Genomic DNA, 57671 nt, shown 5'->3' on the forward strand with positions numbered 1-57671 from the left:
AAAGGAGGCATGAAATTCAGAGTTTATTAATGATTTATTAGCTTGAATATGAAGCTTTTTTGCTACATTTATAGGTAGACAACACTAATACATATCCGGATATGAATATTCAACTTTTTTCAAAAAATGCATTGGTAGGAGCAGCTACGCAGGGAATAGGCTTAGGGATCGCTTTGGAACTTGCAAAATGTGGGGCCAACGTTACCGTAATGGCGCGCAACAAATCAAAACTTGAAAATATAGTTGCCTCGCTTCCCGTCATCCGCCCCGATCAGAAGCATCAGTACCTGGTGGCAGATTTTTCAAATTTTGAAGATTACAGGGGCATCATTTCAGAGTATTTCAGCCGGAACTCTATTGATATTCTTGTGAATAATACCAACGGTCCGGAACCTGGTTTGGCTTTGGATAAAGGAGTGGATGACTATCAGAAAGCATTTGACCTTCTGTTTAAAACAGTCTGTGAAACGACTCTTCTGGCCTTACCGCACATGATACAAAATAAAAGTGGGCGTATCATCAATGTTTCCTCCTTATCAGTCAAAGAACCGATCAATAATTTATCCCTTTCAAACGCTATACGTTCTGCGGTGATTGCCTGGGCGAAAACACTTTCCAATGAAGTTGCACAGCATCAGATTACGGTTAATAATATTTTAACCGGATATTTCGATACAGAACGTATTCAGAACCTGATCAGTCACGAGTCACAGCAGACAGGCAAATCCAGAGAAGAAATAAAAAAAGGACGGGAAAATAAAATACCGATGAAAAGACTTGGTAAAACGGAAGAATATGGTCATCTCGCAGCATTTTTGGCTTCAGAGTATGCCTCTTACCTTACCGGCACCAGTATTCCTCTGGATGGAGGACTGAACAATACCTATTAGTTCTGAGCAATTGATTTCATCTGTACTTTCCTGAATATAAATCATACGGATGATAATTGTTGATGTTTGAAAAATAAAATGAGCAGGTATACATAGATTTAATGCAAAAGCTCCGCTATCAGGGCACAATTGCTTTTTAATTCCGATGTTTTTTTGTAGTTTCACTTTCTTTTTACAAAAAACATCATCACAGCCCTTATGAAAAGAAACTTTATCAATCAGGAAGAACTGTCCGACAAATTTTGGAATATTGAGTATACAGGAAAAGTACAGAAAATCTCTTTTGGAAAAACCGGAACAAAAGGACGGGAAACAGAGAAAGAATTTGCCGATGAAAAAGACTGTATCAAAGAATCCGAAAAGCTGATCGCTCAAAAAATAAAAAAAGGATATACCGAAATTCAGGAGAACGATGAAATCCCCCAAAAGGCCGAGCTTTCGGATAATGAAAAAGCAGATATTTATTTTTGGGAAGCTATTGAAAAATCCAATAAGTTCAAAAAAGCCCACTGGAGTGAATATGATATCGATGAACATATCGAGAATCTTACCGATCATTTATCCAAATTTGGCAAAGAAAGGATGATCCTTTTTGAAAAAACGCTTCAGGAAAAATTAAGTGAATTGTATACTGCTGAAATAGCAGAGCTTTCGATTATTCTGGAATGTGATTTTAAGAAAGAAGACGGAGTATATGTCTTTGATGATTATCTTTCTGATGATGGATTCATCTATTTCAGATGCTGGCTTATATTAAAGGGAAAAGAATTTTTTGAAGATATAAAAGCTGATATCCAGTCTTTCGTGGGTGGGAAATACAGCTTTAATATCGGAGACTGCTGGGCAGAAGGATTGCTTTACGTCGCTGATGATGCCTATGCACAAAATCATGATGATGAAGAAGCCATTATAAAAGATACAGTGTACGAATTGTATCCGGAGAATGATTACGATGGAATGGAACGCAGCATGGAGCGTGAACCGAAGGGCGGAGCCGATTTACACAAAATGTACCCGAAGCTGGTAGAGGAAATCGCAGCATTAAGAACTAACTGAGATTAGAACCTAAGGTTAATTCATAAGTCCAAAGGAATGAAGAATACGGTCAAAATTTTAAGAGAGAAAAAAAACATGACCCAGGCTGAGCTTGCCGAAAAGTCAGGCCTTTCATTGCGGACTGTTCAGAGGATTGAAGCAGGACAGATTCCTAAAGGATTTACCTTGAAAGCAATTGCCGTTGCATTGCAAACCGGAACGGAAGAGCTTATTAGCTTAAACAATGAAAACTCTAATGTCGAAAGGGCAAAACTAATCAATCTCGTTGCTTTGGCCGGGCTTATTATTCCATATGGTGGAGTTGTATTTCCTTTAATTTTAACGTTAAAAACAAAAGATCCACTCAACAAAGAACTCGGGAAAAATATTGTAGGCATTCAGATTATTCTGGCAGGCATTGTATCGGCAGGTCTGATCATAAGCCCGTTTATTCAAAAGGTATTGTGGATAAAGACACCTTTGTTTCTCATATTTTTAATTGCTTTTCTTTGCGCTAAACTGATAGTGATCATCAAAAACGGAATATGCCTGAACAAAAAAGGAAATTTATGTATCAGGTTGAAAAACAATTTCTTATAACTGATGTCGTGAAAGTGTCGTAAAGATGTCGTCCTGTTTTTGTGCTGATTTCAAATTATAATACTGAATCTTGCTGAAAAAATTCAGGTATGAGAATCTTTAAGAAATTGGCGTTGTCGGTGATCATTGTGATTAGTCTGTCTTTAGTAACCGGTTACATTTATTTTGACAGAAAATTTACCCCGCCAGAAAATAAACTCAAAGTTTCAGGAAGAGCAGAAAATATTCCCATGACATGGGATGCTGCAGATGAAAATTCCCATGCGGCGCTTCTGTTGCCTGTTCGGCTCAAAGGAGTGGACCTGACTTTTTATATGCAGTTTGATTCCGGTTCGCCAACGACTTTGTTTTACAAAAACTCACTCAAATCTATAGGAACTCAATTTCGCACTCAGATTCAATCCGGTAACGGGCAAAACCATATTCCTATGCAGTTCAGTATTGGAGAGATGGGTGTTATTTCTGATTTTGAGTTATTGAATTACGGCAGTGCAATTGATTCTGATGCTAATAATAAAAACATTATAGGAACCATCGGAACTGATTTGCTGGAAAAACGAATTGTTATTCTTGATTTTAAGAAGTCAGGATGTTCATTTGTTGAAAATTTTAATGAAAAGGGTTTTGAAACATTTGAATTCAGAAAACGTAAAATCGTGATTCCGGGAGTAGTCGGGGGTGAAAATTTGAAACTGCTTTACGATTCGGGTTCAAGTGGTTATGAGCTCCTTACAAATAGAGAAGAATGGGAGAGGTACAGAATACCCAACGGCAGCATTAAAATAGAAAAAGGAAATTCATGGGGAAATGTCCTGACTGTGGTTTCAGCGCCGGCAGATCAGCCTGTAAAAATAGGAAAAAGTGAGCTTCAACTTTCTGAAGTAACTCACGTAGAAGGAACGTCGCAGATGCAGAATCTTCTCATGAAAACTTCCGGAATGCAGGGCATGATAGGAAATAAAATTTTCCTGAATCACCGACTGATTCTGGATTGCAAAAATAAAAAATTTAAAGTAGAATGATTTTTTTTAATCTCTATGTAATATTTCACGCTGTTGAGTTGTCATACTATGTATTGAAATTACATAGTATATGAAGAACTGGTCTTTTAGAAAATGGAACACCGTTTTAGGATGGGTGATTTTTGTAATCGCACTCATTACCTATCTCTCCACGATGGAGCATTATCTCAGCTTCTGGGATTGCGGGGAATATATTTCCTCTGCTGTAAAACTTGAAGTAACGCACGCTCCCGGAGCCGCTTTATTTCAGATTGCTGGTGCTGTAGCCAGTATATTTGCGCTGGGAAACGAGCAAAATTATGCCATTGTAATCAATGCAATGTCTTCAATCTTCAGTGCATTTACCATTCTGTTTCTTTTCTGGACGATTACTCATTTTGTCAGAAGACTTTTAAACAAAGATTTTGATGAAATAACCAAACATCAGGAAATCTCCATTCTTTTTGCAGGAGCTGTAGGCGCATTGTGTTTTACATTTTCAGATACCTTCTGGTTCTCTGCGGTAGAAGGAGAGGTATATTCGATGGCTTCAATGTTTATCGCATTGCTGGTATGGCTCGTTACCAAATGGGAAAACGAATACCAGGCAGCGGATAATGAAAGATGGGTTATTCTGATCTTTTTTATACTGGGTCTTTCTGTTGGGGTTCATATGATGTGTATGCTTGCGGTACCGGCCGTTTGTCTGGTATACTATGCAAGAAATTACAAATTTACCTGGAAAAACTTTATCTGGGCCAATGCAATCACACTGGGAATTTTGATCATTGTTTTCAAAATCATTTTCCCGCTGATCATGACGATGTTCGGAAGACTTGAAATATTCTTTGTGAACGGATTGGGGCTTCCTTTCCACTCGGGAACCATAGCTGCATTTATTCTGATGGGAGGGATTTCCTATCTTATGATTAAATATGCCAGAAAAGCTAAAAGAAGTGTTTATCAGATAATTGCCTTGTCGTTGGTGTACATGATTATCGGCTTTTCATGCTGGATGGTGATTCCTGTAAGAGCGAATGCGAATCCTCCAATGAACCTCAACGATCCTGATACAGCAATCGGAATGCTGGATTACTATAACAGAGAGCAGTATGGTGACTGGCCTACCATTTACGGACAGAACTATACCGCCTTCCTTGATGCCAACGGAATTGAGAAAAATGAAGACGGAAGTTTCAAGACTCAAAAAACCGGTGAGATCTACGAAAAAGATGAGAAAACCGGAACGTACAGAAAGACAGGAGACCGTTTCAACTATGTCTTCAGTAAATCTCAGATCAGCTTAATGCCAAGAATGTTCAATCAGGACAAAGATGTGATGGCCAATTACATTGCCATGTACGGAGCTCCCGATTTTACCTTTAATGACAGCAATGAAGATGTGGCAGACAATCCTCAGGCGAAGCAGATTTTTGATGAGCTTAGAGGAAAATATGAAGATAAATCTATTACAGCGGCAGATTACCTGAAAGTTAAACCTTACAATCTGATCAATGTTCAGAAGCCTTCACTGGCTCAGAATATGGACTACTTTATCACATTCCAGAATGGATATTATTTTGTAAGATACCTGATGTGGAACTTTGTTGGAAGACAGAATGACCTTGAAGGAAACATGGAAAATACGAAAGGAAACTGGATCTCAGGAATTTCTTTTATCGATAATGCTTTATTGGGGAATCAGGATAAAATGCCTGCCAAATTCCAGAATGAAAGTACCGTTAAGTTTTTCTTTTTACCATTGATCTTAGGATTGATCGGTTTCTTCTTCCAGTTGAACAGGGACTTCGGAAGATTCTACGCTCTTCTTTCATTATTTGTTTTAACAAGTTTTGGGATTGTTTTTTACACAGGAGTAAAACCTTTTGAAGTAAGAGAAAGAGATTATGCAATGGTAGGTTCCTTTTATGCATTTGCGATCTGGATAGGAATGGGAGCCGGGGCTATTATGTGGTTTCTTCAGTCTAAAGTAAAATCCAATGGAGTCAATATTGCTTTAGGCCTGGTTTTGCTGGGAGTGCCTTTTATGATGGGATTCCAGAATTACACTCCGCATGACCGCAGCAAAAAATCGGCGGCCCGTGATTATGCCTACTCATTTCTTAAATCAGTTCCTAAAGACGGGATTATTTTTATTTATGGGGATAATGACACTTTTCCGGTGTGGGCTATTCAGGAAACGGAACGGTTCAGAGATGATGTGAAAACGGTGAATTTTACCCTGTTAGGCACTCCATGGTATATTGATCAGGTAAAAAGAAAAACCTACAACGCCACAGGAATTCCTACCCGGCTTACCCACGAGGATTATAGAGATGGTGTCAATGATCAGATCTATATGATGAAGAAAGAAGACTGGGAAGGCATTTTCTCTATGTTAAAAGAACAGGGAGTTCCTGATACCCAATTCGGAGCCTTCAGAAAATACCTTACACAGGATTCTATAACCGTGAAGGAGGCTGTGGACTTTTTAAAGTTTAAATCTACTGAAAAAGATGAGCTTTTAAAAATGTATTTCGGTGAAGATAAATTTGCAGAATATAATATTCTTCCGGTGAATAAATTCATTCTTCCTGTTAATAAGGAAAATGCGCTGAAAGCAGGAATCATCACTCAGGCAGATCTTCCGAACGTAGTGAATCAGATCATGATCACTTACAAAGGGAATACATTGTATAAAAACAATCTGATGCTGCTGGATATGCTGGCTCATTTCGATTGGAAACGTTCGATCAACTTTTCATCGGGAGGAATCTATGACAGCGAAAATATATTCTACCTTGATGAATATCTGCAGTTTGAGGGATTCAGCTACAAATTGGTGCCTATTCATACGCCTCCAAATGCATCCGGAGATATGGGAAGAGTAGATACCAATTCCTTATATAATGTTGTAAAAAACTTCAGATGGGGTAATTTTAAAGACCTTAGTATCCATTATGATGAGGCAGCGACATCCAATATTATGGGTTACAGAATGACTGCGGGCAGAGCTGCTTCGGCGCTGGCATTAAGTGGCCAAAAAGGAAAAGCTTTGGAAATATTGGACCTTGTTTCAAAAGAAATCCCTGCTGAAAAATACAATGATCCGCGCTCTCTGAGCTCTATGGTCACAGGGTATATTATTGCAGGGCAGGAGAAAAAAGGACTTCAGCTGGCAGAAATCCTTAAAAAAGAAATCTTTGAAGAATATGATTATTATCTCAGTTTGTCTCCGGTATTTCAAAAGCAGTCCGCAAGACAGATGAGGGTGAAACCTATGGAATACTCTCTTATCGTTTCTGCAGTGACAGACGCTTATAAGAAATTGGGTCAGGAGGATAAAGCTTATGCTTACCTTGTAAAATCTATAGAACCTATTGATAAAAAGTTCAATGTTTTTATAACGCAGCTTCGGCAAATGGGTAAAGAAAAAGCCATAAAAGAATCCGAAAATATCCAGAAAATAACCCCTTTCTATCAGTATCTGTTTGATGTAATGCAGCCTTTTGATTCTATGTATTCAAAAGAAAAAGAAGATCAGATTACCCGGGCAATGATTAAAGTAACCCAATAGCAACTTCACATTCTGTTTTTAAAACAGGAAATAAGTAAATAAAAAACGAAATAAAGCCTCCAAGATCTATTTGGAGGCTTTTTATTTTGAATGTAGAGCAAGGTGAGATTTATTAAATGGCTGAAACGGTATCTTTTTTGTCATTGCAGACAAATCGCTTTATCTGTACATTTGTACCTACAGAATCAACTATGAATAAATCAGGAAGCGATACGGAAACGAAAAATATAGTCCTTTTGGTACTGCCGCAGGTACAGCTGCTGGATATTGCAGGTCCCTGTGATGTATTTACTTCAGCCAATCGCTTTATGGTGAATGACCATCTGTATTCCGGGTATAAAATCCATCTGGTATCGGGGACCTCAGAAAAAATACTGTATTCAAGTTCCGGGATGCCCATTATGTGCAGTCATACCATTTATGATATTAATTTTCCTGTAGATACTTTGCTGGTAGGAGGTACTGATCTTACCGTTTTGGATAATATCAATACTGATATTTACCGTTTTCTCCAAAATATAAGTGGGAATGTACGGCGGATGGGATCCGTATGTACAGGTGCATTTGTGCTGGCAGAAGCCGGTCTTTTAAAGGGAAAACAGGTAACAACGCATTGGAAATTTGCAGATATTTTGCAGAAGTCATATCCGGATCTTACTGTGAATGTCAATCCGTTTTATATCCGGGATCAGCAGATATACAGTTCAGGAGGGGTTACCTCAGGAATGGATCTGGCGCTGGCGATGCTGGAAGAGGATTTCGGCAAACCTACAGCTTCAGAAGTGGCCCGCCATCTGGTTCTGTACTTACGCAGACCGGGTATTCAGCCACAGTTTGGAAATTCCTTACCGGACTATGATATGATGAGTCCTTTCGTAAAAGAAGTACGGGACCTACTTAAAAATAAGCTTGGAGAAGCCGTAACCATAGAAGATATGGCTGAAAAGATGAACATGAGTGTACGCAATTTCTCCAGAGTATTTCTGAAAGAATCAGGACTTACTCCCGGAAGATTTCTGGAAAAGATGCGGATGGATCAGGCTAAAAATATGCTGGAATATACAGACATGAGTATCGATATGATTGCTGATCAGTGTGGTTTTGGAAGTTCTGTATCCCTCCGAAGACTGTTTCTGAAACATATTACCCTTTCTCCCTCACAGTACAGAAAGAGTTTCAAGGGAGAATAATCTTTTTATTTTTTGATTGCTTAGTAAGCTGATTGTCACAGATGATCCGCAAGGAGAAACTTGTCTTTATTTTAAACTTAAATATTATTATAAATATCACATTATGAAAGATGTACAGAACAGAAAAACAATGAATGTTGCCTTTTTAGTATATGATCAGGTTGAGGTACTGGATCTGAATGGTCCCCTGGATGTTTTTGTAAAAGCCAATGCAGTATATCCGGGAAGTTATCATTGCTACACGGTCGGAAAGACTAAAGAGCCGGTATATGCGGAAGCTAACACCATGGCTATTATTCCAACCTACGATCTACAGACCTGTCCCAAACCGGATATGATTGTCGTTCCGGGAGCTAATCCGGAACACATTATGAAATATCTTCAGGATCAGGATTTTCAGGAAACTGTATTGAAGTGGGTGAAAAATCAGCACGACAGCGGAACGGTTGTCTTTACGGTCTGCACCGGATGTATGTTATTGTCAAAAACAGGAATACTTAACGGTCATAATATTACAACACACAGTATGCTGCTGGACGCACTGGAACAGCACAATCCGGAAAGTACAGTCAGGAGGGGAGTACGTTATGTAGATGAAGGACAACTCATTACTACAGCAGGAATTACGGCAGGAATTGATGCTGCACTTTATCTTATTGGAAAGCAGAACGGGCAGCAAACTGTCGATACAATAGTAGAGCTTTTTGAATACCAGCAAGCAGTTAAGTAATGAATTTTCTTCTGTCAAAAAAAGATTCCCTTCAAACCTTGAAGGGAATCTTTTTTTAATGAAGTATTTTTAACCGTTTAAGCTGAATTGATTGTATCCAGTTATTATTTCACTCTCTGGAAATCCAGGTCCTGGAAATCATAGCTGAAATCAATAGCAGGGGATATTCCTTTCATTTTTATACTTTGGCCTTTTCCGTTTTCATCCAGTGTAAACATGGTAAATGCATCGGTATCCATTCCTTTCATTTCCGGCCATGGAATAACAAATGTATTGGCTTGGTAATATTTCATAGGTCCGTTAAGCTTTGGAGAACGCAAAGATCTGAACCATAATTGTCCGTCCTTCACAGAAATTTCGGCTTTCCCAAACCATTTATCTTCGTAGATGCCGGTATAGTCTTCATTTTTAATCTTTATATTCTTATTGGAATCTACTGTTTTCCATATTTTTGCTGTTTCCATATCGTTTTTTCCCTGAGAGTTTTGATATGCTTTAGAAAGATTGGTAATCCATTTTTGAGGAGGTACATTCAACTGGGCATCGCTTAAAATATTAGCAATAGAATAAGCCAGATAAATTCCGCCTTGCTGGGTATTCGTAAGCACTACGATCCCGAATTTTTTTTCAGGGATCATTCTTACAATAGACAGCATCCCATCCAGTCCACCTGTATGTTCTACTGTAAAATATCCGTTTTTATCTTCCAGTCCCCAGCCCAGTCCATAGCCATTAAATCTTGTTTTGTAGGTCGGGCTGTAATCTGCTTCCATCACAGTATGAATAGACCACATTTCTCTCTGACGGTCAGAAGTAAACAGGGTATTCTCAAGTTTAGGTCCGTATTTTCCACCGTTCAGCTGCAGCTGCATCCATTTGGACATATCGCTTACATTGGAAACAATACCGCCGGCAGCGCCATTCATATGAGGTCCAAAATCATATAATGACAGCGTTTTTTTCTCTTTCGCGGTGGTAAGGTGGGGTAATGCAAGATTGGTACGGTCTTTAATATAAGAGGTTGATGAGTAAGAATTGGTCATCTGAAGCGGAACAAAGATTTTTGTTCGTACAAATTCTTCCCATGTTATTCCACTCACTCTTTTGATAAGCTCTCCCGCTACAAAATACAGTTGGTTATCATAATCCCACTTGGTTCTGAAGGGAGAGGCAGGTTTGAAATGCTGAAAATTTGTCAAGACATCATTGATGGTAAAATTGCCACCATCAGGAAACTGCATAAGGTCTCCGGCTCCAAGACTGAGTCCGCTTCTGTGACACAGCAAATCCTCAACAATGAAATTCTGAGTGACATAGTCATCGTACATTTTAAATTCAGGAATGTATTTGATTACCTTATCATTCCATGAAATTTTTCCTTCATCCACAAGGATAGAAAGCGAGGCTGCAGTAAAAGCTTTGCTGTTAGAGGCGATTTGAAAATTAGTTAACTGATTGACAGGCTGTTTGGAGTCGAGGGATTTTATACCATACCCTTTCTCATGAATAATCTTCCCATTCTCAATGACTGCTACGGATGCGCCAACCACATTGAACTCCTTCATTGACTTCTCTACCAGAGAATCGATCTGACGTGAAGAAAACTGGGCTGAAACAGTTTGATGAAATAGTAAGGCAATCACAGTGAATGACAGAACTTTTGTTTTCATTAGTAGTATATTTAGTTTTTTATAGTTTTTTGCTGGAGTGATCTGTAATATACTCCATAACTATATTGGTATCATTTTTCTGGGTATTGTTACCTGTGCTGAGAATTTCTTTAAAACCTGCCTTTTTATATAAATTAAAAGCCTTATCATTTTTATCTGTGACCTCCAACGTAATTTCAATATTTCCAAATCTGGAATGAACCTCCTTTATTAAAGCGAGGATCAGCCCATAGCCTACGTTTTTACCCTGGAAACCCTCTTTAACGTACATCTGATACACTTTTCCTGCATGATCTTCTTCTTTTACAAAAGCGCAGATACCAATAAGTTCATCATCTGAAAATGCTCCGGTCATAAATCTGTCCCGGTTCTGATTTTCTATATCACTCTCCATTCTGAACTTCTCAATTTTTAAAGCTTCCTGATAGTTGGCCCCGAATGATTCAGGGAATTTTTCCAGGCTTTCCAGTCTGATGCTTCTGTAATTTTTGCTTTCGTGAGGCAGGAGAGCGCGGTACCTAATATTCATATGAGATAAATTTCGAATTACTAATTTTCGTTGTTTATGTTAAAATTGCGAAAATATTTTTCAAATAAAACCATTCTTTTTAATAAAAAATGATTTACTGCCTGTTTTGATTAAGATAGTTAAGAAGAATGCTTCTAATTAACATTTTGTTTTTATGTTTTTTATTCAATTTAAAGTCTAGAATTGTGTATATTTATCACGAAATAATGTTAATTGATTAATATATTCAATATTGATCTTTTTGTTCATCAAAGTGACAGACCCTAAAGAAAGGCCGTATGTATTGGAAAATAACTGATAAATCGTATAGGAAGACCATCGTACTATGAAAAATTTGATAGTCCGTACCATACGGATGATTATATTATTTATTACTATTTCATGCAGCCAGACTTCTCCCTATCATCATACAGAAGACTTTGATATGCCCCTGATCACGAAGAATAACGAAATGAATTCTTCAGGTAATTTTGAAGCTCTTATTAAGCTTAATGCAGAGTATTTCAAAAAAGCAGGTGCGATGGGATATGATGAAGGTAAAGGTCTTTGCTTTCTGAATGTGGCCAATGTCAATTCCACAGAAGGAGATTATGAGAGGGCACATATTCTTTTAGATAAGGCTGGAGAAAGTCTTAAACATTCAGAAAATAACTTCCATAAAGCTAAGTTTTACGATAGTTATGCCCACTACTATTCACACCTTAAGCAGTATGATAAAGCAATTGTCTACAGCGATTCAGCACTCTTTTCTCTGAAAAAAGCACCGGATTCAGAGCTTAAAAAAAAGCTTATGCCCCGGATTTATACCAACAGAGGGACTTATTTTGCATGGAAAGGACAGCTGGGAAATTCATTGAAAAATTTTCACAAAGGAAATGTTCTGGAGAAATCAGCATACTCTAACTGTATGGTTGCCCAGTATCATCTCTATACCAACAGACTGGATTCGGCGGGAATATATGCTTTACGGGCAGAAAATATGATGAACCGACACAAAACACCCGATGTTGAAAGACTTTGGATCTATTATACAGCGGGATACTATTATAATGAAATCAATCAGTATGATGAGGCTGAAAAAATGCTTAAAAATGCATTGGAACTCAGTATAAAAACCAGACTTACCTATTCTTTTCATATCAAAGATGTTTATAAAGCTCTGTCTGACCTTTACAGGAAGAAAAAGGATAAAGAGAAAGCTTACTTTTATTTAAGCCGGTATCTTGAAGAGGATAGCAGACTGAATGAATCAAGATTTGCAGCGATTAATAAAACAACGGACAGTTTTATTACTGAAGCTAAAAAAGAATCCGATCAGCGTGAAAATGATTTATGGGCTGTGGGAATTTTGGTTTTTATCATTCTGTCTGTATCAGGAATGTATATCAGGAAAAATATCCGCCTTTTAAAATTGAAGAAAAAAAATCTGAAAACAGAAACCGATAGGCTGAAGAACCGTGTGTATGAAAAGAAACTTCAGGAGGTCACGGAACTGGCCAAAAGAAATGACTCCTCATTCCTGATGAAATTCAAAGAGCTGCATCCTGAGTTTATCAGCAGATTACTGATCATCAATCCCGATTTTGAAAACTCTGAACTTGCTTTCTGCGCGCTTCTGAAGCTGCATTTTACCTCTAAGGAAATAGCAGATTATACATTTGTTCAGCATAAATCGATTCAGCAGAAGAAATACAGAATCAGAAAAAAACTGAATATTGAAGGGGATCAGGACATCTACGAATTTCTTGATCAATTAGAAAAGACCGCCAATCCATAAGTTTGAGAATTAATCTTATATTTGAATCAAGATTTTAAGAATTTCATATTTGTTGAAAACCATATATCTAAATATAAAACGTACATGATACGCTGTTTTATTTTCATTTTGCTCTGTATTCTGACCTCATGCAGTAAAGATGTTCACAATCAGTATGAAGATGATTTTGATTACCCTTTGCTCAGACAAAATGAAAAATTCCGTCTCTCCGGCGATTATGATTCTCTTGTCCTCCTTAACAAAAAATATTACAGGAAAGCAGAAAAAATGGGGTATGCTGAAGGTGAGGCCCTATGTTTCCTCAATTTAGGCAATGTCAATTTACCGCTTGAAAATTATCAGAGAGCAGAATTCTTTTTTAATAAGGCAGAGCAGATTCTCAGACATTCAAAAAATAATATTCATAAGGCCAAATTCAATAATGATTACAGCAATTTCCAATTGCAGCTTAAAAGGATGGATAAATCTTTCGAGTATAATACATTGGCAATGAATTATATAAAAGATACTAAGGAGTCTCCTTTCCGTAATGATATTCTTTTTAAAATTTATTATAAACGCGGTGATTATTTTTACCGTAGAAAGCAGTATGCTCCCGCACTGAAATATTTCCGGATGGCTGGAAAACTGGACCACACCGGGAGATCAGAATGTGCCATAGGAGATCTTTATTTATATGGATTCAAAAATATGGATTCAGCGCGCTTCTATCTCTCAAAAATAGCAGAAGCATGTAACAGGCAGGGCAGAACGGATGGCATTGCCCTGAATGCCAATACGGTTTTAGGAGAATATTATATGATCACCAGGCAGTATGATAAAGCAGAAGAATCGCTTAAAAAGGCACTGGAGATTAATAAAAAAACAAAATACGTCTTTGCGCAGTACACCAAATATATTTATACAGACCTTAAATCGCTCTATGAAAGTAAAGGGGATAAAGAAAAGGCGCTCATGTACCTGGAAGCTTATACAAAGGAGAGAGATCGATCGGATGCCGCTCTGCTGAAAGCCATAAACAATGATATGGAGGGCTTTATTACAGAAACAGACGCAGATACGAAAAAGCACAGGTATAATATTCTGGCCATTGTCATTGTTTCTGTATTGATTTTCGCACTGCTCGTGATGTATGCATTAAAAATAGTAAAGCAGCTGAGAGATAGGAAAAAGCAGCTTAGAAATGAAGCAGAGGAACTGAAAATACAGATGCACGATTCTACACAGGACCAAGTCATTGAATTGGCCAGAAAAAATGATCCGTCGTTCTTAGCTGTTTTTAAGGAAGCGTATCCCGGGTTTATTGAAAGAGTGCTGGCAGTGAATCCTGATCTTGAAAATTCTGATCTGATATTCTGCGCAATGCTAAAACTTCACTTTACTTCTAAAGAGATCGCAGGTTATACATCCGTGCAGCCCAGATCTATCCAGCAGAAAAAATACAGGTTACGGAAAAAACTCAATATTCCAACCGAGACGGATACCTATCAGTTTTTTGACAGCCTGGCGTAATCCGGGATTCATATTCTCTGAGGATAGCTTTTTTACTTATTTTAGACAAAAGGAAGCTTAATGATGCGGCAAAAAAAAAACTGCCTGATAATGTCAGACAGCCCTCGAAATATTTTTTTTCATCATAACTGAAAACCAATTTCACCACTTGTTGTTTGTTATGTCAAATTTGCACTTTTTCTTAAGAAATAAGAAAAAACATTATACTACATGGGTACTACATCGTTATTTTTTTACATTAATTATTAATTTTTGATTGATATTTAATAATATGATAAAGTGGAATTATTGACTTTATCTTGTTGGTTTTTAGAAAGGTATCGTATGCTTTGTATGATGTTATAGTTTATAAAGATTCGATTTAGGGAATAATGGGTCTATATGATCCAAACATTTTTATTTTTGACAACTATTGTCCTCAAGTTTTGAGGTAGTATACATGTAGAGTCCTGATTTTTGGTTTTGAATTTTTAATACATGAATTTTGGGCAGGATGATTTACAATCGTTCTCATCAGTAAAAAAAATTAGGATTGCTGTCTGGATTTGTCAGACAGCTTTTTTTATGGAATTAAATGAATGCGGTCCGTTTTTTTTAAGCCAACTAGATTGACCATGTATTGAAATTTGAGTGTAATGCTATTCTTATATATTCATCATCACATCCACTTCTTTCAATAAGATCTGTATTATGTTAAATCACGTTAAAATTTAAATGATTTGATATACAGTATGTTATAATAGGGAAGTATCTGAGTAGTAGCTGATTTTATGTACATATTAACTTGTTATCAATAGTTTTAGTTTTTTAAATGAATTTCATTCTTTAATGCGTTTATTTCACAGAATACAATAAAGTATTGGTGTTTTGATGAGCTTATAGCGTGAATTGATAATAATCGATAATTGATAAAATTTCATTTAAGTTAAATCAAGTACTTATATTAATTAGTTTTATGAAAAAGAGAATTCTATTAGTGAGTGTATTGGCTGCCGGATTTACTGCTGTTTATGGGCAGAGGTGGGAGCCGATAGGACAAAAAGGATCCGAAATCAGAAAAAATGTTGATGTGAAACAGGCCTACAGAGTAGACCTGGCGTCTCTTAGACATCTTCTGAAAGATGCCGTAGAAACCGGAAAAGGTGCAAAACCGGTGATTGTTTCTCTGCCTACAGCAGAAGGTAAAATTGAAAAGTTTGCAGTATACAGTAATCCTGTTATGGAAAAATCTCTGGCCGAAAGACATCAGCTGGGTTCGTATGTAGGAGCAGGTATAGATGATCCTTCCAAATACATCAGGTTCAGTACTGCGCCTACAGAGATGGAATCAATGATTATCAGGAATGGAGTATTCCAGTTTATTGAACCCATTAGTGCCGATAAACAAACGTATGGCGTGTTCTATAAGACGCACGAAGAAGGGGGCATACATGGCTTTGAATGCGATAGCAAGGAGCATAATCTTAAAGATATCAGGAAGTTGGTTGAAAATGGAAAAAACCAGCTTTCTAATGTAGGAATTGCCGGCAGACCCACCAACACCAGATACAGAACATTCAGAATGGCAATGGCGGTAACGGGAGAATATACCCAGTTTCACGGAGGTACAGCACAGGGAGCACTTACTGCTGTCAATAATACGATGACCAGAATCAATGGAGTTTTTGAAAAAGATTTTGGGGCTCATTTCATTGTTCAGGATCTTCCGGGAATTATCTATACAGATCCGGCAGCAGATTTTTATATTCCCCAGGCTGCTCAGGGTGATCCATCACTCAATTTACAGCTTCAGCGGTTACTGACAAATGAAGTGGGGGATGCTAATTATGACCTTGGACACGTCTTTCACCGTAATGTCGGTGGCAGCAGAAACGGTAATGCAGGAGGTATAGGCATTGTGTGTTCAAATCCTGCGAATAATAATGCTCTGGGTAAAGGCTCTGCGTTTTCCATGAGTCCGGATCCGACAGGGGAAGTTTTCGACCTGATGGCAGCACATGAAATGGGGCACCAGTTAGGGGCCAATCATACCTTTTCAATGAGAACTGAAGGTTCAGGCGCCAATGTAGAGCCTTGGGGTGGTACAACGATTATGGGATATCCGGGCATTACACAGGATAATATTCAGGCCAATATGGATGGATACTTCCATTATAAATCTATTTCTCAGGTATTAAATGTACTGGAAGCTAAACCTGCATGTGGTACTGCAACCCTGATTGCAGAAAATACAGCTCCGGCAATTACTCCGCTTATCAGTTATTCCATTCCTAAAGGAACAGCCTATTACCTGGATGCTAACGCTGTAGATGCCGAAAATGATACTTTCAGCTATACATGGGAACAATACAATAGTGTAGGGGATAGAAATACAATATCCGGAGATAGCGGATGGGGATATAATGCAGAAGGCGCATTGGCAAGATCACTGCCCGGAACTCCCAACGGAAGAAGGTATTTCCCTAAACTTGAAAGTGTGATGAATGGAATACTTACAGACAAAGCTGCATGGGAAACCGTTTCTTATATTCCGAGAGAACTCAGTTATGCAGTAACGGTAAGAGACCAGAATGGTCAGAGACCGATGACCTCAACTTCCGAAACTACCGTGATCATAGGAAATGACGGACCTTTTAAATTTAATGGATTTACTACTGCTTCAGTGCTTTATAATAATGCAGCCAATACAATTTATTGGGAAGTAGCCAATACAAATAATGCTCCCTATAATGTAGCCAATGTAAAAATAGACTATACTGCAGATAACGGAGTGACCTGGACAGATCTGGTTGCTTCTACTCCTAATACCGGAAGTTATACCGCACAGATGCCGGCTAATTTAAATGGAGCTGTTAAGTTAAGGATATCAACACTGAATAATATTTTCTATGCAGTGTCTCCGGCAATTAATGTAGGAGCTGCACCTACTTCTACTACAAATGCTCCGACCGGGGTTTCAGCAATAGGCACAGAGATTTTAAAAACAACAGCAAGGATTTCATGGAATAAAGTATCCGGAGCGACCTATTCTGTCAATTACAGAAAAACGGGTACTGCAAACTGGTCCAATACTACAAGCCAGACGAATTCTGTCCTATTGAATAATTTAGAAGATGAAACCAATTATGAAGTACAGGTTGCTGCCGTAGTGAATACCGTACCAGGAACATTCTCCGGTAATTATGCCTTTAAAACGAAGGGATTAAAAACAGGTACAGATTACTGTTTAATGACTACAGGTGGAAATGGAGGCAGCTTCAACAGTGGTCTTGTCAGATTAACTTTGTCTAATTTGGCTTACGTTTTTACAGGCTTAGATGTTTATAAAACATACCTGGATTTTAGTGAAGATGCAGCAAAATTAGTTAACCTGACAAAAGGGGTAGAATACACTGCTAACTTCAGAAACCTTGCCGGAGGAAATTACAATGACTGGCTTGAAATCTGGATAGACTATAACAGAAATGGTGTTTTTGAAGATTCCGAAAAGGTTGCTTCCAGCAGCGGTCTTCCTGTAAATCCAGCTCCCGGCACCTATCTGCGTGACGGAAATGTAACATTTACAGTACCTGCTGCTGCTTATGCCGGAGATAAACTATTAAGAATGAGAGTAGCCAGCACATTCTTCAATGCAGCTGGTGGACCCTGTGGAAGCCCTACTGTACCAGTGAATGGAGGTGGAATTGTTTCCGTTGGTTCATTCAGAGATTTCTCTGTGAGAATATCGGAAAACGCTGCTCTTGCCGTCAAAGAAATCAAAAATACTCCGTCTGAAATAGCGATTTATCCAAATCCTGCTGATACCTATATCGAAGTGAAAAACCTTAAAGGAAAAGCAAACTATAAGATCTACAGTGCCGATGGAAGGTTGGCCCAGGAAGGTAAACTGGATGGACAGAGAATTAACGTGGCATCACTGATAAAAGGAGTGTATGTTATCTCAATTACCAGTGAAACTGATACGTACAGTACGAAGCTGATTAAGAAATAAAAAATGAGATGCTTCAGTTTTAAAGACAGATGATTCGTCTGTTATGAAAATGGAGACAAGATTTCATGGTACCTTTTGTGAAGAAAGAGTCTGGTATTGTACCGGACTCTTTCTGTTTTTATAAATCACTAACCAATAGGTTCCCACAGTTGAATCTTGTTTCCCTCAAGATCCAGAATATGAAGAAACTTTCCATAATCATACGTTTCGATATCATCCAGGATGGTTACATTTTCCTTTTTTAATTCCTGTACCAGTGCTTCAAGGTTTTCCACTCTGTAGTTGATCATGAAATCCTTGTCGGAAGGTTCAAAATATTTCGTATCCTCAGCAAAAGGAGCCCATTGGGTCAGCCCTTTTTTCGTGGTGTCCTCACTTTCTCTCCATTCGAAGCTGGTCCCGTACGGACTGGTTTCGAGGCCAAGATGGGTTTTATACCATTCATTCATCGCGTTTGGATCTTTAGATTTGAAAAGGATACCTCCGATTCCTGTTACTTTTTTCATGTCTATTTTTTTTCTTTAGATTGTTGGATCTTTTTAAGAAGTAGATTGTACTTCCGTATGCTTTCAAATATATGTAAAAGTTTTCATCGGAAATTTTTTCATTTTAAATGATTAAAAATTGAGCAGTTGATGAAAAGACGTAAGGAAGTATAATATTTTTAGACAGAAACAGAAAAACAATACATGGAATTTCTTAAATCTGTACATTTGGGTTTCTAACACAGCATTTGTATGAGAAAGACTATAAAATATATGTTGAATTTTAAATGGTTGTTTCTTCTTCCGCTTCTTCTGATGTATGGATGTTCAAAAGAAGAAAAAAAACAGGAAGTCAAGGAGGAAATTTCTGCGACTACCTCTGAAATTAGCGCACCTGAAAAGTCCGAATCAGTCATTGATGTTAAAAAAGAACCTGCAGATTTTGTTCCCGAAGGGTATAAAATTTTTGAAAAGTCATTCGGTGATCTCAATAAGGATGGAGCAGAAGACTGTATTCTCATCATCAAAAAAGCAGATCCCGCTCATATTATTACCGACGAGTCCCGTGGAAAACTGGACCGCAACCGCCGTGGAATCATCATTCTTTTTAAAAAAGGTCAGGGGTATGAGCTCGCTTCCAAAAACGCATCCTGTTTCTCTTCAGAAAATGAAGATGGAGGCGTGTATTATGCACCCGAACTCGATGTGTATGCTGAAAAAGGAAAGCTGTACATCCACTATGCCCATGGCAGATATGGCTATTGTACGTATACCTTCAGGTGGGGGAAATCAGATTTTGAGCTCATTGGATATGATGAAAGCTCCAATACTGGCCCAACGGTGAACAGCACAACAAGTATCAATTTTTTAACCGGAAAGCAACTTGACAGAACAAACGTCAATGAAGGAGCGGAAAGTGGCGATGAGGTGTTTGAAGATACCTGGAAGAAATTAAAAACAACAAAGCTGATGACTCTTTCAGAAATTAAAGACTTTGATGAACTGGATCTTTCTGTTTATTAAGGAATTAGATATGTGATGTGAGAACCAAGAGTCAAGAACCAAGATTCAAGAACCGGGAATCAAGATTCAAGAGTCAAGGACATTAGTTGATAAATTATTAGCTTAATCATTATTAGCCAATAACAAGCAACGGTATTTTAACCAGAAACTCTAATCCTCTCAGATCCGTACCTAATAAATTAGAATCTTATTCCAATCTCACACTCATATCCTGAACTTCCTCAGCTGAAAAGCCATAAATCTGCGGTGTTTTTATATCCAGTAAATTCAGATAAATATATAGTTCACCTCTATGGTGGATCTCATGTTCGATCATAGCCCTCAGCCATTTCCATATCGTAATTTCATTACCGGGCGGTGTCAGGCATTTTCTGTTGAGGTCCTCATCAGAAAGTCCGGTGATGATCTCTATCGTCTGTCTGTGCATTTCATTGAAGAAGGCCATTATATTTTCATAGCCGTCCCCAAGTTCTTTTCCACAACCCTGATAAGCACTTTTTCTCCCTGAAATAGTTTCGCCATACATATATCTTTCGATGGCAGCTATATGTCTGATCTGATCAGCGATGGTAAATTTTCCCGGTTTATAGGAAAAATCAAGATGTTCGGGAGGAACGACTTCAATGAGGCGAAGCGTTCTTTCCCGTATTTTTTTATAATAATCAATGAAGGACTTTACAGAGGTGATTTCCATATCAAGCTTTTAAGAGTGTAAATTATTGAAAATATACACAACGGCAAAAATTTTCTGGTTGCTCTATATCTAATGTCCACTGAAAAACTCCAGCATCGTGTGCAATGCAGTCTCAGAATGCATCTTATCACCGTTTTCCAAAGATTCTCTGGTCGCTTCGGCAGCTCTTTGGCGCATTTGAGTTTCATAATGGGAAATAGCTTCCTGCAATGTTTTGAACTGATCTGATGTCAGACACCTGCTGAGTTCCAAAGCATCAAGCATAGCCATATTGGCACCTTCTCCGGCAAAAGGAGGCATCACATGGGCTGCATCTCCAAGCAGAGTGAGGTTAGACTGAGTTTCCCATGACTGGTCCAGAGGCATATAATAAATAGGACGTGGAATGAATGGAACAGCAGAATTTTCAAACAGCTCGTACCAGATGCTGTTCCACTCCGGATATTCTTTTTTGAACCATTCCAATATCTGCTTTTGATCAGAAAAATCAAGACCGCTTTCCTTTGGCCAGTTCTCTTCCGCTCTGAAACTTGCATAAAATCCAAGATCACCACCTCCTTTCTGACCCAGAAGCAGGTTTTTATTATTTCCGAAAGCCATTATTTTTCCGTCTTTTATCAGTTCTTTGATATGTGGAGCTGCTTTTTCTGCATCATATACATTGCCCTCAAGCATCAAAATTCCTGAGTAAACGGGTTTTAAGTCTGTAAGATAAGGGCGGATCTTAGAATTGGCACCATCAGCGGCAATGACAATATCTGCATAGGCTGAAGAACCGTTCTTAAAATGAATCAGCCATCCCTCACCTTTTACTTCCATCGAAATAAAATGGCTGTCCCATACTACTGTATCCGGTTCTAAAGAGTCAAGGAGCATATTCCGTAATGGTCCTCGGTCTATTTCAGGGCGGAAATGCTCTTTTCCAAAATCCTCATCAGGTTTTGTTTCATGATCACTGTAAATTATTTCTGCCTGCTCATTAACAATCAGTGTTTTGTCTGCACCGGGACGGTAATTACTCTTAAATTCCTCCAGCAGATCTGCACCACGCAGTGCATCCATTCCCGATCCTTCATGCATATCAAGAGGGGAGCCCTGTACCCGTGCATTTTTGTTAAAATCTCTTTCATATACTTTTACATTAGCCTTTTTAAGCTGTAAAAGTCTGGCCAGGGTCAATCCTCCGGGACCGCCGCCTACTATGGCGATTGATTTATTGTCTGTTAACATTATCATTCATTTTAATCATGCAAAATTATTTTTGTTTCAGAACAGATAATAGTATAAATCGGTCATTTTTGTTTTTTGATAATTCCTTTGGAACCACCCCTGAAAATTTTTTGATTTCTTTAATGAAATGGGTTTGGTCTGTAAAATTAAGTTCCGGAAACAGTTTGCCTTCTGCAATATGTTCCAAAGATGCCCTGAATCGCAGGATATTGGAATAAGCTTTTAGCGAAAGCCCAAACTGCTGATTGAAATACCGGTTGATCTGTCTGCTGCTCCAGCCTGTTTGTTCAGAGAGCTCCTTTACGCTCATCTCGCCGTTTGAAATATACATCAGGTCAAAAAGTTTTCGCTTTCTTTCATCCACGGTTTCAGGGATCAGTACAGTGATGATTTCTGAAACCCTTTTGACGAATATGTCAAGGTCTTTGAGATCATCTGTCTTTAAACTCCAAAAGTCATTAGGAAGGGTTCTTGCGGTATTGAGGACGTCTGAAATGGAAGTTTGCAGAATATATTCAACGGAAAGAGGTCGGAAACTTATTACAAAAGCCATTGTACCGGGTGCAATACTTCTCTGCTCCGGTGCAGTTTCCAGCCCGATAAGAAAAACCTCGAAAGGATCATCCGGTCCGGAACGGATGAAAAACAGATCAACTCTTCCATCGGGCATCACAACCACCTCTTTGGATTCGTCTGTAGGATTATGAAACATCCCTATGTTTTCTACAAAAAGATCCAGTGACAGGTCAGGTTTGATAAATTTACAATAGAATTCGTTGCTCATGGACATACACTTTATAATGATCCTTTCTTTTCAAAAATTAAATTACAAAAAAATGAAATAAAAAAGTAATTATTCAGGAGATCCATTTTTATAGTGACTTTCATAAATCTTAATCTTGTGAATAATTTGGTTTTAAAATTTGGAAAATATGCAAATAACTGATAATTTAGTTGAAAATCACAAATATGAAATTCTGGCTGTCTGTAAGTCTTCTTATCATAAATATTTCACATCTGACCGCTCAATTGATTGATAAAGAAAAACTCCTTGAGTATTATGAATCCCAGCAGTATGCTGAAGCTGCCCAATATCTGCAGAGCCTTTATCCTGAAGATACCAAAGATACAAAAGTGCTTACACAAATGGCTTATTGCAATATGATGTCCGGAAAACTTCCGGAAGCAGAAAAAAATTATGTGAAAGTCAATGCCATCGAACCAAACAATATTCCTGTTTTATTCAGTCTTGCCAATATCAATTCAAGAAGGGGGAATGCGCCAAAGGCCAAAAAGTTTTTGCTGGAAATTATACAGCTGGACAGTCTTAATTTCAGTGCATATAAAAAGCTGGCAGGTTTTGGAGATACTGCTGAAGCAAAACTTATTTACCTTAAAAAAGCCAATGCTTTAAATACTACAGATCCGGATGTAGCTTATGATCTTTCTATCGTCTACCGTGAACTTAAACAATATCAGCAGGCCTATGATATTCTCCAGAAAGCTATTGATGCAGATGACGGTAACCTTACACTGCAGCAGGCACAGCTTCCCATAGCCAATCAGTTGGGTAAATACAGGGAAGTCATAGAGACCGGAAAAAAGTTGACCAGAGAAAATACGGATGTCAATGTCATCAATGAGATGGGGCAGGCTTATTTTTACTTAAAAGAATATCAAAGTTGTATTGCTATTTTCAAAACACTGGAAGATCTTGGTATTCAGAATGAAGGCACTTTGTATTATATGGCTCTCAGCTACCGTGAATTAAAGGAATATGATAAGGCCGCCAATTATGCCAGAAAGACGATTGATGAAGGGATATCCGGGCATACAGCACTTTATTATACAACTTTAGGGGGCATCTATGAAAATAAAAATCAATTTTCAGAAGCTCAGGAAGCATACAAAAGAGGACTGACTTTTAATAACAGCAGTGCTATTTACTATCGGTTGGGTCTTCTCTGTGATTTCAATCTGAAACAAACCAGGAATGCCGTCAGTTACTACAACCTGTACCTGAAAAATAAACCTGATCCTGAGAAAGAAAAAGAACAGATTGATTATGCGAAAGCAAGAATATCGTTACTCACAAATCAAAAAGGGGCTGCAATCAAGTAGAATGTCTATTTAATTTAATAAGCCGGGATTAATACAAAACAGCCCCAAAAATATCATTTGAGGCTGCTTCATGGGATGATTTAATGACAATCCGTATTGACAGGATTCAGGATATAATCTTTGTCTTGCGGGGGCTTTACAAAATAAGAGGTTCCATATGCATTTCCCGGTCGGAAAAAATCTGTAGAAACAACCTGTGCACCGCTGCTGAAGGCGGCTTTTGAGCGGGTAAGATCATTGATCTTGGCTTCATGCGTTTCAATGTCGGCTCTTGTCCTTACGATAAACCCCTGTTTCACCAAAGTCTGAATTTCCTGCTGACGCACAATCGCATTATCTTTTAAAATAAAAGCTGCAAAACCGTCTTCCGGTTCACTTTCCATAAACATTAGTCTTTTTTCCAAAGAGCCGTTAATAAGATATGGGTTGTTTTTGGTAGACTGAGTTCCTGCACTTCCCGGTAACAGCATCAATACAAATTTTCCTCTGCTGTCTTCCGCTTTGGGCCAGTTTTGATGCAGTACTGCCTGTTGAAGGGTAGCGAAATCCCCCTGTACTTCTTTGGGAGTAATGATCTTATCTTTTCCCAGATACTGTAAAATTTCCTGATCTAAGTCATCATAAGCTTTCTGGGTAAAAGGTAAAACCTGAGTAGGGTTAGGAAAAATGGGAAACCCTGAATCTTTAGCTTCCACCATAATAAATAGAGTAGTGTGCTGAGGATGCTGATCCGACCATTGTCGAAGTTCAGTGAGCGCATCTTTTAGCGTTGGATAATGGGATCTGAAATCAATATCTGCCATATGCAGAAGTTTAAATCCGGGTTGATCCAGGTTTTTAGTATGGTGAGGTGCCAGATCGCTGATGCCTTTCTCTTTCAGAATCCGGTAAGATGCAGGATGGTTAAAACGATTTCCGTCAGGATCATAATAAACATCCAGCTCAAGTCCGCGGAGGTTGGCGTTAAGCTGCTCTGTAAAACCGGGATGATTATAATTAAGAGCTTCCGTAAAATCCATACCGTTGGGATGGTATTCCTGAAATTTAGCTTTCTGATCAGCCGACATGCCGGAATCGTATTTTTGCATCAGATTCTTAATAATAGGTGCCGCGAGATCCAATACCCTGGGGTCTACCGGTTCTGCATAGGAATTATGAGTTCCCAGTACCTGTATCTGATTAATTTTTATGTCTTTACATTTTTCCTGGGCATGGAGTATTGAAGCTGCAGCTACTGCAGCAGTGTATAGGTACTTTTTCATAAAATGAATGATTGTTTTTTTGTAATTAAAAATTGAAATTAACACCCAGCTGACCTCTTATCCCGGAATAAGATAGATTTTCAAGTCTGGATTTTGTTCCCATATAATAGCGGTTGGGTTCGTTGAAGATATTATTCACTTCTGCAAACAGCCGGACGTTTTTATTGATGCTGTATGAAGTAGAGGCGTCTACTGTAAAGTTTTTATCAAAATGCTGATAATGATCAGGACCTGCAGCCGTTCTTATTTCGCTGACGTAGTCTCCTTTGTAATTTCCGGCCAGGCGGAGCATAAGTTTACTGGTTTCAAAAAATAATATCGTATTAAAAATATGCTTGGCCTGATTGGGTATTGTTGTTTTCATCGTTCCGGTCTGTTTTCCGTTTTCATAGACCGGCATTTTCATTTCGGAAGCGATATAGGTGTAATTTCCTTCAAAACCAATGTGTTTCAGAAATCCGGGTAAACTTTCAAACCGCTTGGAGATTCCCACTTCGAAACCGTAGAGTTTTGCCCCTTCCAAATTTTTAGGTGTGGTAAAGGTGTAAGGAAGACCGTTTACATTCAGAACAGACTGATCTTTGTAGATCAGATCCGTAATATCTTTATAAAATGCTCCCGCAGTGACTAGATCCAGTTTTCCGAAATAGTTTTCAAACATCAGATCAAAATTATTGGAAAAAGTGGGATTAAGCTGGGTATTTCCCTGCGTTACCGTATTGGAGAGATCATTGACAATCGTACCGGGGTTGAGATCGTTAAAATCAGGTCTGGCAAAAGATCGGGTATAAGCTGCCCTCAGTATCCTGTCTTTGGTAAGCTTCCATTTCATATTGATCATTGGCAGAAATATATTGTACTTTTTTCCATCTTTGATATCTTCGGCGACGCTTCCGGTACTGTTGGAAACTACTTTCTTACCATGAAAGGAAATATCATTGTATTCATTTCTGATACCGCCAAGCAGCTGCAGATTTTCATTGATCCGCCAGGTTCCTATCATATAGGCGGCCCATACATTTTCTGTTCCTCTGTAGGAACTGGTTATATTGGAATTGCTGTTCTTTCCGCTTACCTGCTGCAGCCCAAGGATATTTTGAGTGCCCGCATTGTAAAACTGGTCGATCTGTCCGTTAGTGATCTGGTCAATCATGACCGTCTGATAGGGATTGCCGATAGGATTCATAAAACCTCCGTTAAAAGGAAAAGGAGTTTGTTCAAACTGACTCATATAGCTTATCGGAGATCCTGGGATCCCGAGTCCTGATTTTGGCATCCATACTAAAACAGCGGCATCTACTACTTTTTCTTTATTATTGAATTTTGTTCCGAACTGGAGTTTAAAATTCTCTGAGACTGTATATTTCAAATCTACCTGACCCCGCAGATCAGTTTCGCTGTTGCGGTTTTGGCTGAGGATTACCTGATTAAGTTTTAACTGGGTGGCGGAAAGAGGAGTCTGATTGTGAGGTAAGGTAAAGTCTGCCGAATCACCCATTCCACCCGGAGCATCCATCGCAAAATACTTTCTCCCATCGGAAGCCAGATTTCCATAGGTCATAGGCTGTACAAAATTAATGATAGGATAGCCTCTGTCATGGTCTTCTAAATTTTCCGGAGAATTAAACTTAAAACTTGACCGGGCTTTGGATAATGACCAGTCTATTTCCAAACGCTGGCCGGCCTGATGATTCCCACCCAACTGCATAGAGTATAAATCGGTAAGATAATCGGCGTGTCTTGCCTGCAGCGTTACATTCTTAGAGTCAAAATTAAAGTAGGTTTCCCGCACAGACTGCCCATCCTTATATTGACTGTACAGGCCCTTGAAGTACAATTTGTTTTTGCTGTTGATGTCATAGTCCATTGCGTAATTGAACCCTAAAGTTCTTCTGTCTGCCAGATAATCACGAAGCTGTAACTGATTGATAGAATACGAAGCCGTCTGTTCTGCCAAACCATAATTGAAAATATTCCGCATCTGATCTATGGCACTCGACCTTTGCCAGATAACGGCAGAAGAAATGAATTTCAGCTTTTCCGTAATTTTATTTCCATATACGATAGAAGAGTTAAACGTCGGAGATTGAGACATGCTGACATATCCGGTAGCGGTACTTATAGCCAGTGTTTCTTTATTAGGAGATGTTTTTGTGATGAAATCTACATTTCCTCCGATAGCGTCGCCGTCAAGATCAGGAGTCAGTGCTTTCGACAAACGTACACTCTGTATAAGTTCAGAAGGGAAAATATCCATCTGGACTCCTCTGTTGGCATTGTCACCACTGGCACTCGGCATTCTGCTGCCGTTTAATGTGGAGGATGTCCATTGGACCGGTGTTCCTCTGACGGCTACAAAGCGCCCTTCTCCCATATCTCTTTCAATGGAAACTCCCTGCATCCGCTGTACGGCATCTGCAGCGTTACGGTCCGGTAATTTGCCTATCGCATCTGCGCTCAGAACTTCCGTAATCGTATTAGAGTTTTTCTTCATGGTAAGAGCACGGGCCTGTGATGCTTTATAAACACTGCTGACCACTACTTCCTGAATAGCATTCTCTTGTACTTTTTTTTCTCCGATGCGGATTAAGCCCAGGTCAACTGCCTTTTTATCAGCAACCGTAAAAGGGAAATAGATCATTTCATAGCCGGTATATTCAATAATCAGTCTGTAATTTCCATCTGGAATATTACTGAGTACAAAAGATCCGTCGGTATTGGAGGTTATTTTTTCCGCCTTATTTTCTATATACACTAAAGCATTAGGCAGGTTTCCCTGATGGTCAACTACAACGCCGTGTACTGTAGTTTGGGCTATAGCCATACCACCCAGAAAAAAGCCTGCCGCGGTTGTTAAAAAAAATCTTCTTCGTAACATGTTCTAAATTTTGCACAAAGATGTTTTCGCTTGGAAAAAATTCAGTTCATTTAAATTTTAAAAGACCTGTTTAGATTTTAATTTAAATTAACGTACTTGTTTTCAGTATATTATGTATGTTAAATAGTTGTAATATAACGCTTGGGAATTATAAAACATGATCTGTAGGAAGGCAGTTGAATTCTTTTTTGAAATATTTATAAAAGGTAGATTTGGATTTGAATCCACATTGATAAGCAAGATCCGTAACATTGGAATCAGGCTCTTCTTCCTGCATACGTTTGAATTGTAAAACACGGTTGCGGTTGGTGTATTCATGAAAGTTGGAAGCAAGAAACTGGCTGAATGTTATCGTAAGATCGGTTCTTGAGATTGATAAATACTGTGAAAGTTGTTCCAGAGTAAAATCCTCATCCAGATATACAATGCTCTTGTCATAAAATTCCTCTATTGAAGATTTTATTTTTTCAAAATCTATTTTAGAAAGATCTTTGTATTGATATTTTTCCTTAAATGGTACCTCTTCATTGATGATCATTGTTTCTTTCTTCTGCTGTTCGTGGTACGTTAAAATATAAACGTACAATATCCAGGCGAACTGGATCAGAAATGAAAGGTTATATATCTTTTGAAACAGAAAAATATCGAGGCCCAATTTATAACTGGTCCAAAAAGTCAGGGCACTCAGTAATACGAAAGATAAAAATAACCGAAACTTTTTGATAAAAGGGTTTTCGGCCTTTTTTTGATGCAGGTACAATACAATAATACAGATAAAAAGACTTCCTATCCAGTAATGGATATAATAATTGGCAAAATACTTTGAATACAGACGGATAATGAGATCTCCCTCCGGATAGCCAAATAACTTTGCAGACAATCCAAGAGTATGGGTGAGCACGATCACAGAGAAAGGGTAGAGGAGGTATTTCAGTTTGTCCCGATGCTTGAAATTAATCAGATAAAAAGTAATGTATAAAAATATTAAACCTTTAAAAACCCTGAGACTGCCCGGTATTTCATAAAGAATAGATTCATAGCCGAATCTTTGGATGATGAAATATTCGTATCCCATGTCCAGAACTACCGTTACAATATATAACAACAGCATATTGTGAAAGGATTTCCTGTTTTTGGCAAGACAGAGTAAGACAGCCAGCGTAATTACAGCCTGCAGGATGACAACCATTAAAATGTATAACATAGCCAGTTTAAATCTTCCCAAAATTATCAATAAACAGGAAGTATATTTTTAACAGATCATTAAATTTTTGGTATTTTTATAAAAAGTTTTCTGTGTTTATTTGATATGTAAACCATCAGACGGAAAGAAGGCTTACGATATCCAAAAACAATGAAGAAACTTACTGTCTACCTAAAAATATAAAATGACCATCACCTCATTTTCAAAAGTATAAGTATCCAACCGGTACCTATTTAGTTTTAAATTGAAAATAAACAAGCAGATATGAAATTAAAACTGGGCATTCTGGATCAGTCTCCCACCATTAACGGAGGAAGCGCTCTGCAGGCCTTGAAGAACAGTATTGACCTTGCCGTATTTGCAGATGAAGCAGGTTTTCATAAAATAATTTATTCGGAACATCACGGTGTGGAAGCGTACGGAAGTTCGAGTCCGGAAATTCTTTCTGCCATCATATTAAGCAAAACCAAACGGATTAAAGTCGGAACAGGAGGGATTATGATGAAAAATTATTCGGCCTATAAAATCGCAGAATGGACAAAAATGCTGGGAATGCTGTACCCTGAACGGTTTATTCTCGGTCTTGGCAAAGCTCCGGGAGGATTAAAAGATGCGGTATCTGCCCTGAATAATCACAGACCTGTTATTTTGGCCAGTCAGGAAACCAAACTGGAAGAGATTATCCGGTATATTAAAGAAGAAAAAGGAATCTATGACGGACTGATTGCCCAGCCTGTGGAGCTTGATTACTTTCCGGAAATTCTTTGGCTCGGTTCCGGTATTCAATCGGCCAGAGAAGCAGCAACACATGGTGTGGGCTATTCCTACGCTGATTTTATGAAAAATGAACAGGGAACGGAAAGCACCGATCTGTACTTGAATGAATTTAACACAAACCAGTACAGTCCGGATCCCTCACTCCAGGTGGCTGTTGCTGCATCCGTTGCCGGAGATCTTAAATCAGCCCGCTATAATGCTTACGGCATGGCCTATCAGTTTCTGCAGGCAAGGCATATACAGGCTCCGGAAGCACTTTTGCCCACCGAAATTATTGAAAAGAGAATTATGGGAAGTGACGATGAAGAAGAATTCTTTAAGATTCTTGATCATATCATTATAGACACACCAGAAAATATTTCAGTGAGATTACAGGAAAAGAGAGAGGAATACAATACGGATGAACTCCTGATCCTCTGCAATATGTACAGGGAAACGGACCGCATATACACTTATAAAACAATTATTGAATCCAATAATTAAAATGGCGGTTGATCAGGATCTGACTGCTTATGAAAAAGACCTTCTTTGTAAAAATTCAATAAGAAGGTCTTTATCATCTCGACTACCAACCGGAAAATTCAAGTTGGTCATGATATCCGAATACCTTGATTTCAGGATATTCTTTTATGAGTTTTTTGATTTTTTCCATAGAGGCAAGACGTAATGTATTATCATCTGCTCTTGCTTCGGCCAGATTTCCGGCAGGATGATCAGCATTGTCCAGTTCTTCCCTGATGTAGTAGGCATCTCCTGCATAAAGTATCCATTTTTCCTCCCACTTTAAGGCAACTCCGCAATGTCCTGAAGTATGTCCGTACATAGGTATAAGGAATAGTTCAGTTTCAAATTCGGTGTGTATTCTCCGGGCTTCCATTCCAAACCATTCCTCATTTGAAGCACCATAAACTTTTAGATCAGGATGGTGATTCAGATGCTGGGGAAGATAACGGGGGTTTCCGCTTTCAAAGTTCTTCAGTTCTTCCTGGGATACATGGACTTTGGCATCCGGGAAATCTGCCAGTCCACCGGTATGATCCGGATCCAGATGACTGATGACACAATGTTTTACCGCAGAAGGATCCAGTCCCAATGTTTTAATTTGCCGGAAAGCTGTATCGTGATCATTAAGCTCAAATCCTACTGCTTTTATCAGATCGTTTCCAAGACGTTCATCCGGATTTTCGATGTCCTGAAGCCCCAGTCCTGTATCTATCAGAAGCAGTCCGGCATCTTCTTCGATCAGAAGACAGTGTCCGGTTACATTATCATTGAAGGGAGTAACGATCTTCACACAATTAAGGTGATGAATTCTTTTCATTCTGAATATTTCCCGACAATATAGAAATTTATGATGGTAATTCCCACCGTATGAAGGCTGGATTGTATCAGTTTTTCCGGCTTTCTGTATGATGATCAGTTTTTAGATCAATAAAAGTATTATATTGGCGGATCAATAATCAACCTTCTCCTTATGAGTTACAATATCCAGTTATTCAGTATACAAACAAAAGAAAAAGAGCAGGCTGCAGATGACGACAGCTTTTTTGACCTTGAAGAAAATCTCATACCCTTTACGGAAAAGCAGGTGGCGGGCTTAAAAGAGCGCCTTTTAAAATACAAATACGAATTCATCAGAGAAGATGATCATGGGCTTCACTTCAATCATCCGGATGAAGATTTTGGGACAGCTTTGCTTACCGAAAAAGGACTGTATTTCAATGCAAGCTTAAGTGAGAGTTCTATTTTTGAAGTAGGAATGACGGCCTCAGAATTTACCGATACCGGTGAATTTGTAAAATATGATCCTCAGAATGACGGCTGGGAAGAATTTTAAACTTCTGCTACAGGATGATTTAAAATAAAAACCCGGATTGTCAGAAGACAACCCGGATCTTATCAAGATTAAAAAAAATTAAAATGAATATCCGGCAGAAACCATTACATTTCTTGGTGCTCCCGGGAATCCTCGGGTGTAGTCGAAACCACCCAGAAAATAATACGTATCAAAAACATTATTGACATTCACCGCCATTTTCATTTTTCCGATATGATAATAGACGGCAGCATTTACCGTTGTATAAGACGGCCAGTATCCCCAAAGTGCGTTGCCTCCACTGTCTTTTCCAATGCTGTTATCCATTCGTCTGCTGTCAACATAATAAACACCGGCACCCAATCCCAGTCCTTTTAAGGCTGTTTTTGAGAATACATACTTCAGCCACATACTGGCCATATTTTCAGGAGCCCCCGGCAAAGACTGGCCTGTTTCTGAGGCGATAGAGGAAGATTTTACTTCCGTCTGATTATAGGTGTAATTTCCCATGATCTGAAATTCTTTAGTCAGCTGACCGCGGATGTCCAGTTCCACTCCCTTTGATAATGCCTTTCCGGACTGTCTGTATACGGGAAATCCTGTAGTACTTATTTCACCTGTCGCGATCAGCATATTTCTTCTTTCAATATGGAAAAGTGACAGATCCATTTGCAGCTGGTTTTTAAAAAATCCTGTTTTAAGGCCTGTCTCGATCTGGAAACTATGCTCTGCCGTGAAAGGTTTTTCTGCACCGTAATCCTTATAGTTTTCAATAAAATTGGCTCCTACAGGAGCAAAGCCCTGTGAATAGCTTGCGAAATAATTGATCTGATTACTGATTTGGTACGTCACTCCAATTCGTGGCAGCCAGGCATTTTGTGTCGCCTGATAACGGTTGGCAGAGCTTACTGTTTCCGAGTAGTAATGCTCATGGCGCAATCCTGCAATCAGTTTTAATCTTTCTGCAAATGAAATCTGATCCTGTATATAGATTCCTGTTGTTTTATATGGGCTTAAAAAAGGATAATTACCCTGTGGAAGCCACACATAATTGCTCAGATCGTGAGTAGTATACGTAGGGTTGTTCAGGTCAAAGGTAAGAGGAACATTTTTCCCATCTATTTTCTGTTGTCTGGCCTCCCTCTGCTGGTTGTTGCTGTCTCCCTGATACTGAGCATAATCTAATCCGGCAATAAGGTGATGTTGCAGGGTTTTGCCAGGAAGATCCCATTTAAGATAAACTACGGAATTATCTGTATAATCCTTTCCATGACGGTCGAAGAAACGCATATTCATGATGGTATTGAGCGGTGCATCAGCATAGCTGTTCAGCGTACGGTGCTCATTGACATCCTCCTGATACACAGATTTCATATAGCTTGCATTCAATGAAAGATTATGGGTAAGACGCTGGTTCAGCCTTGCACTGAAGGACCATGTTTTGGTATTGTAAAAATCGGAGGGCTGGCTTAATGTAAAAGAGCGGGGCAGGGCATAAAAATCATTATTTCTCAAACCCATTCCCCGGTCGAGATATCCGTGAAACTGATCGTATACCAAATCAATATCCACCTGAGTTCCGTCTAAAGGTTTGAAAGTAAAAGACGGAGCGATCATAAAGTTTTTTTGCTGATTGACATTACGGAAAGTTTTGCTGTCTTCATAACCTGCATTCAGGCGATATAGAATTTTCTTTTCCTTATCAAGAGGCCCTCCCAAATCAATACTTGTACGGAGCGTCTGAAAACTGCCGACGGAAAAATTTACAGATCCCTTTTGTTTTTCCAATGGTTTTTTAGTGACCATGTTAATGGTTCCGCCTGGAGTAATATCACCGAATAATGATGCTCCGGGACCTTTTAAAACCGAAACACTTTCAAGGTTGATCGTTAAGGGTGACCGGTAATAACTGTTTCCATAGCTGTAGCCGGAACGCAATCCATTGACCAGACGAATTCCTGTTTCATAACCACTTTTAAAACCACGGATAATAAGATCATCGTAAGAAGATGCAGTGGTTACCCCTGCCAGATCCTGAGCGACTTCACGGGTTGTGTAAGCCTGTTTGTCTTCCATAAATTCACTGCTGACAATAGAAACCGACTGTGGAAGATCCTTTAGATTTCCGGAAAACTTCCCACCCAGTTCCAGTGTATTGGTGAGATAGGAATTGTTTCTTCGTGCCGTGATCAGGACCTCCTGAATATCCGTTTGATTTTCAGCAAGACGGATGATGATTCCATTTTTATCATTATAAGAAAGCGAATCCAGGGTCATATGGGAACCTGAGTATCCTTTGGCACTGATCATTAATTGAGCCGGATATTGAACAGGAGCTTCAAATTTAAAATGACCTTCTGACGTTGTATGTACCGGACTCGCTCCTGTATTCATGGTAACGGTGGCATTAGATATTACTTTTCCGTCCTGATTCAGAATCGTGCCGAAAATAGAGTGGGTTTCCTGTGCTGATAAGGCAAAAGGAAGTAAGAGCATTATACCGTTGATGCATAACGCCTTTCTTGTTGTATTCATGTGTATTTTTTCTTTATTGTATTTATTTGTCTGCGGAAATCATTAATTCCATATGCAAAGTCTCGTAGTTGGCTTCTGAACAGTACCTGAGAAGTTTAAAATTATGTTTCAGCCAGTATTCATAAGCTCCCTTAAGGAAAGGATGCGTGTGCAGGTATAAACGTTTTATATTTTTCTGTTCCGCAGTTCTTACCAATTCCTGAAACAGACGGCTGGCAATACCCGTTCTACGGTATCCGGGATCGACAAACAGCCTCGCAACCTCAACGGTAGTGCTCTGATCTATAGTAAGGTGTGGAAAACGATAGTCGTAAGGCATCATTCCGATTACTCCGATCAGCTCATCCTTATGTGTACGGGCCTGTAAAAAAGCCCCTGTCGAAGATTGAAGATAGTTTTGTTCGAAATTAACGAGATCTTTGGGTACAATTGACGGATCAAGTAATGGAAACAGCTGCCGCCTGAACTCCAGAACATAAGGCAGTACTTCGCCCAAATGGCAGTCTCTCACCATAGAAATCGTTATTTCTTCATGCTTTTTCATATTTTTTTATTTTAATTGAGGGGCAAACATGGGAACTCCGCGATTGTCCAAAGCCACTAAAGGAACCTGATAGGTATCTTCCAGCAGCTGTTTTAGTTCATCTTTTTCCAGCGACTTTACCGGAACCAATTCATGATGGCGCATAACGAAAAATTCGTCCCCAAAAAGGAAAGCCAGGTTAGGATCATGCATGACACATAAAACCGTTGTTCCCTCATTCACCAATTGACGGATCACTTCAAGTACAGCTACCTGATAATGCAGATCCAGATGATTGGTAGGTTCGTCCAGCATGAGAATATCAGGTTTCTGAACCAATACTCTGCACAACAATACCAACTGACGTTCGCCCCCTGACAGGGAAGTGTAAGGTTTATCTTTTAAATGATTTAAATGAAACTTATCCAGAATATGTTCTACCGCAGCATAATCGGATTGATCTGGTGAAAACCTTGAAAAAGACGCTCGTCCCGTCAGCACCACATCCAATACTTTAAATGGAAAAGTAGTCTGATGGAATTGGGTTAAAAATCCAAGCCGTACAGGTGTTGATGTTCCCGGTTTCATCTTTCTGCGTTCTTTATCCGAGATCCATACATTCCCTTTGTAGTTTTTCTCCAGTCCGGCAATGATTTTAAATAAAGTGGATTTCCCACTTCCGTTTCTTCCCAGAATAACAGAAAGTTTTCCTTTTGGAAATTGGGCATTGACATGGTTTAAGACCTGATCTTTTCCATAATCAAAACAAAGCTGTTCAATACGAATTATGGGTTTCATGAGTTCCAGTTTATAGCGTTTCGACGCATTAAGTAAATAAAAATAGGGGCTCCGATAATCATCGTAAAGACTCCGATCGGAATTTCAAATGGCATGACGGTACGGGAAACATCATCAATCAATAATAAAAATGCTCCTCCGATGCTGATATTGGCCCACACCGTAATACTGTTGTTCGGACCGAAGATCATTCTGCTGATATGGGGAACAATTAATCCAAAAAGGCTGATCACTCCTGCTGCCGCTACACAGGAAGCGGTAATCATTGTTGCAGCTGTCATAAGAATAAGCTTTAACAAGCCAGGGTTAACCCCTACGGCCATGGCTTCGTGATCTCCCAGAGCCAGAAGATTCAATTTCCAGCGAAGGATAATGATCATCACTAATCCTATCACAACAGGAAAAAAAGCTGTATGTACTTTCTGCCATGAAGCCGTATGTAAGTTTCCCATGGTCCACTGCACAATAGCCTGTAATTTATAAGGGTCGCTCAGATACTGCAAAACGGTTAAAAAAGCTGTAAATACTCCCGAGACAATCATTCCGGAAAGCACCATGCTTACAATGGATGTCTTTGATCCTGCGTAGGATACCAGATAGGTAATCACTACCGCAATTACTCCAAAAATAAAAGCTGATACATTCACCGCCATTATCGGAAAAAGCATAGCCAGTGCAGCACCAAATGCCGAGCCTGAAGAGATTCCCAATGTAAAAGGATCCACAATCGGATTCCTGAATACAGCCTGCAAAACACCTCCGGAAGAAGCCAGTGAAGCTCCCACTAAAAAAGTAAGAATAATCCTTGGCAGACGAACCTGCCATAAGATAGTTGGTAAACTTCCTGCAGATGAAATGTCTTTAGGATTGCCTGTTTCAAGAGCTATGTAATGAAAGAGTTCCCGGAAGCCGATATTTTGGCTGGAACCTATCATCAGTGAGATCAAAACCAAAATAACCGGTAGCAGAACTAATAGCAATACTGTTTTTATTTTCCTCACCATCAGATCAGTCCCTTTTTTCCATACATCACTTCAAAGGCTTCCTTCACATCCTCATCCAGCATTTCCTGGGTATATTCAGGCATGCACCAATGACGAAGTTGCTTGGCAAACAGCATAAATTTCACAGTATGCGGATCATAAGGGAATGACGGAGACATCACAAATACCTGTTTGTTTTTTACAGCAGGAAGTGCGGCCAGTTCCTTAAGGCTGTATACATCTGATAATTTGGAATTCCATAAAATGATAAGGTCAGGATTCCATTTATACATGGTTTCAGCACTGATGTTGGGAGCTTCCACAGGAACGGGACATGCATTCTGAGCGCCTGATAAGGTGATTGCCATATCAATCAGGCTTCCTTTTCCGGAAGTAGACATGATCCGTCCTTTGGACCAGGCATAGTATATCTTTTTCGGAGAAGTCTCCCTGGAGGCTCTCATTTTCTTCACTTCCGATGAAACATAGCCTGTAATTTCCTCAGCACGTTTTTGTTTTCCAAGCAGTTTTCCTACATTTTTCAATTCTTCAAGGATTTTTTCATCATTCAATGAAGAGAAGGTGAATACAGGGATTCCGAGATTCTCCAGCTGGCTGATATTATCCTCATCAGTACTGAAGGTCAGTACCAGATCTGGCTTCAGTCCGACAATACTTTCTGCATTACCCGACTGTCCACCGAAGGTCGGTGTTGGAATACTTTTATTCCTGATCCTGCTGTCAAGCCTGGAAAGGAAACTATACGTATCTTCCATTTCATAGACCTGCTGTGGGATGCCTGCAATTTTGTCTCCTGCCTGAAGCATATAAACATCATCAACAAGGGCATTGTACAGCACCACGATTCGCATGGCTTCATGTGGAAGACTAATAATTTTACCCCTGCTGTCTGTTGCAGTGATCTGTTTATTGGATGAAGTTCCTTTGCTGCCGGAAGCTGTAGGATTGTTACAGCTTTGTAAGATGATCAGTACAGCACAAAGGGATGTAATCAATAAATTTTTAAATTTCATGTGTTTTATTTTTGATAAGATGACGCAGGGACCGGTTCGATAAGAGCTGAGTATTGATAAGCTCAATACGTCCGGTATATCTTGATGACAGCTGCTCATAAAGGCGTCCGTCATATGGAACCATAAATTCCTGTTTCGGCGTGAAAAATAAGGGCAGATGTTGATTGCCTATAAAGTAACAGAAGTCTGCTGCTTCCCCATCATTCTTTGCAGGGAAACATATGGTGAGACATGGTTTGAAGCCAATAGCAGCGATCAGCTGACCACCGCTGTATAAAAGATCTCCCTGCTGCCATTCTTTCCGGACACCCAATCTCAGCTCTAAAACCAACCCGGAGACTGCTGCCCGGGTAAGTTTTTGTTTTTTATTTTCAAACCATTCGAGCTCCAGAATATCAGGGCGGCATCCATCCGGTGTTTCTCCTGTTTTCACTTCGTCTATGACGACTGTCCGTGTTCTATTCATCAGTTAAGCTTCCTGAGCAGCTTCTTTTTTCAGTTGTACTTTTTCTTTCAGCCAGTTGCACCATTCGTCGATGCCATCGCCGTTTAAAGTACTGGTGGTCATTACTTCCAGGTTTGGATTTACTTCGCGGGCATCTTTCGTTACCGCTTCTACTGAGAATGGAACATAGGGCAGTAAATCAGCTTTAGAAACAAGCATGAGCTCACTCGTTAAAAACATACGGGGATATTTTTTAGGTTTATCATCTCCTTCCGTAGAGGCAAGAAGAGTTACCCGGTAATCTTCTCCCAAATCAAAAGCAGAAGGACAGAGAAGGTTGCCCACATTTTCAATGAATAATAAATCCACGCCTTCAAGATCAATATGATCCAGAGCCTGAAGAATCATCTGGGCTTCAATGTGGCACATTCCACCTGTTACGATTTGAAGAGCATTGATTCCTGATTCACGCATACGGACCGCATCGCGTTCAGTCTCAGGATCACCCACAAGCACTGAAATATTGAGATCTCTCCCAAGGCGCTTTCCTGTTTCCTGCATCAAAGTTGTTTTTCCTGACCCCGGAGAGGAGCAGACATTGATCACACAAACACCTTTTAAACGGTCTCTGATGGCTTTAGCCACAAAATCATTGGCTTTTAATAAGTGAAGAGTTGTATTGTCACATTGAACCGAGCCTACGCGGTTTCCTAAACTTTTTGGATTTGCTGCTGACATATTAATGATATTTTATTTAAAAATTACTTTTGAAATGAAGAGTTCATTTCCCTGAACAATATGGGAGGTGGGAGTATCACATTCATCACAGACGAATTTGTGGTACCTGACCTGAAAATCTTTATTGCAGCGGTCACAGTGTGCAATAATATCATTGACCAACACTTCGAGTTCCATTTCCCGATAGCATGGATGATCGGTAATAAATGCATCAAATGCATTCTGGATCAGTACCGGCTGAACATTGGATAACAGTCCTGCTGTTACCTGAATTTGTTGGATATTTTCTGCTTTGGCGTCATAATGCTCTTCCAAAGTGTCAAAAATATCCTTCACTATACTTAATTCATGCATAGCTTATGTATTTATAGGTGAAACTGATTATCTGCAGTGAATGAGATAACCTTACTTTGAGTGGAGCTGAATGTACTCCGGTAACAGTGTTTTAAAGATTTAAAACGATTATATACATGCTGAAAACCGGATTTTTAAATTATGAAACAAAAGGTATTTGGGAAGATGGTAATAGTGCACAAATTCTGAAGCAGAACTGATGGGCATATTTGAATTGGAATCCGATCTAAAGAATAGAATGTGCTTAATAAAAAGACTAAAGGGAAAATCAAGGAAGGTCTTATCCGCATCAAAATCATTTTCATCACGAGAAACAATGAAAATCATGTCATGTTGCTGGGCATCATCAGAAGCTTTTAAGCCGATTTGATTTTTAGAAGAATCTGTACCGATATCATTTTTTGTACCATTGGCAAATCCTGTACATATAATAAAAAGCAGGATTAGTAGTGAGATAAATGATATGTGAAAAGACTTCTTCATCAGTGTTACAAATTTAGATCTTTTTAAGACCTAGGTTATTACCAAAAACCTTTTAAAAATGTTCAAAATCAGGATTAAATACTGTTGGTGAAATGAGCTGTGGAGAGAATGGTATATGTGGTTCTATTTGTTTAATGGATTGCAAATCAGTGCAGTTTTTGATTGTTTGAAATAGTGTGGCTGATCAAATAAAATGTTTAAAAAATGAAGCTGATTATTTTTTATGGATGAAATTTTTAAACTGAAAATAATGGTATTCTTAATGGTGACAGGTTTATGAAAGAAAATACTGAAAATAAACAAGCAGCTCCGCAATTTTAATTCTGAAGATCATCTCTCTTTTGAAAATCAGTTGTGCAGAAAATTTTAAATACTCAGTTCTGCAAAATCAATCAGAAAAATCATAAAAAGCAGCAAAATCCACGTGATAATAGCGGTTAAACTTCCTATATTTGATAGATCAACGCTTTGTAAGTACGATTTACAGGGCCTAATGAAAAAGAATACAATAATGCAGGAACAGAAAATTGACTTTTTACAGCATAACGAATCGGCCTGGAATAAGCAGGCATTGGAACAAAACGAGTGGTCTCAGCCCGTAAGTACAGAACTGATCAATAACGCTAAAGCCGGGAATTGGAATGTTCATCTGACGCCTTCGGCATTGGATAAGAAATGGCTGGGAGAAGTAAAAGGAAAGAAAATATTATGTCTTGCTTCTGCGGGAGGACAGCAGGCTCCGGTACTGGCAGCAGCAGGAGCTTCCGTGGTGGTTTATGATATTTCTGACGAGCAGCTGAAACAGGATCAGCGTGTGGCAGAGCGGGATGGTCTTTCCCTGAAAACGGTTCAGGGAGATATGAGAGACCTTGGGATTTTTGAAGATGGATCATTTGATATTGTATTTCATCCCATTTCTAATCATTATGTGGAAGACGTCAATCCGGTCTGGAAAGAAGCATACAGAGTTTTAAAAAAGGGGGGAATTCTTATGGCAAGTTTTTTCAATCCGGTTGTTTTTGTAGGTGACCGGAACCCGCAGGATAAAGAAGAAGGTATCATTAGACCAAAATTTAAACTGCCTTATTCTGATCTTAAGGATTTGGACCAGGCTCAAATTGATAAGAAGCTGGAAAATAATGAGGCCTTTGTGTTTGGACATACACTTTCGGATCTTATCGGAGGACAGTTAAGAGCAGGATTTCTCATCAGTGATTTTACAGAAGAAATGCAGCCCAGTCCCAGATTTTTAATGGATCATTACCTACCTGCTTTTATGGCAACCAGAGCAATCAAGCTTTAATTGGTACATCTTAAAAATAGAAAACCTTCAGTCATCTGAAGATTTTCTCTATTAACAGCATATTCTGTAAGATTTTTTTTTCAGACTATAATTTTTTAAAATTCTGCAGTGTTTCTACAACGCCTTCGGGGTTTTCATTCTCAAAAATACCTGATTGCGAAACTCTTTCAAATGTTTGTGCGGTTCCGGAAGCAATGAGGTAAGGAAGATTTTCATCTTTCAGCATGTCGGCGAGTCCTTTCATTTCATCAATTCTTCTTGAAATATGCTGCGGATAGGTAGGTGTCGTTTTTATCAGATCCTGATAGGTACCGGGAAGAAATTCTTCAAGACTTTCATTCAGTTCATCCAGTATTCCAAAATGGGCTGCTGCGGTCATGGTTTCAAAAAATAATGCATTCATCCCCTTATTCACCATGGAAAACAATAATTTGTAAGCGGATGCTGCCTCAGTTTTTTCACCGGCATCTTTTATTCTGAAAACAGAATCAAACACGCTAATAAACCAATGTCTCAGAACACCGCTCACGACCAGTACGGCATGATCAGGAATGTCTTTAGAGGCTCCCATGACGGCTCCGTTTACAAAAGGAATATCTACTGGTAAAAACAGTTTCTCAATAGATGAGGCAAGAGCAGGGGTATTGGAATTTAAATCCACATAGATGGGGCGGTTTGAAGTCATTGTCAGACAGGAAACAACGCTTTCTGCCACTTTCATACTGCCTTCCGGGCTGGTAAGAGAAAGGATAACATCTGCCTGTTCAACGGTCTCCTGGAGAGAATGAGTGTCAATAATTCCTGAGTTTCTGATGTTTTCTAACGTCCGCACCGATCTTCCTTCTCCTGCAGTGATTACTTTAAAGTGATGTTGTATTAGTGCTTTTGCTATTTGGGTTCCCATATCTCCGGGAAACAGAACTGCAATGACGGGCTGGTTTTTCAATATAAATGATTTTTGAAATGATAAACAGTTTGAACCTACAAATTTCTTTAAATTTTTCAAGTTAATAAACACATTGTTTCGATGGTAATTATTGATAAAACTGATTAATAAAGGGAAGTAACCGGATTTTGTTTATTTTTGACTGTTACTGCAATCCATTATCATCATGAACAAGTCTTCCATTAATCACTATTTTCATTCCCTGTTTGACATTGAAGAACAGGTGGTTGGAAAAATCACTGAGACATTCAGTCCTTTTGAATTAAAAGCGAATGAAATTGTACTGAATAAAGATGAGGTCAGTACCAAGACGTTTTTTTTGGAAAAGGGCTATGTAAGGTCTTTCATTCTGAATGAGGACAACGAGGAAATTACCACGAATATTTATGTGGCTCCCTGTTTTGTGAATGATTTTCTTTCATTTTTCAGACAGCAGCCTGCTAAGGAAACCTATCAGACCATTACCGAATGTTCTTTCTGGGAAACAGGGCTGGAAAATGTACAGCATAATTTTCATAATATCCCGGAATTCAGGGAATTCAGCCGGCTTCTTTTTGTTCTTAATTATTACAGCATTCATGACAGACTGATAGAAATGGCAAGTCAGAAAGCTTCCACCAGATATTCAAACCTCATGAAAAAACATCCCGATATTTTCCAGTATGTTCCTTTGAAGGTGATTGCTTCTTATTTAGGAATTAAGGACAGCTCTTTGAGCAGGATACGAAGAGATATCCACAAAATGTAATTTCTTTTCATTTGTCAAGTGATACTTCTGCATTTGACTCCCATATTTGCTAAAAATAAAGTTATGACTAAGAAACATATTGCAGTTGTTGGACTGGGAGGTGTAGGCGGATATTTCGGATTTAAAATCAACCAGGAAAATGAGACTTCCAAAAAATATAAAGTGACTTTCGTTGCAAGGGGAGAAACGTACCGAAAAGTAAAAGAAAACGGATTAATTCTTATTTCACCTGAACATGCTGTGAACCATACCTTTCCTGATGCCGTAGAACAGCAGATCAGTGATGTGAAAGATCCCGACCTTGTCCTGATCTGTGTGAAAGAATATGACCTGGAAAATATATGCCGTCAGCTCAGAGAGGTTATCAGTAAGGATACTATACTTCTTCCGATGATGAATGGTGCTGATATTTACGAAAGAATCAGAAAAATTATTCCAGATCATGTTATTCTTCCTACCTGCCTTTATGTAGCATCCCATATCAAAGAAAAGGGGATTGTAGAGCACAAAGGAAAAGCGGGAAAACTGATCGCTGGAAGAGATCCTCAGCATTTTTCTGCTGATATTGACTGGGTTGTGGAGGTATTAAAGGAAAGTAAAATTGATTTTGATTTCAAAGACAATTCACTGGCAGATATCTGGACCAAATATATTTTCATTGCCAGTTTCGGATTGGTCACTGCTAAGCATAATTCCTCTATTGGAACTGTCTGTACAGATGAGGTTCAGAAACAGGAAGCTTCTGAAATTATGAAAGAGATAAAAAGGATTGCCGATAAAAAATTGATTGCAATGGATGCAGATATTATCCTGAAGACGTTTGAAAAGGCGGCTACATTTCCTTTTGAAACACCGACTTCTCTTCAGCTGGACGTCAATTCCGGAAAAGGCAGCAATGAGCTTGAATTATTGGGCGGTGCTGTTCTGAATTTTGGAAAAGAATTGGAGATCGAAACTCCTTTTACCCAGAAGATTTATAATGAGATCAAAGCAAAATAATTTTTCGCGGAAGCCGTAGGAAGGCTTTTATATGAAAGGAGGCGGGTTAAAACCCGCCTTTATTGTTTTCTATCCGGATCCTTCAAAAAGAACTTTGATCGTACTCCTTACACTAGTTGTGTAAGAATGCCTGCCTGCTGAATAAGGTATCATCCGTTTCCCGGTGTTCGGGATCATCCACGCAGCAGTCTACAGGACATACTGTTTTGCATTGAGGCTCTTCATGAAACCCTTTACACTCCGTGCATTTTCCCGGAACAATATAATAGACCTCATCGGAATAAGCCTGTTGATAAGCCCCTGCATCTGCTTCCGTTCCGTCAGGAAAGGTCACTTTTCCGGAAAGTTTAGTTTTATCCTGCCAGCGCCAGTCGATAGCGCCTTCATAGATAGCCGAATTTGGACATTCGGGTTCGCAGGCTCCGCAGTTGATGCAGTCATCTGTTATTATAATAGCCATAAATAGGTTGGTTTTTAAAGGTTGTTTTTAAAAAAGGGATTTTTTCAACCTTTGACGGTTTCGGAAATCCCTCCGTCTAAACATAACTTAAATGAAAAAAAACAGTGGGCTGTAAGCACTGATCAGGTCAGCACTTTAGCAGTATTTATATCTTTTGTATTAATGGGATGCAATTTCTATGGAAAGTCCATCCATGGCCGCAGTAAGCTGAATCTGGCAGGCTAATCTGCTGGTCGGAACTGTGGTAAAAAGTTCCGATAAAAGAGCATCTTCGATATCGCTTTTTTCAGGCAGTGAAGAGGTTTCATTCAAAATATAGCAGTGGCAGGTGGCACACATTGCCATTCCTCCGCACATTGCTTCCATAGGCAGTTCGTAAGCTTTACAGAGGTCTTTAAGACTAAGGCCCATTTCAAGAGGGCAGATCAGCTCGTGGATATTTCCGTCCTGATCTTTTACTGTAATCGTGATTTCATCCTTCATTATCATCAGTCAAGGGTTGATACTACCTGTTTTTCTGCTTCCTTTTTGGTGCCGTCAAATCCTTCTATACCACTTACTGTAGTGTATTTTAATACAAATTTTTTATTAGGATTCAGACGCTGGTAAATACTTTGGCAGGCAATTGCTGCTTCATGGAATCCACATAAGATGAGTTTCATTTTAAAAGGGTAGGTATTGATATCTCCCACAGCGTATACGCCGGAAATATTGGTCTGAAAATCCCTGCTGTTATCTACTTTAATAGCATTCTTTTCAAGTTCCAGTCCCCAGTCTGCCAGTGGTCCCAATTTGGGAACCAATCCGAACAGAGGAATAAAATGGTCTGTTTCAACAGTATGCATCATTCCTTCTTTTTCAATAACAATTGCTGTAAGGTGGTCTTCTCCCTGAAGATCTATAACTTCTGCCGGAGTGATCAAGTTGATTTTTCCCTGCTGTTTCAGTCTTTTCACCTTCTCGACTGAGTCAAGAGCACCCCTGAATTCATTTCTTCTGTGAATTAAGGTTACCGATTCCGCAATCTCAGCCAGATGTACCGTCCAGTCCAGTGCAGAGTCTCCACCTCCTGCGATCACCACATTTTTTCCCGCATAGTCCTCAGGTCTTTTTACAAAATAGCTGACTCCGTTCTCTTCGTATTTTGAAATACTTTCTATAGGTGGTTTTTTGGGTTCAAAACTGCCAAGCCCTCCGGCAATAATGACGGCTTTTGCACGGTGAACCGTTCCTTTGTCTGTAATTACTTCAAACAGGTTTTCATCTAGTTTATGGAGCCGGGCTGCTGCTTCATTGAATGTAAATCCGGGTTCGAACTGTTTCACCTGTTCATAAAGATTATCCACAAGTTCTCCTGCCAGGACACTCGGAAATCCAGGAATGTCAAAAATGGGCTTCTTTGGATATAATTCTGAAAGTTGTCCGCCCATTTGCGGCAGTGCATCTATAATATGGCAGTGCATTCTTAATAAGCCCGCTTCAAATACTGTAAACAGGCCGGCAGGACCGGCACCGATGATCAGTATATCTGTCTCTATCATATACTATTAATTTTATTATATTCTTTCTATCCTTTTTGTTGTAGCAATGCTGATCAGTTTATCAAATTTATCAGCGTACAGTGTAGATATTCGGGAAGGATCTTCAGGGTCAAATAATGCCGTTCTGATAACGGGAACACTAAAAGGAATGGGCCATGCCCTCAAAGATTTGGCTACTGCATCCATGGTATTAATTCCCTGCATGGCATGAAGGCCGTCTGCCCAGCACACCATTCCAATGGTTTTATCCGTAAGATAAGGCTGATAATGTCCTGAAGTGATTTCAAGCCAGTCCAGGCAGTTTTTCATTACTCCGGGAATGCTTCCGTGATACAGAGGAGCCAGCCAGAAATGGATTTCTGCTTCCTGAAATAGCTGAGTCATTCGTTCTACGGCCAGGGGAGTTTTATGAAGTGTAACATCAAAAAGCGGAATTCCTGAATCTGCCAGTGTGAAAATCTCCGTCCGGAAACCCGACTTTTCAAGTCTTTCTGCAAAGTGTTGAGAAATTTTCCCGGAAGTAGATTCGGATCTTCTTTCCAATGATCCGTTAAATATGATTGCTTTCATTGTTTTAACTTTTAAAAATTACCTTTGGCAGACCTATTTCTCCATACATCAGTGTTTTGACCAAAGGTTTCAGAAGACCCGCTGCTACCAGGTAAAGAGCAGGGTCATGATCAGCCTTCGCTCTGACTACAACTTTCTGATTTTTGTAACATTTCAGGTCAGCATACATAAGACGGCGTTTCCAGAGATCCAGCAGAATGGTTTCTGCACTGTTTAAATCTACATAAACGGCATAAGGAGATAACTTTTCCATTAACATCATCAATGCCCATGGTGGAATAATCGCATCCGTAGAGCAGATGATCCCTACCGCCTTTTCGTTGTATACAGAAAAATCAACGGCTGCGAGTGATTCCTTAAACTCCTTTTCCTTGACAATCATTCCCATAAAAAGATGGTCTTTGATATCCAGTTCCACGATTTCTGTAGTAGGTTTGTAGTCCAAAAGGTCAAGAGCAATAATTCCCGAGGCTTCTGCTTTATTAATGAAAATTTTCTGATCCATAATTGATTCTGTAATCAATATTAAACTTGTTTATCTGATTTTTGAAAGCGCTTCTTCGTATTTTTTTTCTACCGCAGTCCAATCCAGCACAGACCAGAATGAATCAAGGTAATCCGCTCTTTTATTTTGATAGGCCAGGTAATAGGCATGTTCCCATACATCGATCCCAAGAATCGGGAAGCCTCTGTTGACCGTTTGTGTATCCATCATAGGATTATCCTGATTAGCAGTAGAACCTATCGCAATGGAACCGCTGAATTTTACAAATAACCAAACCCATCCGGATCCGAACTGACCAAGACCTGCTTTTTTCATTTCTGCCTTGAAATTTTCAAGACTTCCAAAACTCGTGTTGATCGCTTCTGCCAGTTTTCCTTCAGCATTTAATTTAGGCTGTGGAGAAAGAATTTCCCAAAAAAGAGAATGATTGTAATGTCCACCACCGTTGTTTCTCACAGCCGGACTGTATTCACTGATTCTTTGAAGGATAGATTCCAGATCTGTAGACGTTTCTTCGGCGGTCTTTAAAGCTGCATTCAGATTATCTACATATGCCTGATGATGGCGCTGATGATGGATGGTCATTGTTTCTTTATCTATAAATGGTTCCAGTGCATCATAAGCATAAGGTAGCTGAGGTAATGTAAATGAGTTCATTTCTTTTATTTTTTTGATTAATGTGTTTCAAAGGTAATAATATATTTTAATAAAACAACTTATTGGTTGTTTTATTGACTGATCAGAAAGGAGAGCAACCTTTTGATTATGATGTAATTAGTTGTATGGATATGATATTATAGAAAATACCTATATTTGTTGTATTAAATAAAACAACCTAAATATTGTCAAATGAAGAAGCCGGCAGCAGACCGCATCCTGATGTTTTTAAAGATGAGAGGGGAAGCCACATCTCTTTCGATCTCTAAAGAGCTCTCTATAACAAAAGAGGGTGCGCGTAAGCATTTACTGAATCTTGCCGAAGAAGGACTCATCAGATCTGTTTCAAAAAGTGAAGGCGTTGGCCGTCCCTCTACTTACTATACGCTTACAGAAAAGGGGCTGGCCCAGTTTCCTGATTCCCACGCGGATGTTACGGTTCAGATTCTGAGGTCTGTAAAAAATCTGCTGGGAGAAAATGCTTTGGACCTGCTGATCAATGACAGAGAAAAAAATACCTACGAACGTTATGAAAAAGCATTAGTAAAAGCAGATTCAATAGAGGAACGTTTAGATGTTCTGGTGAAAGTCCGCAGTGAAGAAGGGTATATGGCAGAATGGACGAAGGAAGGGACTGACTATTTTCTGATAGAAAATCACTGCCCGATCTGTGCCGCTGCCGCTGAATGCCAGGGATTTTGCCGTGCCGAACTATCTAATTTCAGAAACCTGATCGGTAATGAATATCAGGTGGAAAGGGTCAATCACATTCTTTCCGGCGGACAGCGGTGTGTGTATAAAATCAGTGGGGAATTTGTTTAAGATACAAGATACTTTGGGTAAACATCAATATGCCGGATAAAATATTCAACAGAAGCGGGTTTTAACCCGCTTAAAATTTTAGACAAAACCTGTTTCAGGAAACACAATAATCAGATCCATTTCTCAATCAGATGAAGCCATAAAGCTTTGTCTTCATTGATTATAAAAACCGCTGATGATTTTCGTTTCGTTAAGGTACTTCCGGTAGTTTGAATTTCAATATAAGTGGCCATGCCATGACTTTCTGTCGTTTGAACCTCAATGTTTTCCAGAACAATACTTCGGTCCGGAAATTGACCAAAGGCTCCGGGTAGCCACTCGGAGAACGCAGCTAAGGTGACGGTATTATGATGGCCATTCACCATTTTGAAATCTGAATCAAATCCCGAAAGCAGTTTTCTGTAAAGGCTTTCCTGATCCTCTTTGCCGCGAAACCAGGCTTCAATATCGGTATGAAATTCTTTGATTTCTTTAATAATTTTGTCTGTGTTATTCATAAGTTTAAATATATAATGTTTTGTAGTAAAAAGAGCATGAATTTATTTTTTGACATAGCTCTGAAGTCTTTTATTAATGGTAATTCCTATCATCTGAACTGCGGCAATGATCAAAACAGCTAAAGCAAAAGCTTTCGGGAATCCCACAAACTCTATCGTGCTGAAAAATACTGTTCCTATAATGGTACCGCCGGTTACACTTCCTATCTGTATGCTGATACTGATGAGACCTGAAGCCTGTCCCGCTTTTTCTTTACTGATCAGAGCAATGGTTTTCCGCATCATGACAGGCATGATAATACCGTGGCCAAGCCCCGCTAAAAACAAGCTGATATCTGTGGCTATAGAAGGCTTTTCCTGAAAACCAATGAACAGGGAAGTCAGGGAGAATCCTGTTATCAGTAATCCCAATCCCACATAGATCATAGTGTCAGCAGAAATTTTTATCCTTGGAATAAGCAAAGGACCCAGAAAGAAAGCAATACCGTATGGAATAATTGCCAGGCCTGTTTCTACCGGATTCTGATGCAGAAACTGCTGCAAATAGTAGGGATAGCAGATAAACAGTCCTGATGTGAAGTTATAAAAGAAAATAATAAAAAGACAGAGAACAAACGGCTGATGCTGTAAAAGGGTAGGATCGATTAATACAGGTCTGTTTTTAGCCATTGAATAAACTTCATATCTGTAAAATAAAGCCAATAATAAAACTCCTGCCAGCAGAACAGCAAAGATCCACCATTCCCAGTGGTATTTCCGTCCGAAAATAATAGGGCAGATGAACATTAATAATGAAATGATCAAGAGTAATGCCCCGGTAAAATCAATTTTCTGCTTCTTTTCTTCCCTCTTATTATCCATGGTAAAATGAATACCAATGATGCAGAGCAGGGTAACAGGGACATTCACGAGAAACACCATTTCCCATGACAGTTGAGTCCAGTGAAGATTAAGAAGAAAACCACCCAGCAGCTGCCCCGCGACAGAAGCCAGACCGAAAACAGAACTGAATATACTTACTGCTTTAGGCTGCTCGCTGCTGTTAAACAAAACCCTGATGGAGGCCAAGACCTGAGGAGCCAGAAAAGAAGCTCCAACCCCCTGAAACAAACGGGCGATAATCAGAAATGTAATGTCCGGTGAAAAGGCACAGGCAAGGGAAGAGCATAAAAAGAGGTACAATCCGAGGATAAATATATTCTTCCTTCCATATAAATCTCCCAGACGCCCTCCACAGACTACGAGAGCTGCGTAGGTCAGTCCATAAATCGCAACCACCATCTGCAGCTGATGATCACTGGCATTAAAGGCTTTTTTAATGGATGGAAGCGCCATATTCACAATGAAATAATCAAGAGGTGAAAGGAAAGCTCCTGCCGTCAGATAGCCAAGTGCCTGCCATCGTTTGGAATAGATGTTCATATTTTTTTTACAAAATTAACCGCTTATTGTACCTGTAAAATTGTACTTTTGGAGGTAAATTCGGTATGGAGATATGAAAATTTTGCCCGTTGAGCGTATTGACGTAAAAGAAATCAAACTGTCTGATAAGGACATTGCCATCAAAACAAAAACCTTTCTTTCTCTGGTCTTTGTGATGAGAGGCTCCGGAACGCTTACGTATGATGAAAGGACTATTAATTTCAAGGAATCTAAGCTTTTTATCATTCCTCAACACCAGCTGTATTATTTTACAAGTGAAGATGCAGAGCTGGTTGTCATAGAATGTCCTATTGAATTTATCGATAAAATAAGACTGGAAGCAGACCGTATAGAAAGCTGTGAAAACCTCTACAAACTGCAGTATATCAGCAATAACTACCATGCAAGAGCCGGATGTGTCTTCCGTAATAATGATGACGAAGGTTTTGCTCAGGTTCTTATTGCCCAGATCGTAAGGGAATATAAGAACAAAACCGATGATTATCTGATAATCCGAAACTGCATTTCTATTCTTCTGAATATTATCGCCCGGAATATCATTGACAGTGAAACTTCGGATCTGCCGCAAAACAGGAAAGCTTTTTCCATAATGAAAATCATCACCTATATTCAGGAGCATGTAAAAGATAAAGAAAAGACCCGAATTCATGCGATAGCAGATCATTTCGGAATTTCGAGGAATTACTTCGGAGAATATTTCAAACAGCACACTGGCGTTTCTTATCAGGATTATCTGTTGGATTACCGTCTTAAGCTCGTAGAAACTTATCTCAAATACAGCAGTGTCCGATTGAGCGAAATTGCATATGAACTTCAGTTCAGCGACGAAAGCCATTTATCTAAGCTTTTCAAGAAGCATAGAAATATGACGCCTAAGGAATACAGAAAAAATGCTTTAATAAGATCGGATCATCAGGAAATGTAGACATACAGTTAAGTACATATTGATCACCTTGGGTTTGAGAAGATTCCTTTCCTTAATAAAATAGGAGTTTTTTAGTATAAATATAAAGTCAACTATATAGTTCACTTTATATTTGTATTTTTGTATTCAAATGAATAGTCAATGAATCAGGATTTTATAAAAGAGTTGGGATATAAAGCACTGGACAGCAGGTTAAAGAGAATCAGCGACCGAATGTCCCATGACGTCAGAAAATTTTATAAAGAAATGAACATAGAGGTAGAACCCAATTGGTATCTTGTTTTTATGTTGCTTCAAAAAAATATAGAAATGTCTATCGTAGATATTGCCGAACCTTTGGGATATTCCCATCCTTCTGTGGTAGCAATCATCAAAAAAATGGTCGATAAAAATTATCTGAATATCAGAAAAGACAACACGGACAAAAGGAAACAGATGGTATCACTGACAGAAAAAGCAGTAGATATGCTTCCGCAGTTAGAACAGATCTGGGACAGTTGCGAAAAAGCAATCTTACAGGTTCTTTCGGATGATCTTGGAATTCTTAACTATCTTGACCGTATAGATTCCGGCCTGAAAGATGAATCGTTTCATCACAGGTTTAAAAAAGAATACCTAAAACAAATATAGAATGAAAGCACTTATTTTTATCACCGCTTTTCTTTTTACCGGTTTCACTGCTTCTGCAAGAGAGACCAAAATCATGATCAGGGCGAAAGCAAGAGATGCAAAATTTATCGGAAGCTCTTTGGGTGGCGCCCATATTATTGTTCGAAATAAAGTGAACCGCGAGATCTTAGCAGAAGGAAACACAACAGGAAGTACAGGGAATACGGATCTGATTATGAAAGAAGTCAAAAAACGTGGGACTTCTATCACCGATTCTCAGACGGCAGGTTTTCTGGCGTCAATAGACATTACTGAACCTACGTTTATAAGTATTGAAATGATCTCGCCGTTTAATAACAAACAGGCACAGACTACTGTAAGTACAGAACTGTGGCTGATTCCGGGAAAAGATATTCTGGGAGACGGAATTATTCTGGAAATTCCTGGATTTATCATTGATATACTGAAACCCAGAACCCATCAGTATATCTCTTTGACCAACATTAAAGGAAAGCCTTTTCCGTTTCAGGCCAATATTGTCATGATGTGCGGATGCGTTATTGAAAAGAATGGGGTATGGAATTCCGATGAGATTGAAGTAAAAGGAATTCTTAAAAAAGACGGAAAATATATCAAAGATGTTCATCTTTCGCTTATTTCTACCAATCTATTTGAAGGAAGTGATGTACTGAATACTCCAGGAAATTATGAACTGATCTTATATGCCTATCACGAAAAATCAGGTAATACTGGAGTGGACAAGGTAAATTATGTGGTCTACGAGTAACCTTATTGTTTAATAATTCGTCAATACTTCCATCAGCATCAGGATAGATACCAGTTTTTTAGAAGACTGGTATTCCGGGTTCAGCTGATCCCGTATTTCCCCCAAAGCTTTGCTTAATTTATTACTTACCGTTTTGTTGCTGATACCTAGAGCTTCAGCAGTCTCATCAACAGACATATTTCTCCTTATTCTCATATCATAAACACTTTGCTCGGTCGATGGAAGCTGGGAAACCACTTCATCGATCATCGACAGCAGAGTGGTGATTTCATTTTCTTCAAGAATCTCAAAGTATTCCGTATCTGATATTTCTATTTCTCCCATAGGATCAAATTCGTCAATGCTGATGGTAGACGGTATCTTTTTAGAGCTGTTATAGTGATCAATGATCCTGTAATGAAGATAGCGCAGCAGATAACCTTTTGCACTTTCCGATTCATCGGTCTGTATGGCAGCTGTATCCTCAAGTATTTTGATCCAGAGATTCTGCAGCAGTTCTTCAGACATCTCTTTATCTCTCGTTCTCATGAAAACAAAACGGTAAAGACTATCCCAATACCGCTCGTAGAGCAGCATGAAGGCAGGACGGTCGCCTGATCCTATTTTCTGTAATATCGTATAGTCTGTTGGCTTCATATCGTTACTGCAAAATTACCTAAAGGAAAATTAACTTTTTATGAACATTGGGGATCCCAACATTAATTATTTCTGAAAAACATCCCCGTAATGTGAATCAAATGTTGAGAAAACAACCAAATGGCTTTAAATTATTAACAAGCTGGTTTTAATATGAATACAATATTAAGAACTACTTGGGGAAGTTTTTCATTTTCACAGTCTTATAGATAGAAGTATCTGTGAATACATGAAATATTTTATGAAAAGCCCAAAATATAAGAACACTGCAGCTTTCGTTTTTAAGCTCTGGATGAGAGAAGTTTCTGAAGAGAAAATATCAGAAAAGGAAGATGTAATTTTAAGTCAGTGGACAGCCCAAACCGAAAAAGATCTGGATAAGATTCATATGAAAGAATCTAAAGAAAGAGTCTTATCTGCTTTGGAACTTTATTTTATCCAACCGGTAAAAACAGCTCCCATCTATCAATTTAAACAATATGTCTTCACCGCTGCTGCTGCTGCCATTATTCTTTTGATGTCAATAGGAGGAATCCTTACATATAATGCTTTCATGAAGCCGGATACCTATACAGCGGACTCAGGAAACCGGAAAGTCTATCTGGCAGACGGATCCATGGTAACCTTACTGAAAGGTGCAGAACTTACTGTAGACAAATCATTTCCTGCTTCCACAAGGATTGTTGAACTGAAAGGGGATGCCATATTTTCTGTGGCAAAATCAAAAACTCATCCATTTATTGTCCGTGCAGATGGTTTCAGTACTAAAGTACTGGGGACGGTATTCAAAATTTCACAGTCAGGAAAGGATAAATCAGTACTCCTTTATGAAGGAAAAGTTGCCGTATCCTATGCAGGAACAGCTGTTTCTTATCTGAAACCTAACCAGAAGTGGACCAATTTCGGAATAGCACATACGGCGGCTGTGATATCAGTTACAGCAGAGAAAAAATCAGGAACGCAGAAATCTGAATTATTGTCATTAAGCTTCAGTGATGTCTCATTCAAAGAAGTTGCAGAAGTGATACAGGACAATTATAAAATCAAGATCATGTATCCGAAAGAAATGTCAGATAGAAAGATCACGGCAGATTTTACAGGAGGTACCGTTGATGAAAATATGGAAGCACTGGCATTTATACTTGGATTGGAAGTACATAAAGAAGATCATATCTACACCTTGAAAAAATAAGAATCACCCTAAAAAATAAAACTTTTAATCAAAAAGAGAACTTGAACATATGAAAAGATTGAAATGCGGTCTTACCGTTGCAGCAGTATTTTTTACGGTAGCAGCCGAAGCACAGGAGCTGGTACAGAAAGTATCATTTGCTGTCCCGGCAAGCAGGCCTCTGATTGAGGTACTGGAAGACTTTGCCGGAAAAACGGGAATGCGGTTGGCCTATTCCAAAATGGATATTAAAGAACTGAAGGTAAAAGGTGTAAAATGTGAAAATACAACTGTCAATAACTGTCTTAAAGATATTACCAGCGGACTTCCGGTAGCATTCCGTCTGCGTGGAGATCTGATTTCAATAAAATATGAGGGAACAGGCATTTCTGTAACAGGGGATGGAAAGATTTCAGGAAAAATAGTGGATGAAATAGGAAATCCTGTTGCAGGAGCTGAAATAACAGTCGCTAAGAAAACAGTTATAACCGATAATAACGGTGATTTTGTGGTGGATCTTCCTTCAGGAATCTATACGCTTACTGTGAAAGCTCCAAAATACAGCCCGTTGCGGGTAGAAAAGCTTGCAGTCAATAATAATGAAACCAATAGGGTATCATTTGCCATGAAACAGGCCGCTGATAAAATAACGGATATCCGGGAAGTGGTTATTACCGGAACCCGAAAAGCAGACACTCAGGCCGGACTTTTGGCACAACAGAAAAAAGCGGCTCAGATGAGTGACGGAATTTCTGCCGAACAGATCGCAAAAACGCCTGATAATGACGTTGGAGGAACATTGAAAAGAGTAACGGGAATTACGACGATCGACAACAAATATGTAGTGGTACGTTCCATGGGAGAACGTTGGAATACAGCAGCTATGGATGGAATCAATCTTCCTAGTACTGAAGCTTATAACCAGAACTTTTCATTTGATATTATTCCCACAGCAATGGTGGAAAGCATCGTGGTGAGCAAAACAGCAACACCGGATATGAATGCCAGTTTTGCAGGCGGTTATGTAGAAGTAAGAACCAAAGATATTCCCAATGAAAACTTTACGACGGTAAGTGTAGGAACTTCTTATAATGACCAGTCGGCGTTTAAAGAATTTCTAACCCGTAAGCAGGGGAAATATGATTATTTCGGATATGATGACGGAACAAGAGATTTTCCTAAGGGCCTTGAACCAACGGACTGGAACAATCCCTTATTTTTTGAACAGTCGAAAAGATTTACCAACGACAACTTCAGTACTTTTAAAACGAAAGCGGATATGGGATCCAATCTGCAGTTGGCACTGGGAAGAACTTTTGCCCTTAAAAATAACAACAAGTGGGGATTTGCCGGAGCATTTACAGTAAGAAACGAGCAGAATACATTGGACATTGACCATACGGGGAGAGGAAACTGGCTGGATACCACAGCACCCTATGATCCTAACTGGCAGGCGAATGGAACTGATCCTATCGTATTTTATAATTTTAAAAATAAAGGAGCTTCCTATAATTATAATTCGACGCTGGCGGGAATGTTGAATTTCGGATTACAGCTGGGGAAAAACAGAATTTCCTTCCGTAATTCATACACCCATATCTATGATAATACACTGACACGTGTTACAGGATGGAATGAGTATACGGGAGGAAGCGGGATGGCCGCGAATGCCGAAGCATCCTATAATTATTTCTACAACGGAATTATTCCCAATAATGATCCGTCACTGATCAAGTCTCTGGACAAACCGTATACCGACAATACGAATTATCCTATTTATCAGACGCTTTTGCAGAACAAACTGGAGGGAAATCATAAAATCGGAAATGTAGATATCAACTGGTTTGCTGCAAGGACAGGCGTAAAATCTGACACCAAAGACTATACGCAGTATCTGAGCCAATATGATTTTGTGGGAAGTGAGATTCTTACCTATCATATGGTATACAATTCAGCATCAAATTTTTACAGGGGATATATCGCCAATAAAGAAACGGATTATAACTACGGAACTTCCCTGAAATGGAATATAGACACAGGAAATTTTAAAACTGATATTAAAGCAGGTTACGCCGGGGTTATAAAAAACAATACCAATCAACAGCAGAAATTCTTTCTCAGGGTGGATGAAAACAGAGATGTTCCGAGCAGTGAAAAAGGATTTATATCGTTATACGGTTCTTTGAATCAGTGGTTTGATGGTTCTAAATATGTTCCGGGAGGAATTGGCTGGCAGACAAAACCAATGTACAAAAATGACAAGTATGAAGGGAAGGTAACGCAAAATGCATTTTATGTCATGTTTGATAACAGATGGAAGAATATATTCAGGTTGGTTTGGGGAGTTCGTGCGGAATATTTTAAATATGACCTAATTTCTCAGCAGCTGGATTTGACGGATGATAAGACGATTACAAAAGCACCTATTGATGATAAGGCATGGCAGTGGATGCCCTCTTTAAATTTCACGTATAGCCCGACTAATAAGATTAATGTAAGACTGGCTTATAATAAAACAGTGATTCGTCCTCAGTTTAATGAAAGAACGGGACTTCCGTATTTTGATCCGGTAGCCAACGGTTTGATCTATAATACGGAAATGACCTCATCAGTAGTCAATAACTACGATTTTAAATTTGAATGGTTTCCCGGATTGGGAGAAATATTTTCTGCCGGATTGTATTACAAGGATATCAACAGACCTATTGAGCGTGAAGGCCGTCTTTCTGATGAGGGGAACCTGTACCTTTATAATGGAAATTCAAAAAATGCAAAACTGAAAGGGGTAGAAGCAGAAGTAAGAAAAAATCTGGGCTTTATCGCTGAAGGATCTTTTTTAGAAAAGCTGTATATCAATGGAAATTTTACGTATAACACCACGAAAGTAATCGCTTTTAAAGATCAGTATAAAACCGGTGATAATGACAGAACCTATGAAGTGGAAAGACCTCTTTACGGACAGACTCCTTATGCTTACAATGTAGGAATGACCTACGATGGAAACCGTTTGGGTGCCAGTTTTTTATACAATGCAAAAGGCGATCAGTACATCACTGTGGGATATGCCTATAACGGTGAAGAAATACAGCGTCCGTACGCGGTAGCAGATGCCCAGCTTTCCTATAAATTCTTAAGAAACAGAAATCTCGAAGTTAAATTCAATGTCA

At 39.0% G+C, this 57671-nt stretch carries 53 protein-coding genes (2 of these 53 running past the window's edge); 24 read left to right on the plus strand and 29 right to left on the minus strand.

The features are described from left to right. From IW16_RS11575 to IW16_RS11610, 8 genes are all read left to right on the plus strand, one after another. Position 1, plus strand: partial view of a cytochrome-c peroxidase gene (locus tag IW16_RS11575; protein ID WP_034744006.1) — a 1-nt sliver only. The gene continues 1166 nt to the left of window position 1, outside the view; a 1-nt sliver of its 1167-nt coding sequence is all that appears in the window; the start codon falls outside the window, past its left edge; its stop codon straddles the left edge of the window (only 1 of its three bases is visible, at position 1). A 100-nt stretch (positions 2-101) separates the two neighbouring features. After that, positions 102-890, plus strand: coding sequence for an SDR family oxidoreductase (locus tag IW16_RS11580; protein ID WP_034744009.1), 789 nt, complete (start codon positions 102-104; stop codon positions 888-890). A 198-nt stretch (positions 891-1088) separates the two neighbouring features. Next, a complete protein-coding gene (locus IW16_RS11585) occupies positions 1089-1946 on the plus strand; it encodes a DUF4240 domain-containing protein (RefSeq protein ID WP_034744012.1) in 858 nt (285 codons plus the stop codon). A 36-nt stretch (positions 1947-1982) separates the two neighbouring features. After that, complete coding sequence (locus IW16_RS11590) at positions 1983-2525, plus strand: helix-turn-helix domain-containing protein (protein WP_034744015.1); 543 nt, start codon at positions 1983-1985, stop codon at positions 2523-2525. Positions 2526-2614: 89 nt separating this feature from the next. After that, complete coding sequence (locus IW16_RS11595; RefSeq protein WP_034744017.1) at positions 2615-3547, plus strand: hypothetical protein; 933 nt, start codon at positions 2615-2617, stop codon at positions 3545-3547. A gap of 70 nt (positions 3548-3617) precedes the next feature. After that, positions 3618-7103, plus strand: coding sequence for a glycosyltransferase family 117 protein (locus tag IW16_RS11600; protein ID WP_034744020.1), 3486 nt, complete (start codon positions 3618-3620; stop codon positions 7101-7103). 191 nt (positions 7104-7294) lie between these two features. After that, positions 7295-8293: a GlxA family transcriptional regulator gene (locus tag IW16_RS11605; RefSeq protein WP_034744317.1), complete on the plus strand. Its 999-nt coding sequence runs from the start codon at positions 7295-7297 to the stop codon at positions 8291-8293. Positions 8294-8396: 103 nt separating this feature from the next. Beyond that, complete coding sequence (locus IW16_RS11610) at positions 8397-9023, plus strand: DJ-1/PfpI family protein (RefSeq protein WP_034744022.1); 627 nt, start codon at positions 8397-8399, stop codon at positions 9021-9023. Positions 9024-9127: 104 nt separating this feature from the next. On the opposite strand, the gene IW16_RS11615 is transcribed toward IW16_RS11610, so the two are convergent. Together IW16_RS11615 and IW16_RS11620 are read right to left on the minus strand one after the other, a co-directional pair. Next, entirely contained in the window at positions 9128-10693 is a 1566-nt protein-coding gene (locus tag IW16_RS11615) for a serine hydrolase (RefSeq protein ID WP_034744024.1), read from the minus strand. A 19-nt stretch (positions 10694-10712) separates the two neighbouring features. Next, positions 10713-11222 carry a GNAT family N-acetyltransferase gene (locus IW16_RS11620; protein ID WP_073175686.1) on the minus strand — a complete coding sequence of 170 codons (510 nt, stop codon included), beginning with the start codon at positions 11220-11222 and terminating at the stop codon, positions 10713-10715. A gap of 325 nt (positions 11223-11547) precedes the next feature. Here IW16_RS11620 and IW16_RS26950 point away from each other — a divergent pair, with 325 nt between their 5' ends. The 3 genes from IW16_RS26950 (at position 11548) to IW16_RS11635 (ending at position 18502) form a co-directional block, all read left to right on the plus strand. Next, entirely contained in the window at positions 11548-12999 is a 1452-nt protein-coding gene (locus IW16_RS26950; RefSeq protein WP_228376926.1) for a tetratricopeptide repeat protein, read from the plus strand. 84 nt (positions 13000-13083) lie between these two features. After that, positions 13084-14511: a tetratricopeptide repeat protein gene (locus tag IW16_RS25705; RefSeq protein ID WP_051890140.1), complete on the plus strand. Its 1428-nt coding sequence runs from the start codon at positions 13084-13086 to the stop codon at positions 14509-14511. Positions 14512-15466: 955 nt separating this feature from the next. After that, entirely contained in the window at positions 15467-18502 is a 3036-nt protein-coding gene (locus IW16_RS11635) for a reprolysin-like metallopeptidase (RefSeq protein ID WP_034744027.1), read from the plus strand. Between the two features lie 128 nt (positions 18503-18630). On the opposite strand, the gene IW16_RS11640 is transcribed toward IW16_RS11635, so the two are convergent. Further along, complete coding sequence (locus IW16_RS11640) at positions 18631-19008, minus strand: VOC family protein (RefSeq protein ID WP_034744030.1); 378 nt, start codon at positions 19006-19008, stop codon at positions 18631-18633. 231 nt (positions 19009-19239) lie between these two features. Here IW16_RS11640 and IW16_RS11645 point away from each other — a divergent pair, with 231 nt between their 5' ends. Next, positions 19240-20010 carry a hypothetical protein gene (locus IW16_RS11645; protein ID WP_131327883.1) on the plus strand — a complete coding sequence of 257 codons (771 nt, stop codon included), beginning with the start codon at positions 19240-19242 and terminating at the stop codon, positions 20008-20010. Positions 20011-20197: 187 nt separating this feature from the next. Here IW16_RS11645 and IW16_RS11650 read toward each other — a convergent pair whose 3' ends face one another. The 3 genes from IW16_RS11650 to IW16_RS11660 all read right to left on the minus strand — a co-directional run bounded on the left by IW16_RS11650 (position 20198) and on the right by IW16_RS11660 (position 22718). After that, positions 20198-20704: a DinB family protein gene (locus IW16_RS11650; RefSeq protein WP_034744034.1), complete on the minus strand. Its 507-nt coding sequence runs from the start codon at positions 20702-20704 to the stop codon at positions 20198-20200. A gap of 69 nt (positions 20705-20773) precedes the next feature. Then, entirely contained in the window at positions 20774-21934 is a 1161-nt protein-coding gene (locus IW16_RS11655) for an FAD-dependent oxidoreductase (RefSeq protein WP_034744036.1), read from the minus strand. A 25-nt stretch (positions 21935-21959) separates the two neighbouring features. After that, positions 21960-22718 (minus strand): helix-turn-helix domain-containing protein, encoded by a 759-nt coding sequence (locus tag IW16_RS11660; RefSeq protein ID WP_034744335.1) that lies wholly within the window; start codon positions 22716-22718, stop codon positions 21960-21962. A 185-nt stretch (positions 22719-22903) separates the two neighbouring features. Here IW16_RS11660 and IW16_RS11665 point away from each other — a divergent pair, with 185 nt between their 5' ends. Next, positions 22904-24055 carry a tetratricopeptide repeat protein gene (locus tag IW16_RS11665; RefSeq protein ID WP_131327884.1) on the plus strand — a complete coding sequence of 384 codons (1152 nt, stop codon included), beginning with the start codon at positions 22904-22906 and terminating at the stop codon, positions 24053-24055. Positions 24056-24135: 80 nt separating this feature from the next. Here the strand turns inward: IW16_RS11665 and IW16_RS11670 are convergent, their stop codons facing one another. From IW16_RS11670 to IW16_RS11680, 3 genes are all read right to left on the minus strand, one after another. After that, positions 24136-25317, minus strand: coding sequence for a Ca2+-dependent phosphoinositide-specific phospholipase C (locus tag IW16_RS11670; protein WP_034744041.1), 1182 nt, complete (start codon positions 25315-25317; stop codon positions 24136-24138). A 25-nt stretch (positions 25318-25342) separates the two neighbouring features. After that, positions 25343-28195: a TonB-dependent receptor gene (locus IW16_RS11675; RefSeq protein ID WP_034744043.1), complete on the minus strand. Its 2853-nt coding sequence runs from the start codon at positions 28193-28195 to the stop codon at positions 25343-25345. A gap of 148 nt (positions 28196-28343) precedes the next feature. Beyond that, positions 28344-29399, minus strand: coding sequence for a helix-turn-helix domain-containing protein (locus IW16_RS11680; protein ID WP_083536284.1), 1056 nt, complete (start codon positions 29397-29399; stop codon positions 28344-28346). Between the two features lie 264 nt (positions 29400-29663). Here IW16_RS11680 and IW16_RS25710 point away from each other — a divergent pair, with 264 nt between their 5' ends. Further along, a complete protein-coding gene (locus tag IW16_RS25710) occupies positions 29664-30659 on the plus strand; it encodes an MsnO8 family LLM class oxidoreductase (RefSeq protein WP_051890142.1) in 996 nt (331 codons plus the stop codon). A gap of 82 nt (positions 30660-30741) precedes the next feature. Here the strand turns inward: IW16_RS25710 and IW16_RS11690 are convergent, their stop codons facing one another. Next, the gene (locus IW16_RS11690; RefSeq protein ID WP_034744048.1) at positions 30742-31497 is read right to left on the minus strand and encodes an MBL fold metallo-hydrolase; all 756 of its coding nucleotides are present in this window, start codon (positions 31495-31497) and stop codon (positions 30742-30744) included. Positions 31498-31650: 153 nt separating this feature from the next. Between IW16_RS11690 and IW16_RS11695 the strand changes: the two genes are divergently transcribed. Further along, a complete protein-coding gene (locus IW16_RS11695) occupies positions 31651-32013 on the plus strand; it encodes a hypothetical protein (protein ID WP_034744050.1) in 363 nt (120 codons plus the stop codon). Between the two features lie 78 nt (positions 32014-32091). On the opposite strand, the gene IW16_RS11700 is transcribed toward IW16_RS11695, so the two are convergent. The 9 genes from IW16_RS11700 to IW16_RS11740 all read right to left on the minus strand — a co-directional run bounded on the left by IW16_RS11700 (position 32092) and on the right by IW16_RS11740 (position 39885). Beyond that, a complete protein-coding gene (locus tag IW16_RS11700) occupies positions 32092-34527 on the minus strand; it encodes a TonB-dependent receptor (protein ID WP_034744051.1) in 2436 nt (811 codons plus the stop codon). 22 nt (positions 34528-34549) lie between these two features. After that, the gene (locus IW16_RS11705; protein ID WP_051890143.1) at positions 34550-35071 is read right to left on the minus strand and encodes a GNAT family N-acetyltransferase; all 522 of its coding nucleotides are present in this window, start codon (positions 35069-35071) and stop codon (positions 34550-34552) included. Positions 35072-35077: 6 nt separating this feature from the next. Then, a complete protein-coding gene (locus IW16_RS11710; RefSeq protein ID WP_034744053.1) occupies positions 35078-35848 on the minus strand; it encodes an ABC transporter ATP-binding protein in 771 nt (256 codons plus the stop codon). After that, the gene (locus IW16_RS11715) at positions 35845-36852 is read right to left on the minus strand and encodes a FecCD family ABC transporter permease (protein WP_034744054.1); all 1008 of its coding nucleotides are present in this window, start codon (positions 36850-36852) and stop codon (positions 35845-35847) included. Before IW16_RS11715 ends, IW16_RS11710 begins: the two co-directional genes overlap by 4 nt. Then, entirely contained in the window at positions 36852-37865 is a 1014-nt protein-coding gene (locus IW16_RS11720) for an ABC transporter substrate-binding protein (protein WP_034744056.1), read from the minus strand. Before IW16_RS11720 ends, IW16_RS11715 begins: the two co-directional genes overlap by 1 nt. Then, positions 37855-38331 carry an urease accessory protein UreE gene (locus tag IW16_RS11725; RefSeq protein WP_034744059.1) on the minus strand — a complete coding sequence of 159 codons (477 nt, stop codon included), beginning with the start codon at positions 38329-38331 and terminating at the stop codon, positions 37855-37857. Before IW16_RS11725 ends, IW16_RS11720 begins: the two co-directional genes overlap by 11 nt. A 3-nt stretch (positions 38332-38334) precedes the next feature. Beyond that, complete coding sequence (hypB, locus tag IW16_RS11730; protein ID WP_051890145.1) at positions 38335-39048, minus strand: hydrogenase nickel incorporation protein HypB; 714 nt, start codon at positions 39046-39048, stop codon at positions 38335-38337. A 12-nt stretch (positions 39049-39060) separates the two neighbouring features. Next, on the minus strand, positions 39061-39402 hold the full coding sequence (locus tag IW16_RS11735) for a hydrogenase maturation nickel metallochaperone HypA/HybF (RefSeq protein WP_034744062.1): 342 nt from the start codon (positions 39400-39402) through the stop codon (positions 39061-39063). Positions 39403-39510: 108 nt separating this feature from the next. Beyond that, positions 39511-39885, minus strand: coding sequence for a hypothetical protein (locus tag IW16_RS11740; protein WP_034744065.1), 375 nt, complete (start codon positions 39883-39885; stop codon positions 39511-39513). Positions 39886-40378: 493 nt separating this feature from the next. Between IW16_RS11740 and IW16_RS11745 the strand changes: the two genes are divergently transcribed. Next, positions 40379-41188, plus strand: a complete 810-nt coding sequence (locus IW16_RS11745; RefSeq protein WP_228376927.1) for a class I SAM-dependent methyltransferase — start codon at positions 40379-40381, stop codon at positions 41186-41188. A gap of 85 nt (positions 41189-41273) precedes the next feature. Here the strand turns inward: IW16_RS11745 and IW16_RS11750 are convergent, their stop codons facing one another. Continuing rightward, entirely contained in the window at positions 41274-42134 is an 861-nt protein-coding gene (locus IW16_RS11750; protein ID WP_131327885.1) for an NAD(P)-dependent oxidoreductase, read from the minus strand. Between the two features lie 166 nt (positions 42135-42300). On the opposite strand from IW16_RS11750, the gene IW16_RS11755 reads away from it, so the two are divergent. Both IW16_RS11755 and IW16_RS11760 read left to right on the plus strand, forming a co-directional pair. Beyond that, entirely contained in the window at positions 42301-42882 is a 582-nt protein-coding gene (locus tag IW16_RS11755; protein WP_034744071.1) for a Crp/Fnr family transcriptional regulator, read from the plus strand. A 63-nt stretch (positions 42883-42945) separates the two neighbouring features. Beyond that, positions 42946-43881 (plus strand): ketopantoate reductase family protein, encoded by a 936-nt coding sequence (locus tag IW16_RS11760; protein ID WP_034744074.1) that lies wholly within the window; start codon positions 42946-42948, stop codon positions 43879-43881. Positions 43882-43993: 112 nt separating this feature from the next. Here the strand turns inward: IW16_RS11760 and IW16_RS11765 are convergent, their stop codons facing one another. The 6 genes from IW16_RS11765 to IW16_RS11790 all read right to left on the minus strand — a co-directional run bounded on the left by IW16_RS11765 (position 43994) and on the right by IW16_RS11790 (position 47614). Next, positions 43994-44341 carry a 4Fe-4S dicluster domain-containing protein gene (locus tag IW16_RS11765; protein ID WP_034744076.1) on the minus strand — a complete coding sequence of 116 codons (348 nt, stop codon included), beginning with the start codon at positions 44339-44341 and terminating at the stop codon, positions 43994-43996. Positions 44342-44500: 159 nt separating this feature from the next. Then, entirely contained in the window at positions 44501-44824 is a 324-nt protein-coding gene (locus IW16_RS11770) for a 2Fe-2S iron-sulfur cluster-binding protein (protein WP_034744351.1), read from the minus strand. A 5-nt stretch (positions 44825-44829) separates the two neighbouring features. Then, on the minus strand, positions 44830-45882 hold the full coding sequence (locus IW16_RS11775) for an NAD(P)/FAD-dependent oxidoreductase (protein ID WP_034744080.1): 1053 nt from the start codon (positions 45880-45882) through the stop codon (positions 44830-44832). Positions 45883-45897: 15 nt separating this feature from the next. Next, a complete protein-coding gene (locus IW16_RS11780) occupies positions 45898-46452 on the minus strand; it encodes an NADPH-dependent FMN reductase (protein ID WP_034744083.1) in 555 nt (184 codons plus the stop codon). 4 nt (positions 46453-46456) lie between these two features. Continuing rightward, positions 46457-46957: a DUF2480 family protein gene (locus IW16_RS11785; RefSeq protein ID WP_034744086.1), complete on the minus strand. Its 501-nt coding sequence runs from the start codon at positions 46955-46957 to the stop codon at positions 46457-46459. A 30-nt stretch (positions 46958-46987) separates the two neighbouring features. Next, positions 46988-47614, minus strand: coding sequence for a superoxide dismutase (locus IW16_RS11790; RefSeq protein ID WP_034744089.1), 627 nt, complete (start codon positions 47612-47614; stop codon positions 46988-46990). 192 nt (positions 47615-47806) lie between these two features. Between IW16_RS11790 and IW16_RS11795 the strand changes: the two genes are divergently transcribed. Continuing rightward, entirely contained in the window at positions 47807-48436 is a 630-nt protein-coding gene (locus IW16_RS11795) for a helix-turn-helix transcriptional regulator (protein ID WP_034744091.1), read from the plus strand. 110 nt (positions 48437-48546) lie between these two features. Here the strand turns inward: IW16_RS11795 and IW16_RS11800 are convergent, their stop codons facing one another. Then, positions 48547-48933 (minus strand): hypothetical protein, encoded by a 387-nt coding sequence (locus tag IW16_RS11800; RefSeq protein WP_034744094.1) that lies wholly within the window; start codon positions 48931-48933, stop codon positions 48547-48549. A gap of 42 nt (positions 48934-48975) precedes the next feature. Then, entirely contained in the window at positions 48976-50355 is a 1380-nt protein-coding gene (locus tag IW16_RS11805; protein WP_034744097.1) for an MFS transporter, read from the minus strand. 73 nt (positions 50356-50428) lie between these two features. Between IW16_RS11805 and IW16_RS11810 the strand changes: the two genes are divergently transcribed. From IW16_RS11810 to IW16_RS11820, 3 genes are all read left to right on the plus strand, one after another. Next, the gene (locus IW16_RS11810) at positions 50429-51301 is read left to right on the plus strand and encodes an AraC family transcriptional regulator (RefSeq protein WP_034744100.1); all 873 of its coding nucleotides are present in this window, start codon (positions 50429-50431) and stop codon (positions 51299-51301) included. Positions 51302-51442: 141 nt separating this feature from the next. Beyond that, positions 51443-51931 (plus strand): MarR family winged helix-turn-helix transcriptional regulator, encoded by a 489-nt coding sequence (locus tag IW16_RS11815; protein WP_034744103.1) that lies wholly within the window; start codon positions 51443-51445, stop codon positions 51929-51931. A gap of 1 nt (position 51932) precedes the next feature. Further along, positions 51933-52697: a hypothetical protein gene (locus IW16_RS11820; RefSeq protein WP_034744105.1), complete on the plus strand. Its 765-nt coding sequence runs from the start codon at positions 51933-51935 to the stop codon at positions 52695-52697. Between the two features lie 9 nt (positions 52698-52706). On the opposite strand, the gene IW16_RS11825 is transcribed toward IW16_RS11820, so the two are convergent. Beyond that, positions 52707-53333: an RNA polymerase sigma factor gene (locus IW16_RS11825; RefSeq protein WP_034744108.1), complete on the minus strand. Its 627-nt coding sequence runs from the start codon at positions 53331-53333 to the stop codon at positions 52707-52709. A gap of 241 nt (positions 53334-53574) precedes the next feature. On the opposite strand from IW16_RS11825, the gene IW16_RS11830 reads away from it, so the two are divergent. Both IW16_RS11830 and IW16_RS11835 read left to right on the plus strand, forming a co-directional pair. Continuing rightward, positions 53575-54525: a FecR family protein gene (locus IW16_RS11830; protein ID WP_228376928.1), complete on the plus strand. Its 951-nt coding sequence runs from the start codon at positions 53575-53577 to the stop codon at positions 54523-54525. Positions 54526-54574: 49 nt separating this feature from the next. After that, positions 54575-57671 carry the 5' portion of a TonB-dependent receptor gene (locus IW16_RS11835; protein WP_034744113.1) on the plus strand. The gene runs 212 nt beyond the window's last position, so 3097 of the gene's 3309 nt are visible here — the first part of the coding sequence; the start codon lies at positions 54575-54577; its stop codon lies beyond the right edge, outside the window.

Origin of the sequence: Chryseobacterium vrystaatense (assembly GCF_000737765.1) — a bacterium.
Lineage (GTDB): Bacteria > Bacteroidota > Bacteroidia > Flavobacteriales > Weeksellaceae > Chryseobacterium > Chryseobacterium vrystaatense.

Bases quoted from the DNA above. Each gene is read 5' to 3' on its own strand.
- IW16_RS11580 (WP_034744009.1), top strand. From the start codon at position 102: ATGAATATTCAACTTTTTTCAAAAAATGCATTGGTAGGAGCAGCTACG.
- IW16_RS11585 (WP_034744012.1), top strand. From the start codon at position 1,089: ATGAAAAGAAACTTTATCAATCAGGAAGAACTGTCCGACAAATTTTGG.
- IW16_RS11590 (WP_034744015.1), top strand. From the start codon at position 1,983: ATGAAGAATACGGTCAAAATTTTAAGAGAGAAAAAAAACATGACCCAG.
- IW16_RS11595 (WP_034744017.1), top strand. From the start codon at position 2,615: ATGAGAATCTTTAAGAAATTGGCGTTGTCGGTGATCATTGTGATTAGT.
- IW16_RS11600 (WP_034744020.1), top strand. From the start codon at position 3,618: ATGAAGAACTGGTCTTTTAGAAAATGGAACACCGTTTTAGGATGGGTG.
- IW16_RS11605 (WP_034744317.1), top strand. From the start codon at position 7,295: ATGAATAAATCAGGAAGCGATACGGAAACGAAAAATATAGTCCTTTTG.
- IW16_RS11610 (WP_034744022.1), top strand. From the start codon at position 8,397: ATGAAAGATGTACAGAACAGAAAAACAATGAATGTTGCCTTTTTAGTA.
- IW16_RS11615 (WP_034744024.1), bottom strand. From the start codon at position 10,693: ATGAAAACAAAAGTTCTGTCATTCACTGTGATTGCCTTACTATTTCAT.
- IW16_RS11620 (WP_073175686.1), bottom strand. From the start codon at position 11,222: ATGAATATTAGGTACCGCGCTCTCCTGCCTCACGAAAGCAAAAATTAC.
- IW16_RS26950 (WP_228376926.1), top strand. From the start codon at position 11,548: ATGAAAAATTTGATAGTCCGTACCATACGGATGATTATATTATTTATT.
- IW16_RS25705 (WP_051890140.1), top strand. From the start codon at position 13,084: ATGATACGCTGTTTTATTTTCATTTTGCTCTGTATTCTGACCTCATGC.
- IW16_RS11635 (WP_034744027.1), top strand. From the start codon at position 15,467: ATGAAAAAGAGAATTCTATTAGTGAGTGTATTGGCTGCCGGATTTACT.
- IW16_RS11640 (WP_034744030.1), bottom strand. From the start codon at position 19,008: ATGAAAAAAGTAACAGGAATCGGAGGTATCCTTTTCAAATCTAAAGAT.
- IW16_RS11645 (WP_131327883.1), top strand. From the start codon at position 19,240: ATGAGAAAGACTATAAAATATATGTTGAATTTTAAATGGTTGTTTCTT.
- IW16_RS11650 (WP_034744034.1), bottom strand. From the start codon at position 20,704: ATGGAAATCACCTCTGTAAAGTCCTTCATTGATTATTATAAAAAAATA.
- IW16_RS11655 (WP_034744036.1), bottom strand. From the start codon at position 21,934: ATGTTAACAGACAATAAATCAATCGCCATAGTAGGCGGCGGTCCCGGA.
- IW16_RS11660 (WP_034744335.1), bottom strand. From the start codon at position 22,718: ATGAGCAACGAATTCTATTGTAAATTTATCAAACCTGACCTGTCACTG.
- IW16_RS11665 (WP_131327884.1), top strand. From the start codon at position 22,904: ATGAAATTCTGGCTGTCTGTAAGTCTTCTTATCATAAATATTTCACAT.
- IW16_RS11670 (WP_034744041.1), bottom strand. From the start codon at position 25,317: ATGAAAAAGTACCTATACACTGCTGCAGTAGCTGCAGCTTCAATACTC.
- IW16_RS11675 (WP_034744043.1), bottom strand. From the start codon at position 28,195: ATGTTACGAAGAAGATTTTTTTTAACAACCGCGGCAGGCTTTTTTCTG.
- IW16_RS11680 (WP_083536284.1), bottom strand. From the start codon at position 29,399: ATGTTATACATTTTAATGGTTGTCATCCTGCAGGCTGTAATTACGCTG.
- IW16_RS25710 (WP_051890142.1), top strand. From the start codon at position 29,664: ATGAAATTAAAACTGGGCATTCTGGATCAGTCTCCCACCATTAACGGA.
- IW16_RS11690 (WP_034744048.1), bottom strand. From the start codon at position 31,497: ATGAAAAGAATTCATCACCTTAATTGTGTGAAGATCGTTACTCCCTTC.
- IW16_RS11695 (WP_034744050.1), top strand. From the start codon at position 31,651: ATGAGTTACAATATCCAGTTATTCAGTATACAAACAAAAGAAAAAGAG.
- IW16_RS11700 (WP_034744051.1), bottom strand. From the start codon at position 34,527: ATGAATACAACAAGAAAGGCGTTATGCATCAACGGTATAATGCTCTTA.
- IW16_RS11705 (WP_051890143.1), bottom strand. From the start codon at position 35,071: ATGAAAAAGCATGAAGAAATAACGATTTCTATGGTGAGAGACTGCCAT.
- IW16_RS11710 (WP_034744053.1), bottom strand. From the start codon at position 35,848: ATGAAACCCATAATTCGTATTGAACAGCTTTGTTTTGATTATGGAAAA.
- IW16_RS11715 (WP_034744054.1), bottom strand. From the start codon at position 36,852: ATGGTGAGGAAAATAAAAACAGTATTGCTATTAGTTCTGCTACCGGTT.
- IW16_RS11720 (WP_034744056.1), bottom strand. From the start codon at position 37,865: ATGAAATTTAAAAATTTATTGATTACATCCCTTTGTGCTGTACTGATC.
- IW16_RS11725 (WP_034744059.1), bottom strand. From the start codon at position 38,331: ATGAATAGAACACGGACAGTCGTCATAGACGAAGTGAAAACAGGAGAA.
- hypB (WP_051890145.1), bottom strand. From the start codon at position 39,048: ATGTCAGCAGCAAATCCAAAAAGTTTAGGAAACCGCGTAGGCTCGGTT.
- IW16_RS11735 (WP_034744062.1), bottom strand. From the start codon at position 39,402: ATGCATGAATTAAGTATAGTGAAGGATATTTTTGACACTTTGGAAGAG.
- IW16_RS11740 (WP_034744065.1), bottom strand. From the start codon at position 39,885: ATGAAGAAGTCTTTTCACATATCATTTATCTCACTACTAATCCTGCTT.
- IW16_RS11745 (WP_228376927.1), top strand. From the start codon at position 40,379: ATGAAAAAGAATACAATAATGCAGGAACAGAAAATTGACTTTTTACAG.
- IW16_RS11755 (WP_034744071.1), top strand. From the start codon at position 42,301: ATGAACAAGTCTTCCATTAATCACTATTTTCATTCCCTGTTTGACATT.
- IW16_RS11760 (WP_034744074.1), top strand. From the start codon at position 42,946: ATGACTAAGAAACATATTGCAGTTGTTGGACTGGGAGGTGTAGGCGGA.
- IW16_RS11765 (WP_034744076.1), bottom strand. From the start codon at position 44,341: ATGGCTATTATAATAACAGATGACTGCATCAACTGCGGAGCCTGCGAA.
- IW16_RS11770 (WP_034744351.1), bottom strand. From the start codon at position 44,824: ATGAAGGATGAAATCACGATTACAGTAAAAGATCAGGACGGAAATATC.
- IW16_RS11775 (WP_034744080.1), bottom strand. From the start codon at position 45,882: ATGATAGAGACAGATATACTGATCATCGGTGCCGGTCCTGCCGGCCTG.
- IW16_RS11780 (WP_034744083.1), bottom strand. From the start codon at position 46,452: ATGAAAGCAATCATATTTAACGGATCATTGGAAAGAAGATCCGAATCT.
- IW16_RS11785 (WP_034744086.1), bottom strand. From the start codon at position 46,957: ATGGATCAGAAAATTTTCATTAATAAAGCAGAAGCCTCGGGAATTATT.
- IW16_RS11790 (WP_034744089.1), bottom strand. From the start codon at position 47,614: ATGAACTCATTTACATTACCTCAGCTACCTTATGCTTATGATGCACTG.
- IW16_RS11795 (WP_034744091.1), top strand. From the start codon at position 47,807: ATGAAGAAGCCGGCAGCAGACCGCATCCTGATGTTTTTAAAGATGAGA.
- IW16_RS11800 (WP_034744094.1), bottom strand. From the start codon at position 48,933: ATGAATAACACAGACAAAATTATTAAAGAAATCAAAGAATTTCATACC.
- IW16_RS11805 (WP_034744097.1), bottom strand. From the start codon at position 50,355: ATGAACATCTATTCCAAACGATGGCAGGCACTTGGCTATCTGACGGCA.
- IW16_RS11810 (WP_034744100.1), top strand. From the start codon at position 50,429: ATGAAAATTTTGCCCGTTGAGCGTATTGACGTAAAAGAAATCAAACTG.
- IW16_RS11815 (WP_034744103.1), top strand. From the start codon at position 51,443: ATGAATCAGGATTTTATAAAAGAGTTGGGATATAAAGCACTGGACAGC.
- IW16_RS11820 (WP_034744105.1), top strand. From the start codon at position 51,933: ATGAAAGCACTTATTTTTATCACCGCTTTTCTTTTTACCGGTTTCACT.
- IW16_RS11825 (WP_034744108.1), bottom strand. From the start codon at position 53,333: ATGAAGCCAACAGACTATACGATATTACAGAAAATAGGATCAGGCGAC.
- IW16_RS11830 (WP_228376928.1), top strand. From the start codon at position 53,575: ATGAAAAGCCCAAAATATAAGAACACTGCAGCTTTCGTTTTTAAGCTC.